The 47,700-nt window shown below is 68.4% G+C and carries 45 protein-coding genes; 37 read left to right on the top strand and 8 right to left on the bottom strand.

What is annotated here, in order from left to right; translation table 11 throughout:
* Positions 1–506 precede the first annotated feature (506 nt).
* The 5 genes from SAOR_RS09840 to SAOR_RS09820 all read left to right on the top strand — a co-directional run bounded on the left by SAOR_RS09840 (position 507) and on the right by SAOR_RS09820 (position 4,324).
* A complete protein-coding gene (locus tag SAOR_RS09840) occupies positions 507–929 on the top strand; it encodes a glycine zipper family protein (RefSeq protein WP_245965435.1) in 423 nt (140 codons plus the stop codon).
* 70 nt (positions 930–999) lie between these two features.
* Complete coding sequence (locus tag SAOR_RS09835; protein ID WP_123631269.1) at positions 1,000–1,434, top strand: universal stress protein; 435 nt, start codon at positions 1,000–1,002, stop codon at positions 1,432–1,434.
* 365 nt (positions 1,435–1,799) lie between these two features.
* Complete coding sequence (mscL, locus tag SAOR_RS09830; RefSeq protein WP_123590226.1) at positions 1,800–2,228, top strand: large-conductance mechanosensitive channel protein MscL; 429 nt, start codon at positions 1,800–1,802, stop codon at positions 2,226–2,228.
* A complete protein-coding gene (locus SAOR_RS09825; RefSeq protein WP_123631268.1) occupies positions 2,225–2,749 on the top strand; it encodes an acyl-CoA thioesterase in 525 nt (174 codons plus the stop codon). Before mscL ends, SAOR_RS09825 begins: the two co-directional genes overlap by 4 nt.
* 123 nt (positions 2,750–2,872) lie before the next feature.
* Positions 2,873–4,324: an SLC5/6 family protein gene (locus SAOR_RS09820; protein WP_123631267.1), complete on the top strand. Its 1,452-nt coding sequence runs from the start codon at positions 2,873–2,875 to the stop codon at positions 4,322–4,324.
* A gap of 170 nt (positions 4,325–4,494) precedes the next feature.
* On the opposite strand, the gene SAOR_RS16810 is transcribed toward SAOR_RS09820, so the two are convergent.
* Together SAOR_RS16810 and SAOR_RS16805 are read right to left on the bottom strand one after the other, a co-directional pair.
* A complete protein-coding gene (locus tag SAOR_RS16810) occupies positions 4,495–4,935 on the bottom strand; it encodes an SRPBCC family protein (RefSeq protein ID WP_185015626.1) in 441 nt (146 codons plus the stop codon).
* Positions 4,936–4,967: 32 nt separating this feature from the next.
* The gene (locus SAOR_RS16805; RefSeq protein WP_185015625.1) at positions 4,968–5,555 is read right to left on the bottom strand and encodes a class I SAM-dependent methyltransferase; all 588 of its coding nucleotides are present in this window, start codon (positions 5,553–5,555) and stop codon (positions 4,968–4,970) included.
* 119 nt (positions 5,556–5,674) lie between these two features.
* Here SAOR_RS16805 and SAOR_RS09810 point away from each other — a divergent pair, with 119 nt between their 5' ends.
* Entirely contained in the window at positions 5,675–6,049 is a 375-nt protein-coding gene (locus SAOR_RS09810) for a hypothetical protein (RefSeq protein ID WP_123631265.1), read from the top strand.
* Between the two features lie 52 nt (positions 6,050–6,101).
* The gene (locus SAOR_RS09805) at positions 6,102–7,619 is read left to right on the top strand and encodes a protein adenylyltransferase SelO (RefSeq protein WP_123631264.1); all 1,518 of its coding nucleotides are present in this window, start codon (positions 6,102–6,104) and stop codon (positions 7,617–7,619) included.
* A gap of 15 nt (positions 7,620–7,634) precedes the next feature.
* Here the strand turns inward: SAOR_RS09805 and SAOR_RS09800 are convergent, their stop codons facing one another.
* Entirely contained in the window at positions 7,635–8,756 is a 1,122-nt protein-coding gene (locus SAOR_RS09800) for an enoyl-CoA hydratase/isomerase family protein (RefSeq protein ID WP_123631263.1), read from the bottom strand.
* A 182-nt stretch (positions 8,757–8,938) separates the two neighbouring features.
* Between SAOR_RS09800 and SAOR_RS09795 the strand changes: the two genes are divergently transcribed.
* Positions 8,939–9,193, top strand: a complete 255-nt coding sequence (locus SAOR_RS09795) for an Lpp/OprI family alanine-zipper lipoprotein (RefSeq protein WP_123631262.1) — start codon at positions 8,939–8,941, stop codon at positions 9,191–9,193.
* A gap of 68 nt (positions 9,194–9,261) precedes the next feature.
* On the opposite strand, the gene SAOR_RS09790 is transcribed toward SAOR_RS09795, so the two are convergent.
* The 3 genes from SAOR_RS09790 to SAOR_RS09780 form a co-directional block, all read right to left on the bottom strand.
* On the bottom strand, positions 9,262–10,203 hold the full coding sequence (locus tag SAOR_RS09790) for a L,D-transpeptidase family protein (RefSeq protein ID WP_123590233.1): 942 nt from the start codon (positions 10,201–10,203) through the stop codon (positions 9,262–9,264).
* Between the two features lie 99 nt (positions 10,204–10,302).
* Positions 10,303–10,944 (bottom strand): pyridoxamine 5'-phosphate oxidase, encoded by a 642-nt coding sequence (pdxH, locus tag SAOR_RS09785; RefSeq protein WP_123631261.1) that lies wholly within the window; start codon positions 10,942–10,944, stop codon positions 10,303–10,305.
* A 5-nt stretch (positions 10,945–10,949) separates the two neighbouring features.
* On the bottom strand, positions 10,950–11,159 hold the full coding sequence (locus tag SAOR_RS09780; RefSeq protein ID WP_123590235.1) for a dodecin: 210 nt from the start codon (positions 11,157–11,159) through the stop codon (positions 10,950–10,952).
* A gap of 149 nt (positions 11,160–11,308) precedes the next feature.
* Here SAOR_RS09780 and SAOR_RS09775 point away from each other — a divergent pair, with 149 nt between their 5' ends.
* The 5 genes from SAOR_RS09775 (at position 11,309) to SAOR_RS09755 (ending at position 17,522) form a co-directional block, all read left to right on the top strand.
* Positions 11,309–12,295 carry an acrylyl-CoA reductase family protein gene (locus SAOR_RS09775; protein ID WP_123590236.1) on the top strand — a complete coding sequence of 329 codons (987 nt, stop codon included), beginning with the start codon at positions 11,309–11,311 and terminating at the stop codon, positions 12,293–12,295.
* 37 nt (positions 12,296–12,332) lie between these two features.
* Positions 12,333–13,466 (top strand): bifunctional 2-methylcitrate synthase/citrate synthase, encoded by a 1,134-nt coding sequence (gene prpC / locus SAOR_RS09770; RefSeq protein WP_123631260.1) that lies wholly within the window; start codon positions 12,333–12,335, stop codon positions 13,464–13,466.
* Positions 13,467–13,548: 82 nt separating this feature from the next.
* Positions 13,549–13,944, top strand: coding sequence for an MAPEG family protein (locus SAOR_RS09765; protein WP_123631271.1), 396 nt, complete (start codon positions 13,549–13,551; stop codon positions 13,942–13,944).
* Between the two features lie 520 nt (positions 13,945–14,464).
* On the top strand, positions 14,465–15,919 hold the full coding sequence (locus SAOR_RS09760) for a WS/DGAT/MGAT family O-acyltransferase (RefSeq protein WP_123590238.1): 1,455 nt from the start codon (positions 14,465–14,467) through the stop codon (positions 15,917–15,919).
* A 670-nt stretch (positions 15,920–16,589) separates the two neighbouring features.
* Entirely contained in the window at positions 16,590–17,522 is a 933-nt protein-coding gene (locus tag SAOR_RS09755; RefSeq protein ID WP_123590239.1) for an NAD(P)-dependent oxidoreductase, read from the top strand.
* A 25-nt stretch (positions 17,523–17,547) separates the two neighbouring features.
* Here SAOR_RS09755 and SAOR_RS09750 read toward each other — a convergent pair whose 3' ends face one another.
* Positions 17,548–18,321 (bottom strand): hypothetical protein, encoded by a 774-nt coding sequence (locus tag SAOR_RS09750; protein WP_123631259.1) that lies wholly within the window; start codon positions 18,319–18,321, stop codon positions 17,548–17,550.
* A 206-nt stretch (positions 18,322–18,527) separates the two neighbouring features.
* Here SAOR_RS09750 and SAOR_RS09745 point away from each other — a divergent pair, with 206 nt between their 5' ends.
* The 18 genes from SAOR_RS09745 to glmS all read left to right on the top strand — a co-directional run bounded on the left by SAOR_RS09745 (position 18,528) and on the right by glmS (position 38,837).
* A complete protein-coding gene (locus SAOR_RS09745) occupies positions 18,528–20,234 on the top strand; it encodes a glutamine--tRNA ligase/YqeY domain fusion protein (RefSeq protein ID WP_123590241.1) in 1,707 nt (568 codons plus the stop codon).
* An 11-nt stretch (positions 20,235–20,245) separates the two neighbouring features.
* Entirely contained in the window at positions 20,246–20,905 is a 660-nt protein-coding gene (gene rsmG, locus SAOR_RS09740) for a 16S rRNA (guanine(527)-N(7))-methyltransferase RsmG (protein WP_123631258.1), read from the top strand.
* Between the two features lie 75 nt (positions 20,906–20,980).
* Complete coding sequence (locus SAOR_RS09735; protein ID WP_123590243.1) at positions 20,981–21,823, top strand: ParA family protein; 843 nt, start codon at positions 20,981–20,983, stop codon at positions 21,821–21,823.
* Between the two features lie 24 nt (positions 21,824–21,847).
* Entirely contained in the window at positions 21,848–22,705 is an 858-nt protein-coding gene (locus tag SAOR_RS09730; RefSeq protein ID WP_123631257.1) for a ParB/RepB/Spo0J family partition protein, read from the top strand.
* Positions 22,706–22,842: 137 nt separating this feature from the next.
* Complete coding sequence (locus SAOR_RS09725) at positions 22,843–23,217, top strand: ATP synthase subunit I (RefSeq protein ID WP_185015624.1); 375 nt, start codon at positions 22,843–22,845, stop codon at positions 23,215–23,217.
* A gap of 55 nt (positions 23,218–23,272) precedes the next feature.
* Positions 23,273–24,115, top strand: coding sequence for a F0F1 ATP synthase subunit A (gene atpB / locus SAOR_RS09720; protein ID WP_123590246.1), 843 nt, complete (start codon positions 23,273–23,275; stop codon positions 24,113–24,115).
* Between the two features lie 46 nt (positions 24,116–24,161).
* The gene (gene atpE, locus SAOR_RS09715; protein ID WP_123590247.1) at positions 24,162–24,443 is read left to right on the top strand and encodes a F0F1 ATP synthase subunit C; all 282 of its coding nucleotides are present in this window, start codon (positions 24,162–24,164) and stop codon (positions 24,441–24,443) included.
* A 56-nt stretch (positions 24,444–24,499) separates the two neighbouring features.
* Entirely contained in the window at positions 24,500–24,973 is a 474-nt protein-coding gene (locus tag SAOR_RS09710) for a F0F1 ATP synthase subunit B (RefSeq protein ID WP_123590248.1), read from the top strand.
* 3 nt (positions 24,974–24,976) lie between these two features.
* Entirely contained in the window at positions 24,977–25,513 is a 537-nt protein-coding gene (locus tag SAOR_RS09705; RefSeq protein ID WP_123631255.1) for a F0F1 ATP synthase subunit delta, read from the top strand.
* A gap of 71 nt (positions 25,514–25,584) precedes the next feature.
* Entirely contained in the window at positions 25,585–27,126 is a 1,542-nt protein-coding gene (atpA, locus tag SAOR_RS09700; protein WP_123631254.1) for a F0F1 ATP synthase subunit alpha, read from the top strand.
* Positions 27,127–27,169: 43 nt separating this feature from the next.
* A complete protein-coding gene (atpG, locus tag SAOR_RS09695; RefSeq protein ID WP_123631253.1) occupies positions 27,170–28,030 on the top strand; it encodes a F0F1 ATP synthase subunit gamma in 861 nt (286 codons plus the stop codon).
* A gap of 72 nt (positions 28,031–28,102) precedes the next feature.
* Entirely contained in the window at positions 28,103–29,494 is a 1,392-nt protein-coding gene (gene atpD / locus SAOR_RS09690) for a F0F1 ATP synthase subunit beta (RefSeq protein WP_123631252.1), read from the top strand.
* Between the two features lie 63 nt (positions 29,495–29,557).
* Positions 29,558–29,971, top strand: a complete 414-nt coding sequence (locus tag SAOR_RS09685) for a F0F1 ATP synthase subunit epsilon (protein ID WP_123631251.1) — start codon at positions 29,558–29,560, stop codon at positions 29,969–29,971.
* A gap of 86 nt (positions 29,972–30,057) precedes the next feature.
* On the top strand, positions 30,058–31,332 hold the full coding sequence (locus SAOR_RS09680) for a hypothetical protein (protein WP_123631250.1): 1,275 nt from the start codon (positions 30,058–30,060) through the stop codon (positions 31,330–31,332).
* Between the two features lie 112 nt (positions 31,333–31,444).
* Entirely contained in the window at positions 31,445–33,049 is a 1,605-nt protein-coding gene (locus SAOR_RS09675; protein WP_123631249.1) for an OpgD/OpgG family glucan biosynthesis protein, read from the top strand.
* A complete protein-coding gene (gene mdoH / locus SAOR_RS09670) occupies positions 33,046–35,556 on the top strand; it encodes a glucans biosynthesis glucosyltransferase MdoH (RefSeq protein ID WP_123631248.1) in 2,511 nt (836 codons plus the stop codon). Before SAOR_RS09675 ends, mdoH begins: the two co-directional genes overlap by 4 nt.
* Positions 35,557–35,584: 28 nt before the next feature.
* The gene (gene glmU, locus SAOR_RS09665; protein WP_123631247.1) at positions 35,585–36,961 is read left to right on the top strand and encodes a bifunctional UDP-N-acetylglucosamine diphosphorylase/glucosamine-1-phosphate N-acetyltransferase GlmU; all 1,377 of its coding nucleotides are present in this window, start codon (positions 35,585–35,587) and stop codon (positions 36,959–36,961) included.
* Between the two features lie 52 nt (positions 36,962–37,013).
* Entirely contained in the window at positions 37,014–38,837 is a 1,824-nt protein-coding gene (gene glmS, locus SAOR_RS09660; RefSeq protein ID WP_123592175.1) for a glutamine--fructose-6-phosphate transaminase (isomerizing), read from the top strand.
* 177 nt (positions 38,838–39,014) lie between these two features.
* Here glmS and SAOR_RS09655 read toward each other — a convergent pair whose 3' ends face one another.
* The gene (locus tag SAOR_RS09655; RefSeq protein WP_123631246.1) at positions 39,015–40,598 is read right to left on the bottom strand and encodes a gamma-glutamyltransferase family protein; all 1,584 of its coding nucleotides are present in this window, start codon (positions 40,596–40,598) and stop codon (positions 39,015–39,017) included.
* Between the two features lie 224 nt (positions 40,599–40,822).
* Between SAOR_RS09655 and SAOR_RS09650 the strand changes: the two genes are divergently transcribed.
* From SAOR_RS09650 to SAOR_RS09625, 6 genes are all read left to right on the top strand, one after another.
* Complete coding sequence (locus SAOR_RS09650; RefSeq protein ID WP_245965434.1) at positions 40,823–42,106, top strand: amidase; 1,284 nt, start codon at positions 40,823–40,825, stop codon at positions 42,104–42,106.
* Complete coding sequence (hpxZ, locus tag SAOR_RS09645) at positions 42,103–42,504, top strand: oxalurate catabolism protein HpxZ (protein WP_123631245.1); 402 nt, start codon at positions 42,103–42,105, stop codon at positions 42,502–42,504. The genes SAOR_RS09650 and hpxZ overlap by 4 nt, the downstream gene beginning before the upstream one ends.
* 143 nt (positions 42,505–42,647) lie before the next feature.
* Complete coding sequence (locus tag SAOR_RS09640; RefSeq protein WP_123631244.1) at positions 42,648–43,148, top strand: MarR family winged helix-turn-helix transcriptional regulator; 501 nt, start codon at positions 42,648–42,650, stop codon at positions 43,146–43,148.
* A 352-nt stretch (positions 43,149–43,500) separates the two neighbouring features.
* Positions 43,501–44,775, top strand: a complete 1,275-nt coding sequence (locus SAOR_RS09635; RefSeq protein WP_123631243.1) for an amidohydrolase/deacetylase family metallohydrolase — start codon at positions 43,501–43,503, stop codon at positions 44,773–44,775.
* On the top strand, positions 44,772–47,132 hold the full coding sequence (locus SAOR_RS09630) for a xanthine dehydrogenase family protein molybdopterin-binding subunit (RefSeq protein ID WP_123631242.1): 2,361 nt from the start codon (positions 44,772–44,774) through the stop codon (positions 47,130–47,132). Before SAOR_RS09635 ends, SAOR_RS09630 begins: the two co-directional genes overlap by 4 nt.
* The coding region (locus SAOR_RS09625) for an FAD binding domain-containing protein (protein WP_123631241.1) at positions 47,119–47,700 on the top strand (582 nt) is incomplete at its 3' end. The genes SAOR_RS09630 and SAOR_RS09625, both read left to right, overlap by 14 nt.

Below are 47,700 nucleotides of genomic sequence, written 5' to 3'. Positions count from 1 at the left end.
CGGCCCCGCCCCCCGCCCATCGCGGCCCGCGGGATCGGCGGGCCGCGTCGGCTTTCACTACGGATCGACGAGCCTGCCGATACGGTGCGTCGCGCGGCTCGCCCGACCGTCCGCATCGCGCCCGTCTCCGGGCGGTGTTGCCGGTGTGCGTCGCGCCCGATATCACTGCCTGTCCGGGGCGTCTCCGGCTCCGCGTTGGCGCCGGCCTCGAGGCATGCGGCGGTCTTGGCGCTGCGGTCGATCCCGCGCCCGCGCAAATCGGTCGCCGCGTGGCGCGGGCCGGACGCTGGCATCCGCTACGGGGCCGGGGCGCAGGGCGACGCAGACAGCTGTCGGAGAGCAGGGCCAAGGCTCGCCGCGGCGGACAGGCGCGCTCGAGCCGGGCCGCCCGCAGTCGGGACAGCCGGCCACTCCGGATCCGGGCCCGGGCGCGACGCGGAGCGGATCCGCCGCTATGCTGACTACCGGTACGACATCGACGGCCGCCCGACGGCGGAGGAGGCGCCATGAAAATGCTCACGACGGCCCGGGCGCTGGGTCTGCTGCTGCTGGCTGCGGCGCTGGTCGGCTGCGCCCATCAGCGGCCGGTGCTCTATCCCAACGACACCCTGTCCCGCCAGGGCGAGGACGCCGGCCAGGCGGCCATCGACGCCTGCCAGCGGCGGGCCGAGGCGGCCGGACTCGATTACTCGAAGGGCGGCGTGGCGCGACGCACCGCCGAGAGCGGTGCGGTCGGTGGCGCCGGCGGAGCCGTGGCCGGTGCGATCTACGGCAACGTCGGCCGCGGCGCGGCCGCGGGCGCCGCCGGCGGGGCCACGGCCGGGCTGATCCGGGGCCTGTTCGATCGCAACGACCCGGCGCCGGTCTACCGCGCCTACGTGAACCGTTGTCTGGGCGAGCGGGGCTACGAGCCGGTGGGCTGGGACTGAGCCGCCGCCGCGCCCCGGCCGCCGTGTTAGGTTTGGACATGTCGATTCGACGTTCTGCACAGGGGTAGTGATGTACCAGTCGATTCTCGTGCCGGTCGATGGATCGGCGCACTCACATGTCGCCGTGGAGCTGGCAGCCGAACTGATCAGCCGTCCCGAGGGCCGTGTCTATCTGCTCAACGTCCAGCCGTCGGTCGGCAACACGCAGGATCTGCTCGGCCGTGCCGCGAGCGCGCCCGCCGAGGCCAGCGAGGCAGCGAAAAGCGACGGCGAGAGCCTGCTGCAGCGGGCGATCGAGGAGGCCGGTGTCGCGCCCGACAACGTCGAGTTCGACGTCAAGGCCGGGGCGCCCAGCGACACCATCGTGCACGAGGCCGGGCGCCTGGGCGTGGACGCCATCGTGATCGGCAGCCGCGGCGCGAGCCGCCTGTCCAGCCTGATACTCGGCAGCGTCGCCTATCGCGTGCTGCACGCCGCCGACTGTCGGGTCGTTCTCGTGCGTTAGGACCCGTCAACACTTCATAAAAGCGCCGCGTTGGAGACCGCACATCGTGTGCGGCGACGCGCAAGTCGCTGATCGCGGCGCGCCTCGATCCAGACGGGCAACGCCGCGGCGCCTCATGATTGTTTAATGGGCGGCCCAACCCGAAGGGCCAGGCGCTCATGAATCGACCGGAATGCGGCAATCCAGCGTTGTCGCACGCTGGCGAGAACGACTGCTCGCCGCGTACGACGCCTCGTCCTGCCGCCCATAGTCACCTTTCAGGAGCGCTTGGCGCAGGCTCGTAGGACGTATTGACAGGCCCTGGAGCGGCGGCCGCGGCCGCAAGGCGCTATCATCCAGGGCGTGTCTTCATGCCGGGGGTGGCCATGCGTGTGATCCGGGAATTCAAGACCTTTGCGGTCCGCGGCAACGTCGTCGATCTGGCGGTCGGTGTCGTCATCGGGGCGGCGTTCGGCAAGATCGTGTCGTCGCTGGTGGCCAACGTGATCTCGCCGCCCCTGGGGCTGCTCGTCGGCGGCGTGGATCTGTCCAATCTGCGGGTCACCCTGCGTGACGCGGCCGGTCAGACGCCGGCGGTGACGCTCGATTACGGCCTGTTTCTGCAGAGCGTGTTCGATTTCGTGATCGTCGCCTTCGCGATCTTTCTGGTCGTGCGCGCCATCAACGGCCTCAAGCGGCGCGAGGCCGAGGCGCCCAGCGCGCCGCCGGCGCCCTCGCGCGAGGAGGTGCTGCTCACCGAGATCCGCGATGCCCTGCGCGAGCCGCGCGGGCCCGCGGATTCCGGTGGGCCATGAGCACCGCGGCCGAGGAGCGCGCGCGCACGCCGTCCGAGTCGGGTGTGGACGCGCACATCTACAAGGTCTTTCCCAACGACATGAACGCCAACGCCACGGTGTTCGGCGGCATGATCATGGCCACGGTCGACCGCATCTGCCTGGTGGTCGCCGAGCGACACAGCGGTCGCGTCTGCGTGACCGCGTCGGTGGACGACGTGCATTTCATGGCGCCGGCGCGCACCGGCGATACGCTGATCTTCTCCGCGGCCTGCAATCGCGCTTGGGACAGCTCGATGGAGATCGGCTGCCGGGTGATCGCCGAGGACAGTTATCGCCGCGAGTCGCGGCATGTGGTCTCGGCCTATTCCACCTTCGTGGCGCTGGATGCGGACGGCTATCCCGCGACGGTACCGCCGCTGGCGCCCGAGACCGAGGCCGAGCGGGCGCGCCACGCCGAGGCGGGTCTGCGCCGCGAGACCCGGCTGGCCCACGCCGAGCGTGTTCGGGCGCGTCGCGGCGGCGCGGCCACGCGCGGTTGAGTGATCGGCGCGGTGCGGCGCGACCGTGGGCCATGACGGTCTTCGCATCGTGAATGCTCTGCGGCGCGTAGCCAGTTCAAAGGTGCGGCCGGCCGGACGCACCGCAATCGGGGAGACGTGTCCATGCAGTGGCTGCTGATCGCACCCTGGCTGGTTCTGTTCGCCTACTGTGCGCTGGTACTGGCGATGAGTCCGAGCCGGGTCGGCCCGCGCGCCTTCTTCGACGGTGGCTCCGAGCGGGGCGTGCCGCCGGGCCCGCTGCTGCTCGGGGTGTCCGCGGCGATTTCCTGGGTCATGGCCAAGAGCCTCGACAATGCCATGAACCTGTCGGCGGCGTTCGGACTCTGGGGCGGACTGGCCTACGCCGCCTACTGGCTCGCCTTCATCGTGGTGGCCATCGCCGTCTATTGTCTGCGCACGCGCGGCGGTTTCACGTCGCTGGCCGAGTTTCTGACCTGCAAATACGGCGGCTTTGCCGCGAAGATGTTTCTCGCGGTCATCGCCATTCGGCTGTTCAACGAAGTCTGGTCCAATACCAAGGTCACGGCCCAGTTCTTCGGCCCGGAGGGCAGTGCGGGTTACTGGAGCGCGGCCGGCATCGTCACCGCGGTCACCGCCTTCTACTCCTGGCGCGGCGGGCTGCGCTCCTCGATCCTCACCGACGCCATGCAGATGCTGCTGATCGCCGTGCTGCTGGTGGCCACCCTCGCGGTGCTCGGGCCGGGCCTGCTCAGCCACGGCGTGCCGCGCGTGGGCGCGGGCGTGACGCCCGCCATGCAGGCCGGCGGGCTGACTTTCCTGGCGCTGGCGCTGGTTCAGGTGCTGTCCTACGGGTTTCACGACCCGGTGCTGACCGATCGCGCCTTCATCAGCCCGCCGCGTTCGATGCTGCTGGGCTTCGTGCTGGCGGCCGTGTTCGGCGGCGGGTTGATCGCACTGTTCAGCGTGGTCGGGCTGTATGCGCTGGCGGTCGGCGTGGAGACCGGGACGTCGGTGGCGGTCGCCGTCCCGGCGGCCATCGGCGTGTGGATGTCGCTGCTGTTCAACGCGGTGATGCTCACCAGCGCCGGCTCGACGCTGGATTCCACCTTCTGTGCCACCGCCAAGTTCGCCAGCCGCGACTGGCCGGGACGCAGCCGCGAGACGCCGGACATGCCGCAGCTGCGCTTCGGCCGACGGGCGCTGATCGCGATCGCCCTGCTGGGCAATATCCCGCTGCTGTCGCTCTATATCGACGGTGTCGGGCCGGCGGTGATCGCGGCCACGACCATCAGCGGCACCGCCATCATGGGCCTGGCGCCAATCTTTCTGCTCGCCTGGATTCGGTCGGCGGGCGCGCTGTCGTTCCATCTCGCGCTCTGGCCGGGCGTGTTCATCGGGGTGCTGCTGGTGCTGCAGGATTTCGCCGGCCTGGCGGTCATCCCGGACGCCCTGGCGATCGGCAGCGGCCGGTACGCCCAGACGCTGGGCATCAACGTCTGGGGACTGTTGCTGTGCAGCGCCGGCTATCTGCTGGGGGCGGTGCTGCGCGCGGGGGCGCCGCTGCCCGCGCCGGCCGGTCGCGGTTCGGCCTAGGTGTCCAGTCGCGCCAGACGCTGTTTGCGGCGAGATGACCCACAGCCGAGCCCCGGCCCGGCCGCTGCCGTCGAGCCCGCCAGGGCAGGGGTTGGCGATCGACGGGCGTAGGCTGCCCGCGTGCTCGGCGCACCGCGGGTGGGGCGTCTGCCGGGCGGTCTCTTTCGGGGCTAGCGCAGACGCCGGGCCCAGAGGCGCAGGGCCGTGGCGTAGGCCAGCGCCATCTGGCGGGCGATCGCGCGCTCGACCGCGGCGCCGATGACGGGCGTGGTCGCCCGCAGGCGGGCGCTCCATTCGACCAGGGTGGCCCGGTCGCCGCGCGGCTCCAGCAGTAGCCGAGCGCCGAGATGCTCGATGGGCAGCGGCGATTCGATGATGCGATAGCCCAGCGCCCGCCCGGGGGCGTACTCGGTGATGCGCTCGACGAGCGTCAGCCCCGGCAGCCGCAGCACGCGCTCGGCGCCGACGCCGTCGCGGCTGTCGGCGCCCCGGCGGCGCAGGGTGGCCGAGCGCACGCCCGGCAGGCGGGCGTAGCCGGCGTGGTCGGCGAGTACCGCGAACACGGTCGCGGTGTCGGCGGGCAGGGTACGGGCCACGTGCAGATGCTGCATGATCGATTCGAGCGGGCGGATTCCCGCGCATGCTAGCGCGTGTGCGCGTTCTCGGCCCGGCTGTAGCGCCAGATGGTGGCCGGCGGCAGATTGCGCCAGATGAAGCGCGCGACCTCGGCGCGATAGCCCCAGGCCGCCAGCCGGGCGCGCGGTACCGGCGAGCCGGGCAGGTAGGTGATCTGGGTGAAGCTCGCATCGGGATCGGCCTGGGCGAAGCAGCCGTCCAGCACCGCGCGCTGGGCGGTCGGGGCGAAATTGAGGATGGGCAGGGTAGAGACGATCGCGGCCACGCGCTGCACGCCGCGGTCGGCGAACAGGGCGGGCAGATCGGTGGCGTCGTGCAGGGTGGCCACGCGCGCCCCGACCCGCTCGCACAGCCGCGCGTGCAGCGTCGGATTGGCCTCCACCGCGAGCAGACGCTCCGGCGCGACGCCGGCCGCCAGCAGCGCCGTGGTGACCGGGCCGGTACCGGCGCCCAGTTCGACGACGGTGCCGTCGGCGGCGCGGGCATCGGCGATCAGCGCCGCGCAGACGGCCCGGCCGCTGGGCGCGGCGGTGGCGATGGTCAAGGGCGCCCGCAGCCAGAGGCGCATGAGCAGTCGGGCGTCGGATGCCGGCACGAGGCGCTCCCGAGGGATGGACGCGTCCGTTGTAACCGCGGTGCATGACGCGGCGATGACGAGCGCGCACGGCGCGGATTTTGTTCTAGACTGATTCGAAACGCCGTCCGGGGAGAACCATGTCCGTATCCGTCACCCGCTGGGCCCTGCCCTGCGCCGCCCTGATGTGTCTCGGCGCCGTGGCCTGCACCACGGCCCCCGAGCCTGCGCAGCCGGGCCCGCTCGACGAGCCCATCGATGCCTTCGAGACTATCGGCGAGCCGGTTCGCCCGGGCGCGAGCGACCGGGATCGCCGCAATCTGTCGACCGACATCGAGCGGCTTCAGGACGCCCGCCGCAAGTACGAGAACGAGCAGGAACGGCTGAGCGCCGAGGCCCGGCGTCGCCAGGCCGAATGCCGCGCCCGGGCGGACTCCCGTGAGGTGCCGATCGAGGACGGCAGCGGCGATCCCGCGGCCACCTACTGCCAGCCGGCCGAGGACGGCGATCGGTAGAGGCCGCCGCGGGTCCGCTTGTACCGCTGGCCGGCGTCACCACGTTCGACACATGAGCGATGCCGCAACCGTCAGCGACCGCGACGTCTTCGCGCTGGACTGGATCAACCGCCAGGCCGCGCTGGGCGAACCCTGGTTCTTCGCGCAGGCGCCGACGCCGCTGGAGGCGCCGTACCCGATCGCGTTCAACGACGACGTCGCCGCCCTGCTGGACATCGACGCCGAGGCCGCGCGCGAGCAGGGCTACGCCGAGACGCTGTCCGGCAATGCGCTGCCGGCGGGCACGAACCCGGTCTCGCACCGCTACGGCGGGCACCAGTTCGGCGTCTGGGCCGGCCAGCTCGGCGACGGTCGCGCGATCACCATCGGCGACGTGCGCAACGCCCGCGGCCAGGCCTACGAGATCCAGCTCAAGGGCGCCGGCAAGACGCCGTTCTCGCGGTTCGCCGACGGCCGCGCGGTGCTGCGCTCGACCATCCGCGAGTATCTGGGCAGCGAGGCCCTGGCCGCGCTCGGCGTGCCCACCACCCGCGCGCTGGCGATCGTGGGCAGCGATGCGCCGGTCTATCGCGAAACCGCCGAGACCGCGGCGGTGATGACCCGCGTCGCGCCCAGTCTGGTGCGCTTCGGCAGCTTCGAGATCCTGTTCGAGAACCGAAACTTCGACGCCCTGGCGCCGCTGGCCGATCACGTCATCGGCCAGCATTTTCCCGAACTGGCCGGGATCGAGGACGACGGCGAGCGCTACCGGGCCTGGGCCGAGCGCGTGATCGCGCTGACGGCCGAGCTCATCGCCGACTGGCAGGCCGTGGGCTTCTGCCACGGCGTGCTCAACACCGACAACATGTCGGTGCTCGGGCTCACGCTCGACTATGGCCCCTACGGCTTCATGGACAGCTTCGACCCCCACTGGATCTGCAACCACACCGACGCCGGGGGGCGTTACACCTACGATCAGCAGCCGCATGTGGGGCTGTGGAATCTGGGCCGCTTCGTGCAGGCGATCCTGCCGCTGCTCTCGGGCGAGCCCGACGCGGCGGTGGAGATCGGCCAGGCGCTGCTCGAGGCCTATCGCGGCCGGTTCGACGCGGCCTACATGCAGCGCATGCGCGCCAAGCTCGGCCTGCCGGACGCCCGCGACGACGATCGTGCGCTGGTCGACGATCTGCTCAGGACCATGGCCGCCGACGGCGCCGACTTCACCCGCACGTTCCGGGCGCTGGGCCATGTGTCGGCGGCGCCCGCGGCGGCGAATGCGCCGTTCGTGGACGAGTTCGTCGACCGCGATGCGGCCGCCGCCTGGCTGGATCGCTGGCGCGCGCGTCTCGGCGGCACCGGGGCCGACGACGTCGCCCGCGCCGAGCGCATGGCCCTGACCAACCCCAAGTACGTGCTGCGCAACTATCTGGCACAGCAGGCAATCGACCGGGCCGCGGACGGCGACTACAGCGAACTGCATCGGCTGCACGCGGTACTGCGGCGTCCCTTCGACGAGCAGCCCGACAACGCCGACTACGCCCGTCTGCCGCCGGACTGGGCGCGCGGGCTGGTGCTCAGCTGCTCCTCGTAGCCGCGGCGCCGGCGATCAGGGCTTGATGTCGGGCAGATCGCGCAGCGGGTGATCGCCGTCCCAGGGCGCGCGGAAATGCGCGTCGACATAGTCCGCGGGCACTTCGGCGACCGACTCGAAATGCCAGTGCGGGGTCCGGTCCTTGTCCACCAGCAGGGCCCGCACGCCCTCGGCGAAGTCGGGGTGGCGGCAGCACTGCAGCGCGATCTTGAATTCGCGCATCACGCACTGCTTGAGCGACAGATAGCGCCCGCCGCGCAGCTGGCGGTAGATGATATGGGCGGTGACCGGACAGCCGGCGTCGAGATTGGCCGCCGCTTCCGCGAGCCACGGATCCGGGTGATCGGCCAGCCGGCGGATGCCGCCGACCATGCCCGCGAGCGTGGCCGCATCGGTGGCCTCGCGGATGGTTTCCACATGCTCCACGAGCCGCGACGGCCCCAACCCCGCCGGCCGGTCGATGGCGAAGCGACGCAGCACCCGGTCGACCGCGGCATGCGGCTGGTGCCAGTCGTCGATGCGCTGGAGCGCCTCGACGACCTCGGCGTGAGCGCCGTGGTCGATCGCGCGGTCGGCGAGTCCGGCCACCAGCGCGTCCCGGGGTGACAGCGTGATGCCGGTCAGGGCCACGAACAGCCCCAGCCGCGGCGGCAGGCGGTTGAAGAACCAGGTCGCGCCGCAGTCGGGAAACAATCCGATCTTGATCTCCGGCATGGCCAGTCGGGAGGCCGCGGTGACCACCCGGTGCGAGGCGCCCGAGAACAGCCCCATGCCGGCGCCCATGACCAGGCCGTTGCCCCAGGCCAGACAGGGGGTGGCGAGCATGTGGACGGCGTGGCAGAGGCGGTATTCCAGCGCGAGAAAGCGCGCCGGATAGTCGGGGTCGCCCTGTCCGGTCATGCCCCGGTAGAGCGCGACGATGTCCGAACCGGCCGAGAACGCCCGCTCGCCCGTGGATTCGATCAGGATGCAGCCGATGGTGCGATCGCTGTCCCAGGCGGTGAGCTGCCGGTACAGCGGCTCGAGCATGTCGAAGGTCAACGCATTGAGTGTGCGCGGATTGTTCAGCCGGACCCGGCCGATCCGACGGCCGCCGGCGGCCTCGATCTCATCGAACAGGATGGGGGCGTCGCTCATGTCTGGATCATCACCTGCTGCACGGCGCGGCGAATGCTGGCCTGTTTGTCACGACGGGACAAGTGTCGAAAAATCGATCACCGACCCGCCTGCAATCTACAAACGCGCGACGCTATGATAATTTGTCGGTGCCCGACCGAACGATACACCGGTCGTACCAACGCAAAACAAGGAGTTTTGATATGACCAAGACGCTGCTGAAATCCGCTTTCGTGATTGGCGTGGTCACTGCCGCCGCCGGCTGTGCGAGCAATTCCGACGCCACCCAGTCCCAGATCGACCAGGCCATGCGCAAGGCGGAATCCGCCCAGACGACGGCCAACGAAGCGCAGCGTACGGCTAACCGCGCGATGCAGACCGCCCAGGAGGCCAAGTCCGCTTCGCAGGCGAACTCGCAGCGCATCGAGCGCATGTTCGAGTCCTCGCAGCGCAAGTAAGGCGCGCCGCGTCTTAGCGCCTCAGGGCGCCGCGAAAGCCCCGCTTCGGCGGGGCTTTTTCGTGGGCGCTATTCGTCGTCGCGGATCTCCACCCCGATCGGCTCGGGGATGCCGTCGGCGGTCTCGACGATCTTCTGGGCGCGGTCCCAGTCCACCGGCGAACTCTGGCGCGACTCGGTAGCGCCGATAACCGCCTCGACCCAGGGCGTGAAGGAGCGCACCGGCGCATCGCCGCTGGCGTCCGGCGGATGGGCTTCGATGTAGAGCGTGTTGCCCTCCCGACCGATCTTGTAGGGCTCGCTGATGATGTTGACGGGCGTGCCCGGCTCGACCATCGAGAACAGCGACGCGATGTCCTCGGGATAGAGCCGGATGCAGCCGTGCGAGACCTTGAGCCCGATCCCGGCCGGCTTGTTCGTGCCGTGCAGCAGATACGACGGCATGCCCAGATAGAGCGCGTGCTGGCCGAGCGGGTTGTCCGGACCGGCGGGCACCACGTCCGGCAGTTCCTCGCCCTGGGCCGCGTGTTCCTTGCGGATCGAGGCCGGCGGCGTCCAGGTGGGGTCGGCCTTCTTGCGCACGATCGTGGTCTTGCCCAGCGGGGTCGACCAGCCTTCGCGGCCGATGCCCAGCGGATGCGTCACCACCCGGCCGGCGTATTCGCTGCCCTCGGGCGGGAAGTAGTAGACCCGCATTTCGGGGATGTTGATCACGATGCCGCGGCGCGGCACGTCCGGCAGGACATAGCGCGTGGGAATGACGACCTCGGTGCCCTCGCCGGGCAGCCAGGGATCGACCTCGGGATTGGCCAGCCGCAGTTCGCGATAGCCCACGTTGTAGCGGCGCGCGAGTTTGACGAAGGTATCCTCCTCGCGCGTCTCGATGTGCTGCAGTGCGCCGACGAGATCGTCGCCTTCGGCGGGCATGTCGTAGATGGCGGCCTGCGCGGGAAGCGCGGCGAGCAGCGCGAGCAGGAGCAGGCAGGCGGGCCGGAGGGCGCGCAGTGTCATAGCGTCGTTCCGTCGGAGGCGGCGTGGCGAGGTGGCACGATGCGGTTCAGGTATCGTGACTTTAACCCGGATCCGCGTGCCCGCGCCCGCGAGCCCGGTCTAGGGGGCGAGCCGTTCGAGGGCCCAGGCATCGTTGTCGCGACGGTAGCGCAGCCGGTCGTGCAGGCGGCCGTGCCGGGCCTGCCAGAACTCGATGCTGTCGGCGACCAGCGCATAGCCGCCCCAGTGCGGCGGGCGGGGGACGTCCCGGCCCTCGAACTGCGCCTCGGCCCGGCTCAGGCGCTGGTCCAGCTCGGCCCGGCCGGGAATGACCTCGCTCTGCGGCGAGGCGTGGGCCCCGATCCGGCTGATGCGTGCGCGCCGGGCGAAATAGGCGTCCGCGTCCTCGGGCCCGAGCTTGTGGACCGTGCCGGTCACCCGGACCTGGCGCTCGATCGGCTCCCACCAGAACACCAGGGCCGCATCCGGGTGCACGGCCAGGGCCGCGCCCTTGCGGCTTTCGTAGTTGGTGTAGAAGCGAAAGCCGTCGGCGTCGAACCCCTTGAGCAGCACGATGCGCGCCGAGGGCCGTCCGTCCGGATCGATGGTGGCCAGCGTCATGGCGCTGGGCTCCTTCAACCCGCAGCCGCGGGCGGCCTCGTACCAGTGGCCGAACAGGGCCAACGGATGGGCCGGTACCGCGTCCTCGTTGAGGTCGTCGCGGTCGAGATCGCCCTGCCAGGCACTCGGCGCGTCGCTCATGCGGGCTAGTCCTCGAGCGTGAAGCCGACCTTCACGGAGACCTGCCAGTGCGCGATCTCGCCGCCCTCGACGTGGCCGCGGGTCTCGGTGACCTGGAACCAGCGCATGTGCTTGATCGTCTTCGAGGCCTCCCGGATCGCCTTGCGCACGGCGTCTTCCTGGCTGGTCTCGGAGGAGCCGGTGAGCTCGACGGTCTTGTAGACGTTGTCGGTCATGATGAAAGTCGGTTGCAACGGATTTGGCGCTTAGCCTACGCCGCGCGTCGTTCGCGCTCAAGAACGCGGGCACGCCGGGCCGCGATGCCGAGCAAGCGCTCGATATGGTACAAAAGCGGCCCGTTTTTCATCCTTTTCGCGAGCCCGGCATGAAAGCACTGCGCATAGTCGACACCGATGACGGCACCCGCGGCGAATTGACCGATGTGGCCCTCGATACCCTCTCCGAAGGCGATGTGGTCATCAAGGCCCGCTATTCGTCGCTGAACTTCAAGGACGCGCTGGCGATCACCGGCCAGGGCAAGATCGCGCGCAAGCGCCCGCTCAACGCTGGCATCGACGTCGCCGGCACGGTCGAATCGAGCGAGGATGCGCGCTTTTCACCCGGCGACGAGGTGCTGGTGACGGGCTGGTTTCTCAGCGAGACCCGCGACGGCGGCCTGGCCGAATACGTGCGCGTGCCGGCCGACTGCGTGACCGCCCGGCCCGAGGGCCTGAGCCTCTGGGAGACCATGGCGATCGGCACCGCCGGCTTCACCGCGGGCATGGCGATCAAGCGCATGCGCGACAACTTCCAGGCGCCCGAGCAGGGACCGGTCGTGGTCACCGGCGCGACCGGCGGCGTCGGCATGTTCGCCATCGACATGCTCGCCGGTGCCGGCTACGAGGTCATCGCGGTGTCGCGCAAGGCCGAGCAGCACGGCGATTTCCTCCGTCAGCTCGGCGCGACCGACGTGATCGGCCCCGAGGCGCTCGATCTCGAAGGCAAGCCCATGGGCAAGCCGGTCTATGCCGGCGGCATCGACGCCGTGGGCGGCGAGCTGCTGGCCAATCTGCTCGGCCACGTGCATCCCTACGGCAACGTCGCGGCCATCGGCCTGGCGGGCAGCCCCAAGCTGCCGACCATGGTCCTGCCCTTCATCCTGCGCGGCGTGTCGCTGCTGGGCATCCATTCGGTGGAATGTCCGCCGGCCTGGCGCGAGCAGATCTGGGCCGCCATGGCCGGCGCGGACAAACCGTCTCATCTGGACAGCATTGCAACGCAAACCGTAGGCTTGCGCGACGTTTTCGACGTGTGCGAGGCCATCATGGCGGGCCGCAACACCGGCCGCACGGTGGTGGATATCCAGGCCTAGGCGGCATCCGGCCATCTTTGATCACGAGGAGTTTGGGATGAGCAACAACGAGAACAGCGCCGGCCTGGCCGGCGTCACCGCCGGCAAGACGGCTGTCTGCACGGTCGGCAAGAAAGGCGTGGGCCTGACGTATCGCGGCTATCTGATCGAGGACCTGGCGGCGAAGGCCGAGTTCGAGGAGGTCGCCTACCTCATGCTCTACGGCGAGCTGCCGACCCAGAGCCAGCTCGACGCCTACAAGCAGCGCCTGATCGGCATGCGTGGCCTGCCCGATGCGGTCAAGAAGGCGCTCGAGCTCACGCCGGGCGACGCGCATCCCATGGACGTCATGCGCACCGGCGCCTCGGTGCTGGGCACCGTCGAACAGGAGAACGATCCCGAGGCCCAGCAGCACGATGTCGCCGATCGCCTGCTGGCGAGCTTCCCGTCGATGCTGCTGTACTGGTATCACTTCACCGACAGCGGCAAGCGCATCGACGTCGAGACCGATGACGACAAGATCGGCGGCCATTTCCTGCATCTGCTGCACGGCGAGAAGCCGAGCGCGGACGCCACCAAGGCGATGTCGACCTCGCTCATCCTCTACGCCGAGCACGAGTTCAACGCCTCGACGTTCACCGCGCGCGTGGTCACGGCAACGCTGAGCGACTTCTACAGCGCGGTCACCGCCGCCATCGGCGCCCTGCGCGGCCCGCTGCACGGCGGCGCCAACGAAAAGGCCATGGAACTGATCCAGACCTTCGAGGACGCCGACGCGGCGGAGAAGGGCCTCAAGGAGATGATGGCGCGCAAGGAAAAGATCATGGGCTTCGGCCATCGCGTCTACAAGACGCACGATCCGCGCAATCCGATCATCAAGGAATGGTCGAAGCACTTCGCCGGCGACGATGCCTACAAGCGCAATCTCTACGAGATCTCCGAGCGCATCGAACAGGTGATGTGGGACGAGAAGAAGCTGTTTCCGAACGCGGACTTCTACCACGCCACGGCGTATCACTTCCTCGGCATTCCGACGCACCTGTTCACGCCCATCTTCGTGATCTCGCGGCTGACGGGCTGGGGCGCGCACATATTCGAGCAGCGCGCCGACAACCGGCTGATCCGGCCGAACGCGGAATACGTGGGCCCGGAGATCCGCGACTTCCGCCCGATCGATCAGCGCGGGTCATAGAATGCGGCGCCCGCTTCCCGGCGGGCGTGGCACCCGGTAGTCTCGGGCCCATGAGCGATCAATCGGCGGCGGGGAGATGCAGATGATTCTGGCGTACTGGTGCGTGCTGATCGCGGCGTTCATGCCGGTGGCCTTCGTCGCCTATGCGAAGTTCGCCGGCGGCTCGCGGCGGATGGATCTGGCCGATAACCACCACCCGCGGGCGTGGCTGGAGCAGACCGAGGGCGCGCAGAAACGCGCCTACTGGGCCCAGCTCAATTCGTTCGAGGCCTTTCCGGCGTTCGCCGCGGGCGTGATCATCGCGGTGATCTCCGGCGGCTCGATCGGCGCGATCAACGTCTTTGCGGTGCTGTTCGTGCTGCTGCGCATTGCCTACGGCTGGTGCTATATCACCGATCGGGCCACGGCGCGCAGTCTCGTCTGGTTCGGTGCCACCGCCTGCACCATCGCGCTGTTTCTGGTCGCCGCGATCGGCTAGGGCGTCGCGGCGCCCGGGCGAACGCCCGCGCCGCGCGCGCGATGCGCGCCTGACGGGTGGCCCGGCGATGTTCGGGCCGGTGGACTTTCGTTGCCGCCCTTCCGAGGCCCGGGTCGGGGCGCGGACCGGCCGATGCTCGATTCGTTTCGATGCTGCGGGCACGGCCGCCCGATCGCCCCGGTTTGACGCCCTGCTCCGGGCCCGGGGCGCACGGCGGCGCCCGGCCGGGCTCACGAGGCATGACCGAGCTGTCGCATCGCCGGTCGGTCGCTTCGGCGCCTCGCCTCGGCCGCCGAGCGTCCGGAACGCGCGGCGTCATGCCCTTCGCGCTCGGGGATCGCTATCATGCAGGATGGCCGGTACACGCCGGCTCGATCGTGGTCGTGGCCCGGCACGCCGGGTCGCCGATGAAAAATCGAACGACAAGAGCACTACGAGCGAGGGATGGGATCGGCGTCGCCCCGGGGCGGTGTCATCGGCTTTTGCATGCGGCGCCCTTCAGGGGTGCGAGAGGAGCGAGATGCGGACCAAGCGACTCAATCTGGTCGATATGGCCTGGCTGCGGGTGGAATCGGCGCGCGCGCCGATGCACGTCGGCGGCCTGCTGACCTTCCACAAGCCGGCGGATGCGCCGGCGGACTTCTGCCAGCAGGTCGTCGATGCCTGGCGCAGCCACAGCGCGGCCTACCGGCCGTGGAACCAGCGGCTGCGTCCCGGTCGGTTCAACTATCTGTCGCCCGAATGGGAGCTGCTCGACACCATCGACGTCGACTATCACTTCCGCCATTCCGCGCTGCCCGCGCCGGGCGGCGAGCTGGAGCTCGGCACGCTGACCTCGCGCCTGCACAGCCATCCGCTGGATTTCTCGCGTCCGCCCTGGGAATGCCATCTGATCGAGGGGCTGGAGAACGAGCGCTTCGCGATCTACCTCAAGATGCACCATTCCCTGATCGACGGTGTCGCCGGCATGCGGCTGCTGGCGCGCGCGCTGGCGGAGACGCCGGACGAGCCCGAGCGGCCGCCGTTCTGGGCCATCGAGCCGAAGCAGCGGCGCTGGAAGAAGGCGCCTGAGGAGACGCCGCCGGGGCTGTATCGCGCCGTGGCCGAACTGACCTCGGGCGCCCGCGAGCAGGTCACCTCGCTGCCCGGCTTCGCCAGCGTTCTGCGCGACATGCTCAGTGCCGCGCGTTCGAAGACGCGCAGCCTCGGCCTGCCCTTCGCCGCGCCGCAGTCGATCCTCAACGGCCGGATCGACGCCACCCGGCGCTATGCGACCCAGCTCTATCCGCTGTCCGAGCTGCGCATGCTGGCGCGGGCCGCGGGCGTGTCCGTCAACGACATCGTGCTCACCATCTGCGGCACCGCGCTGCGCCGCTATCTGCGCGAGCTGGGCGAACTGCCGGCCAAGCCGCTCACCGCCGGGATCCCGGTGTCCGTGCGCCCGGCCGACGACGAGGATTGCGGCAACGCCATCACCTTCATCATCGCGAGCCTGGCCACGGACGTGGCCGACATTCGCGAGCGGCTCGAGATCGTGTCCGCCTCCACGCGCCAGGCCAAGCAGAACCTGGAGAAGCTCTCGGCCGCCGCGATCACCCAGTACACGGTCGCGCTCATGGCGCCCTACGTGCTGTCGCTGGTCTCGGGCATGGCCGGGCGTACCCGGCCGGTGTTCAACGTCACGGTCTCCAACGTGCCGGGCCCGCGCAAGCCGCTCTACATCCGCGGTGCGCGCATGGAGGCCTTCTATCCCACCTCGCTGGTCACCCACGGCCAGGCGCTGAACATCACCGTGCACGGCTATGCCGACACCATGGGCTTCGGTTTCATCGGCTGTCACGACAGCCTGCCTTCGATGCAGAACGTCGCGGTCTATGCCGGCGAGGCGATGGCGGAACTCAAGGCGCTCTATCTGGACGGCGCCGGCGACGCGCCGCGACGCAAGCAGCCGAGCCGGCGCTCGCCGCGCGGCTGAGGTCGCGCGGCCGGGCGGCCGGTCCCGAACCCCGGCCTAGGCAGGCGGCGTGCGTTCCGGCCACGCGTGGCCCCGTATCGCCGTGCCGAGGCACCGCAACCGCGCGCCACCGGCCGGCTGGAACGTGCGTTCGGGGCGGCCGGTGCTCGTGGGGCCGGCCTGCGCCGAGCACGTCGGTTCGATTGCGAAAGGCGCGACGCTGGCCGGGGTACCCGACTGCGCCGCCGAGTCCGGGCAGCCCGGGCGCGGTGGCGACGCCCCGGCGGCCGCCGATCGATATGTCGATGCACGCACGCGGCCGGACGGTCGTCGGGGCCGAGCGCGGTCCGGGGGAATGCCTCGTCGCCGCCCCGCGCCGCATCGGGGTGTCGCCGTGCCGCGGCAGCCGGGTCGAGACGGTATCGGTGTATCATGCGGTCGACCGTCGACCGAATATGCGGGCGTCATCGCGGTCACGGAAGGTTCTTGCTCCGCGTCCCGGCCTTCGGGATCGCGGCCGGGAACCCCGCGATGCTCGGCGGCCTCGTGGCCGACCACGCCACGACAGCGAGCTGCGCCGGCGCCGGACATCGCCGGGTTTTATCGCGATCCGGTGTCATCGGCGACGCCGGGCGAGGTCGGCACGCATGACGGTGCGGGGTCGCGCCCGCGTTAAGAAACGGGAACGGACATGCCCCTGGTACTCCTCATCGTCGACCTGCCGGCAGCCTATCGGCAACGGATCGCCGACCGTTACGAGCTGGCGTGCCTCGCCCCGGGCGAGATCGTGCCCGACAATCCGCTGTGCCGGCGCGCGGCGGTGGTCTGGACCAACGGCATGGTGGGGCTGTCCGATGCCGCCATGGCGGCGCTGCCGGCGCTGGAGATCATCGTCTGCCAGGGCGTGGGCCATGACGGCGTGGACCGGGCGGCGGCGCAGCGGCGCGGCATTCCGGTGGTGGCGGGGCGCGGCGTGAACAGCACCACCGTGGCCGACCACGCGATGGCGCTGCTGCTGTCGCTGCTGCGCCGCGTGCCGCACTACGATCGCTGCGTGCGTGACGGCCAGTGGCTGGCCGTGCGCGAGCTGGAGCCGGTGCTGACCGGCCGTCGGGTGGGCATTCTGGGCTTCGGCCGCATCGGCCGCCTGATCGAACGACGGCTGCAGGGATTCGACTGCGAGATCGTCTATCACGCCCGGCGCCCGGCCGAGGCCAGGGTGGCCGACTACGCCGCCTCGCCGATCGAGCTGGCCGAGCGCTGCGAGCTGCTCGTGCTCTGCTGCCCCGGCGGGCCGGCGACGCACCATCTGGTCGATGCGGCGGTGCTCGAGGCGCTGGGCCCGAACGGCTGTGTGGTCAACGTCGCCCGCGGTTCGGTGGTCGACACCGAGGCGCTGGTCACGGCGCTCGAGAACGAGCGCATCGCCGGGGCGGCGCTGGACGTCATCGAGGGCGAGCCCGACGTGCCCGCGGCCTGTCGTACCCTGCCCAATCTCATCTGTACGCCCCACGTCGGCGGCCTGTCGGCGGTCGCATTCGACGAGATGGTGACCCAGGGGCTGGCTAGCCTCGCGGCCCATTTCGCCGGCGACGACTCGTTGCCCGGGCAGGTGACGCCCTGAGGGCGGATCCGCGCCGGCGGGGTGCTCAGCCGTTGCCCGGCGGCCCCCCGGGCTGCAGTCGCTGGAGGGCGCCGGCGTAGCCCGAGAAGCGCTGCGCCAGATGTTCCAGGATGGGCGCGATGTCCAGCTCCCGCGCCAGACGATGGTCGGCGGCGCGTTGGTAGGCGCTGCAGCCCATGTCGCGGTAGTAGTCGAGCCCGAGCGCACTGCGCCCGTAGCGCTGGCGGTGTTCGATCCAGCCGCGGCCGATGCCGGCGAGATACAGCGCATAGTTGCCCATGTGCGCGTGCACCAGAAACTGCCGTTCGGGCCCGCTTTCCGCGGCTTCGGCCATGAGGTCGACGAGATACTCGAAGGTCTCGTGCTCGCCGGGCTGGATGCGGTAGAGCCGGTCGGTGCGCACGAACAGACTCAGGAGATTGGCGAGATAGCGCTGCACGCGCCGCTGCAGATAGGTGCGCGGCCGTGGCAGGTGGCGGCGCAGCAGCACGTGGAAATACAGCTGGGGCGAGATGTCGAGCCAGCCGCCGGCCGCACCGGTGACCTGCCGATAGACCGCCTCGCCCTCGATCAGCGCCTCCACCGCCGGCGAGGCGCCCGGGGCGAGCAGGCTGTCGTCGTCGCTCGGGTGGCCGGCGGCGGCGAGCAGGAAGGCGATATCGCCGGGCCGCGGCCAGATCGCGTCGGCGTGGGCGAAATCCGGCACCCGCGGGACCGGCGGCCGGTTGGCGTCCGGGCGGGCGGCATCCGCGCCGCGCCGCGCGCTGCTGAAATCCACGGGTACGATCTTGTCGCTCATCGAAAGCCCTCCGGTGGCCCTGTCCGCATTCTTGCGCACTGGGCGCGGCTTGCCCAGCGCGCGGCGCCCGGACCGGCGCCGATTGGGAGGCCGAATCCCGGGGCGGGGCCGCCCGGTCACGGCGGGTTCGCCTCGAAACGCTATACTGACGCGGCAATGGACCTGACTTCGCAACCATGCGCCCCCTCGGGCGCGAGCCGCCTGGTATGACCGACAACGCCTCTGACGCGTCCCGGGCCGAACCCCGGGGCGGACACAACTTCCTGCGCCAGCTGATCGCCGATCAGATCGCCCGCGGCGAGCACCACGGCGAGGTGGTGACGCGCTTTCCGCCCGAGCCCAACGGCTATCTGCACATCGGCCACGCCAAGTCGATCTGCCTGAATTTCGGGCTGGCCGAACACTTCGGCGGCAAGTGTCGGCTGCGCTTCGACGACACCAATCCCGAGAAGGAGGAGCAGGAGTACATCGACTCGATCCAGGCGGACGTGCACTGGCTGGGCTTCGACTGGGAAGGCGCGGTGCGCTTCACCTCCGACTACTTCGATACGCTCTACGACTACGCGCTGCACCTGATCGAGCAGGGCCATGCCTATGTCGATGAACTGAGTTCCGAGCAGGCGCGCGAATACCGCGGCGACTGGAACACCCCGGGTACCGACAGCCCCTATCGCGAGCGCAGCGTCGAGGACAATCTGGCCGCCTTCGAGAAGATGCGGGCCGGCGGCTTCGCCGAGGGCGAGGCCGCCCTGCGCGCGAAGATCGACATGGCCGCCGGCAACATGAATCTGCGCGACCCGATCATCTATCGCGTGCGCCACGCCGCGCACCACCAGACCGGCGACGCCTGGTGCATCTATCCGTCCTACGACTTCGCCCATGGCCAGTCGGACGCGATCGAGGGCGTGACCCACTCGATCTGCACGCTCGAGTTCGAGGACCATCGGCCGCTGTACAACTGGTTCATCGAGCACTTGCCGGTGCCCGCGCGGCCGGTCCAGTACGAATTCGGCCGGCTGCATCTGAACTACACCATCACCAGCAAGCGCCGGCTCCGGCGGCTCATCGATGCCGGCATCGTCGACGGCTGGGACGATCCGCGGATGCCGACGCTGTCGGGCATCCGCCGGCGCGGCTACACCCCGGCCTCGATCCGCGCCTTCTGCGAGACCGTGGGCGTGTCGCGCTCGGACGGCGTGGTCGACACCGCGGTGCTGGAGAACGCGGTCCGCGACGATCTCAACCACAACGCGCCGCGCGCGATGTGCGTGATGGACCCGCTCAAGCTGGTCATCACCAACCTCCCCGAGGAGGCGGTCGAGATGCTCGCCGCCCCGGGCCACCCGAACCGCGACGATCTGCCCGCGCGCACGCTGCCGTTCACGCGCGAGGTCTTCATCGAGAAGGCCGACTTCCGCGAGTCGGCGAACAAGAAGTACAAGCGCCTGGTGCTCGGCAAGCGGGTGCGGCTGCGCAACGCCTATGTCGTCGAGGCCACGGACGTGGTCCGCGACGACGCCGGCGAAGTGATCGAAGTCCATTGCCGCTACGATCCGGACACCCTCGGCGACAACCCCGCCGACGGCGTCAAACCGCGGGGCGTGATCCACTGGGTCTCGGCCAGCCACGGCCGGCGGGCGCTGGTGCGCGCCTACGACCGGCTGTTCGCGACTCCGAATCCCGGCCGCGAGACGGGCGATTTTCTGGACGATCTCAACCCGGCCTCGCTCGAGGTCCACGCCGGCTGCTGGATCGAGCCCGGCCTGGCCGAGGTCGAGGCCGAGCAGCGTGTCCAGTTCGAGCGCATCGGCTATTTCGTGGCCGATCGCTTCGATCACCTGCCCGGGGCGCCGGTGTTCAACCGGGTGGTGCCGCTGCGCGACAGCTGGTCGAAGATCGACGACGGCCGCTGAGGGCTGTGCCGATGCCTCGCGCCACGGCGCCGACGGACTGGGCCGCCTGCGAGCGCGAACTCGCCGCGGGTGCGGCCGCGCTCGGCCTCGAGCTGGGCACGGGCGTGCGCGCGCGGTTGCTGGATTATCTCGCCGAACTGGCCAACTGGAACGCCACCCACAACCTCACGGCCGTACGCGAGCCGCGGGCGATGGTGGCCCGGCATCTGCTCGATAGCCTGGCCGTGCTCGAGGCGGTGACGGGCCCGCGGCTGGCGGATGTAGGCACCGGCGCCGGGCTGCCGGGGCTGGTGATCGCGCTGGCGCGGCCGGAGATCGCGGTCACGCTGATCGAGTCGAGCGCGAAGAAGGCGGCCTTTTTGCGTCACGTTCGCCGACGTTTGCAGCTCGCCAACGTCGAGGTCGTGCGGGCCCGCGTGGAGGCCCATGCGCCCGCGACCGGTTTCGATTGCGTCATCTGCCGCGCCTTTGCCGCGGCGGACGACTGCCTGCGCCTGGCCGGCCATCTGGTGGGCCCGGGCGGGCGCTTCCTGCTGATGAAGGGGCGGGACCCGGCCGCGGAACTGGGGGCGCTGCCGCCGGCGTTCCGGCATCGCGAGACGCGCGCGCTGACGGTGCCCGGGCTGGATGCCGCGCGGCATCTGGTCGTTCTCGAGCCCGTTCGGGCCTGATCGCTGCCCGGATGCGCGCGCGCCGGGCCGCCCGGGTCGGCGCGCGGGTCGCATCGTGCTTTAGGATACGCGCTCATGAGCAACATCATCGCCATCGCCAATCAGAAGGGCGGCGTCGGCAAGACCACGACCGCGATCAATCTGGCCGCCGCGCTCGCCGAGGCGGAGCAGCGGGTGCTGCTCGTCGATATGGACGCCCAGGGCAACGCGACCATGGGCGTGGGCGTCGACAAGAACGCGCTCGAGGCCACGGTCTGCGATTTCCTGCTCGGCGACAAGGGCGTGGCCGAGGCCCTGGAGGTCGTGCTCGACGGCGCGTTCTATCTGCTGGGCGCCAACGGCGACATGACCGCCGCCGAGGTCGGTCTGCGCGATCGGCGCAACGGCCGTCTCGCGCTCAAGCACGCGATCGCCGAGATCTCGGACAGCTTCGACTATGTCGTCGTCGACTGCCCGCCGGCCCTGTCGATGCTCACGATCAACGCGCTGGCCGCCGCGCGCGGCGTCATCATACCCATGCAGTGCGAGTACTACGCGCTGGAGGGGCTGTCGGCGCTGCTGGAGACGATCGAGAGCGTGCGCCAGATGATGAATCCCGAGCTGACCATCGAGGGCGTGCTGCGCACCATGTACGACGCCCGCAACCGCCTGACCGGGGACGTCTCCAATCAATTGATCGAGTATTTCGGCGATGCGGTCTACGAGACCGTGATCCCGCGCAACGTGCGGCTGGCGGAGGCGCCGAGTTACGGCCTGCCGATCATGCATTACGATAACGCCGCAACCGGGGCCGCGGCCTATCGTGCGCTGGCCGCGGAGATCCTCGGCCGCGACGACAGCGAGATCGTCGGGGCCCCCCAATCCGGCGCGCGGCGCGCGGTGTCGTCGCTGTTCGGTCGGCGGCGGCGCGCGCGCTAGCGGTCTCATCGGGAAGACGCAGTTATGGCACAGAAGAAACGCGGGCTCGGCCGGGGGCTGGAGTCGCTGCTGTCCAAGGACCTCGAGGAGGCCGCCGAGGCCGGCGTCGCCGCCGAGCTCACCGAGGTCGGCCTCGACGCGCTTAGGCCGGGCCGCTATCAGCCGCGCCGCGACATGGACGCCGAGGCGCTGGAGTCGCTCGCGCAGTCGATCCGCTCGCAGGGCGTGGTCCAGCCGCTGGTCGTGCGCGACACCGGCGACGGCTACGAGATCGTGGCCGGTGAGCGCCGCTGGCGGGCCGCGCGGCTGGCCGGGCTGGAGACGGTGCCGGTGGTCGTGCGGGCGCTGCCCGACGAGACCGCGATGGCCGTCGCGCTCATCGAGAACATCCAGCGCGAGGATCTCAATCCGCTGGAAGAGGCCGAGGCGCTGCGCCGGCTGATCGAGGAATGCGGCCTGACCCATGCCGCCTGCGCCGAGGCGGTGGGTCGTTCGCGCGCGGCGGTGTCGAATCTGCTGCGCCTGGCCGAGCTGGTGCCCGAGGCCCAGGCGCTGCTGCGCAGCGGCGACATCCAGATGGGGCACGCGCGGGCACTGCTCGGTGCGCCGGCCGCGCTGCAGGCCGATCTCGCGGCCCGGGTGGCCGCCCGTCAGCTGACCGTCCGCCAGACCGAGGCGCTCGTGGCCTCGGCCATGGCCGAGGACGATGACGGCGAGACGGCGCCACGCCAGAGCAACCGGCTGGTGCGCTTCGAGCGCGAGCTCGGGGATACGCTCGGCGCCCGCGTCACCGTGCGCTCGCAGCGGGGCGGTCGGGCCCGTGTGGTGATCGACTACGCCAGTGCCGGCGAGCTGGAAGCGCTGCTGGAACGGCTCAAATAATCGGCATTTGCCTGTATCAGGCAGCTTTTTGCTGCAATTGACCTTCGTTTTTCCTTTGTCTATAGTCCGTCGAGCGCCGTGACCGACACGAGGAGAGAATGTGTCGGGACGGTCGCCGCGGTGGGGGATTCTCTAAGATGAACCGGCCACGTCTGCGTCACATGAGTCTCGCGTTCGCGGTGCTCGGGGCGCAGCTGACCATGGGGCTCGTGTGTGCCGCCGGCTTCGGCGGGTTGCGCGGGGCCGACGCTGCAGCGGCTGCCTTTTTCGGCGCGATCGTTGCCGCAGTGCCCGGTTTCTGGATGGCGCTCTGGATGCTTCCGCGCCGTCGGGCGATCGATGCACGCAAGATGGCTCGCGCCTTCTACATGGGCGAGTTCGGAAAACTCGGATTGACCGTAGGGCTGTTTTTCGCGGCAGCCCTTTTGTTTGGTCAGCAGTTTCTGCCGCTGCTCGTCACCTACGTGGCCTGTCTGGCGTGCTACTGGCTGGCCCTGATGATGACGCGATAGGTCGTCGGCGAACGCGCCGCGGGTTCGACAGAGGCTTGGATCGAGGAACAATCGCATGGCCAGTGCCGAAGAGGGCGGCAGCACCGCCACCCAGTACATCCAGCACCATCTGACGAACCTCAAGTTCGATCTGAGCAGCATGCAGATCGACGGGCACGCCAGTGGCTTCTGGGTGCTGAACGTTGATAGTCTGTTCTTCTCGATCGTGCTGGGTGTGTTCTTCCTGTACTTCTTTCGGCTGGCGGCCAAGAAGGTCACGGCCAGCGAGCCGAGCGGGCTGCAGAACTTCGTGGAGATGGTGGTCGATTTCACCGATACCCAGGTGCGCGACATCTATCACGGGGACTCGAAGCTGATCGCGCCGCTGGCGCTGACCATCTTCGTCTGGGTCTTCCTGATGAACTTCATGGACCTGATCCCGGTGGACGCGCTGCCGGCGGCGGCCCATGCCAGCGGCATCGAGTATCTCAAGGTCGTGCCCACCACCGATCTGAACATCACCTTCGGGCTGTCGATCTCGGTGTTCCTGCTGATGATGTTCTACGGCATCAAGGTCAAGGGCGGCGTGGGCTTTCTCAAGGAGACGCTGACGCATCCCTTCGGCCCCTGGCTGGCGCCGTTCAACTTCATGCTGTTCCTGGTGGAGACGATCGCCAAGCCGGTGTCGCTGTCGCTGCGACTGTTCGGCAACCTCTATGCCGGCGAACTGATCTTCATCCTGATCGCCACATTCACGCTGGGCGCGGGCGCGAGCCTGCTCGCGATCCCGATGTTCATCCTGCAGGTCCTGCTCGGTGTCGGCTGGGCCATCTTCCATATCCTGGTCATCACGCTGCAGGCCTATATCTTCGGCATGCTCACGATCGTGTATCTGAGCATGGCGCAGCAGGATCACTAGTCGACCAACCCACTGACCCCACTGACTCGTAAACGGAGAGTAGAAAATGCAACAAGCCATTGCTGACGTTCAGGGCATGACCGCCATCGCCGTCGCGATCCTGATTGGCTTCGGCGCCATCGGTACCGCGCTGGGCTTCGGTCTGCTGGGCGGCAAGTTCCTCGAAGGCCTTGCGCGCCAGCCCGAAATGGCCCCGATGCTGACCGGGCGCATGTTCCTGATCGCCGGCCTGCTGGACGCCGTGTCCATGATCGGTGTCGGTATCGCCCTGTTCCTGACGTTCGCCAACCCCTTCGTGGCGGCTGTGCAGTCGGCGGGCGGCGCTTAAGTCGCGGACTTTTTCGCCACCGCCTTGAGTCGAGTTAAGCAAGCCCGGGGTAACCCATGAGCATCAATGCCACACTGCTGGCCCAGATGATCGTCTTCGCGATCTTCGTCTGGTTCACCATGAAGTTCGTATGGCCGCCGATCATGCAGGCCATGCGGGACCGTCAGAAGCGGATCAGCGAAGGTCTGGCGTCCGCGGAGCGCGGCGTTCGCGAGCTCAACGAGGCGACCGCCAAGGCCGAGGAAATGGTCGGCAAGGCACGCGAGCAGTCGCAGGAGATCCTGTCCAACGCTCAGCGTCAGGCCAACGAGACCCTCGATCGGGCGCGCGACGAAGCGCGTGCGGAAGGCGATCGAATCGTCGCCGCAGCCCGAGAGGAGGTCGACCAGGCGGTCGCCTCGGCCAAGGAGGACCTGCGGCGCGAGGTCGGCGAGCTGGCCGTCGTCGGCGCGGAGCGCATTCTCAAGCGCGAGATCGACGCCAAAGCGCACAACGACATCATCGACGATCTCGTCACGGAGATCCGCTAAGCCATGGCCGAGATCCAGACGCTGGCACGGCCCTATGCGGAGGCCGTCTTCGAGATCGCACAGGCCGGAGGCACGCTGGATGCGTGGTCCAACGCGCTGGCCGCGCTCTCGGCCGTGGTCCGCAATCCGGACGTGGCTGCGGTGCTCGACAATCCCGAGATCGACGATCGCGTGCTGGCCGATGCCATCATCGGCATCGCGGACGACGACCTCAACGACGGGGCACGCAATCTCGTGCGTCTGCTGGTCGAGAATTCCCGGCTCCGTCTGGTGCCCGACATCGCCGACCAGTTCGAGTCGCTCAAGGCCGAGGCCGAGAACCGGGTCGACGTGAGCGTGACCTCCGCCGTCGAGTTCTCGGACGACCAGCAGGCCGCGCTCGCGCAGTCGCTCGAGCAGCGGCTGGCGCGCACCGTGCGCCTGAGCTTCGAGCGCGATGAGAGCGTGATCGGCGGCGCGGTCATCCGGGCGGGCGATCTGATCATCGACGGGTCGCTGCGCGCCCAGCTCGAGCGCATGCGGCAGTCACTGGCGCACTAAGCCCGGCTCTTACAGGCGATCATCCGCCGGCGGCAGGCGCCGCGGCGACAAGGACACAGAGGACAAGGTCAATGCAACTCAATCCGTCGGAAATCTCAGACCTGATCAAGAAGCGGATCGAAAACTTCGATTCCGTCACCGAGTCGCGCAACGTCGGCACGCTGGTCAGCCTGGCGGACGGCATCGCCCGCATTCACGGGCTGGCCGACGCCATGCAGGGTGAGATGCTCGAATTCCCGGGCGGCACCTACGGTATCGCGCTCAACCTCGAGCGCGATTCGGTCGGCGCGGTGCTCATGGGCGAGTACACCCACATCTCGGAGGGCTGCGAGGTCAAGACGACCGGCCGTATTCTCGAGGTGCCCGTCGGCGACGAGCTGCTGGGTCGCGTGGTCGATCCGCTCGGCATTCCGATCGACGGCAAGGGCGAGCTGGGCACGACCCAGACCGCGCCGATCGAAAAGGTTGCGCCGGGTGTGATCGAGCGTCAGTCGGTCGACCAGCCGGTGCAGACCGGCCAGAAGTCGATCGACGCCATGATTCCGATCGGCCGCGGCCAGCGCGAGCTGATCATCGGTGACCGTCAGATCGGCAAGACCGCGATCGCGATCGACACGATCATCAATCAGAAGAACAGCGGCATCAAGTGCATCTACGTCGCCATCGGGCAGAAGAACAGCTCGATCGCGGCGGTGGTGCGCAAGCTCGAGGAACAGGGCGCGATGGATCACACCATCGTCGTAGCTGCAGGCGCGGCGATCTCGCCGGCGCTGCAGTACATCGCCCCGTACGCCGGCTGTTCCATGGGCGAGTTCTTCCGAGACAAGGGCGAGGATGCGCTGATCGTCTTCGACGATCTGTCCAAGCAGGCGGTGGCCTATCGTCAGATCTCGCTGCTGCTGCGCCGGCCGCCGGGTCGCGAGGCCTTCCCCGGCGACGTGTTCTACCTTCATTCGCGTCTGCTCGAGCGCGCGTCACGCATCAACGCCGATTATGTGGAAGAGCTCACCGACGGCGAGGTCAAGGGCAAGACCGGCTCGCTGACGGCGCTGCCGATCATCGAGACGCAGGCGGGCGACGTCTCCGCGTTCGTGCCGACAAACGTGATCTCCATCACCGACGGTCAGATCTATCTCGAGGCCGACATGTTCAACTCCGGCATTCGGCCGGCGGTGAACGCGGGTCTGTCGGTCTCGCGCGTGGGTGGCTCGGCCCAGACCAAGATCATCAAGAAGTTGGGTGGCGGCATTCGCCTTGCGCTGGCGCAGTACCGCGAACTCGCCGCCTTCGCCCAGTTCGCCTCGGATCTGGATGCCGCCACCCGCAAGCAGCTGGAGCACGGCGAGCGCGTCACGCAGCTGATGATCCAGAAGCAGTACCAGCCGCTGTCGGTCGCGCTGATGGCCGCTTCGCTGTTCGCCGCCGAGAAGGGCTATCTCGACGACGTCAACGCCGACAAGGTCACCGATTTCGAAGCTTCCCTCCATCAGTACATGGAGACGGAGCAGAAGGAGTTGATGGACCAGATCAACGAGACCGGCGACTACGGCGACGAGGTCGAGGAGTCCCTGCACAAGGCGCTGAAACAGTTCAAGGAGACGCACACCTGGTAACGACACCGGGCGTCTTTTTGGCATCGTTTAACGGAGTTTCCGAATGGCCGGCGCAAAGGAAGTCAAGGGCAAGATCAAGAGCGTAGAGAATACGCAGAAGATCACCAAGGCGATGGAGATGGTCGCCGCATCGAAGATGCGCAAGGCCCAGGAGCGCGTCGAGGCGGCGCGGCCCTATGCGGAGAAGATCCGTCGCACCATCGGGCATCTGTCCGAGGCCAACCCGGACTTCGAGCATCCGTTCATGGTCGAGCGCGAGGTCAATCGCGTCGGCATGATCGTCATCTCGACCGACCGGGGGCTCTGTGGCGGTCTCAACATCAACCTGTTCCGGCAGGTGCTGGCGGAGATGCGTCACTGGGAAGAGCGCAACGTGCCGGTCGAGCTCGTGGTCATCGGCCGCAAGGCGGCGTCGTTCTTCCGGCGGCTGACCGACATCAAGGCCGAGGTCGTGGATCTGGGCGATCGCCCGCACATCGACGACCTGATCGGCACCATCAAGGTGATGCTGGACGACTACCGGGAAGGCAACGCCGACCGGCTGTTCCTGATGGGCAACCGCTTCGTCAACACGATGACCCAGAAGCCGGAGAGCCAGCAGTTGCTGCCGGTGCAGCCGGCGGATGACAACGACCTGCCCGATCACTGGGACTACATCTACGAGCCGGAACCGGCCGAGCTGCTCGAGGACATCCTCGTGCGCTACGTGGAGGCCCAGGTCTATCAGGGTGTGGTGGAGAACGTCGCCTGCGAGATGGCGGCGCGCATGGTCGCGATGAAGTCGGCCTCCGACAACGCGGGCGACATCATCGACGACCTCCAGCTGGAGTACAACAAGCAGCGCCAGGCCGCGATCACCCAGGAGCTTTCGGAGATCGTGGCGGGCGCCGCCGCCGTGTCGTAGCCCGGGCGCGGCAATCAACGCATTCAAGAGACATACCGGCAGCCCGAGCGCTGCCCATGTGAGGAATCGGAAATGAGTAGCGGTAAAGTCGTACAGATCATCGGTCCGGTCGTGGACGTGGAATTCGATCGCGAATCGTTGCCCAACATCCATGACGCGCTGATCCTCAAGGAAAAGGACCTGGTGCTCGAGGTCGAGCAGCAGATCGGTGACGGCGTCGTGCGCTGCATTGCCATGGGCGTGACCGAGGGGCTGACCCGCGGCGGCACCGTCGAGAACACCGGCGCGGCGATCTCGGTGCCCGTCGGTCAGAAGACGCTCGGCCGCATCATGAACGTCCTCGGTCATCCGATCGACAAGGCGGGCGACATCGGTGCAGACCAGACCGCGCCGATCCATCGTGAGCCGCCGACGTTCGAGGAGCAGGCCGGCAGCCAGGAGCTGCTCGAGACCGGCATCAAGGTCATCGACCTGCTCTGCCCCTTCGCCAAGGGCGGCAAGGTCGGCCTGTTCGGCGGCGCCGGCGTGGGCAAGACCGTCAACATGATGGAGCTCATCCGCAACATCGCGGCAGAGCATTCCGGCTATTCGGTGTTCGCGGGCGTCGGCGAGCGGACCCGTGAGGGCAACGATTTCTACTACGAGATGCAGGAGTCGCAGGTCATCGACAAGGTCGCCCTGGTCTACGGCCAGATGAACGAGCCGCCGGGCAACCGTCTGCGCGTGGCGCTCACCGGCCTGACCATGGCCGAGTTCTTCCGCGACGAAGGCCGCGACGTCCTGCTGTTCATCGACAACATCTATCGTTACACGCTGGCCGGCACCGAGGTCTCGGCGTTGCTGGGCCGCATGCCCTCCGCCGTGGGCTATCAGCCGACACTGGCCGAGGAGATGGGCCTGCTGCAGGAGCGCATCACCTCGACCAAGACCGGCTCGATCACCTCCGTGCAGGCGGTCTACGTGCCCGCGGACGACCTGACCGACCCGTCGCCGGCCACCACCTTCGCGCATCTGGACGCCACCGTCGTGCTGGCTCGCTCGATCGCGGAGCGCGGCATCTATCCGGCGGTGGATCCGCTGGACTCGACCTCGCGCCAGCTCGACCCGAACGTGATCGGCCAGGAGCACTACCAGACCGCACGCGATACCCAGCAGACGCTGCAGCGCTATCGCGAGCTCAAGGACATCATCGCCATTCTGGGCATGGACGAGCTCTCCGAAGAGGACAAGCTGTCGGTCTCCCGCGCCCGTAAGATCGAGCGCTTCCTGTCGCAGCCGTTCTTCGTGGCCGAAGTGTTCACCGGCGCGCCCGGCAAGTACGTGCCGCTGTCCGAGACCATCCGTGGTTTCCGTGGCATTGTCGACGGCGACTACGATCATCTGCCCGAGCAGGCCTTCTACATGGTCGGCACCATCGACGAAGCCGTGAAGAAGGGCGAGGACATGGACAAGCAGGCGGCCTAGGGCCGTCTTGGATCGCGCATCGGCGCGCGGCCGTACGGGCCGCGCGCGCCACAGGGCAGGGTTATGAAAATACATGTCGACGTTGTGAGCGCGGAAGGCGAGATCTATTCGGGATCCGCCTCCATGGTGTTCGTCGCCGCCGAACTCGGCGAGGTCGGCATCGCGCCGCGACACGCGCCGCTGTTGACGCGGATGCGCCCCGGTCAGGTACGCGTGCAGCAGGAAGGCCAGGACGAGGTCACGTTCTTCGTCTCGGGCGGGGTGCTTGAGGTGCAGCCGCATCTGGTCACCGTGCTCGCGGACACCGTGGAGCGCGCCGCGGACATCGACGAGGCCGAGGCCGAGAAGGCCAAGAAGCGCGCCGAAGAGGCGATGTCCGAGGCGCACGACCGCGTCGATATGGCACGGGCTCAGGCGGAGCTCGCCGAAGCCGCGGCACGGCTGAGCATTGTCCAGAAGCTGCGTTCGGGCCACTGACGCATCGCGCGCCCTGAGCGCGCTTTTCACAATACGCGTCAACTATCGGCGCTAACTTGCGGTTTCAGCGAATCGCGACTAGATTGGTGCGCTGCAGCGATCCACCGTGCCGATCCATCATCCGCGTCATGCTCCGCGTCGTCCCACACCGTATCGGTCCGGCTCTGCTGGCAGGGCTGATCATGGTTTGCGCGACGAGCGCCGGCGCCGCGCCACCACAGACGATCTCACCGTTCGTCTCTGCGTCGCTCAATCGCACGGTCCACGGCCAGGCGCGGGACTTCGATCTCTCCTTGGCCGGGCGGAATCTTGGCCATGCGCGGGCGTTCGCCGGTCTGGATGCGCTGAGCAACGCCAGTCAGCAGTACCTGACGAGCGGGCTCCAGTGGCGTTCGGATGTCGTCGGGACGCCCGTCGTTCGCATGTCGGCGCTCCGGACCGAGAGTCGCAGCGGTGAGCTCGGCCGCAGCCAAACCCTGATGCGCGCGGCCAACCGGCTGGACCTCGGCGAACGCTGGTTTCTGCCCACGCTCGAAACGGAAGTCGCTCAGGTGAGCAACAGCCGGATGGCTGATGCCCCGACGCTGGGCGGTCGCGCGGCGCGCCTGGCTCTGGCCGAAACCTTCGACACCCAGAGTTATCGTCTCGGCTTCTTCCAGGCGGATCCGACCTTCAACGCCCTCGGGAGTTCGGTACGTGCCGGCGATGCGGGCTTCGAAGTCGGCGGCAGCCAGGCCGTCGGCGGCGATTGGGAATTGTCGCAGACGCTGCGCCTGCATCAGGCGACCGCGCTGCGATCGCAGGCCGGGCTGGTACAGGAATGGCGGCTGTCGCGGAACGCGCGGCTCACTGACATCGGCCGCCCTTGGCGGTTCAGCGCGCAAGTCGGCAACCCCGGTCTGGGCACGCACGCGGGCCATGCGCCGATGGCACTGCAGTTGCTGGTGCCAACCGTACGCGTCAGCGACTGGCGTCTGGATACGAGCGTCGGCTGGTACGACCCGGTGATGGCCGCGCCCGGCGGCTTGCCGGTCAGCGGCTCGATGTGGCGGGTCTCGGCCACGCGCGGACTCAGCCTGGGCGGTCTGTCGGCGGAAGTCTCGCCGAGATTCGCCGTCGGTGGCAGTCGTTTCGACGATCGGGAATACGGTGGCCGCGCCGGCTTCACGCTGGGGCTCGCGGATCGGATCGATCGTGTCGACCTGAGCGTGGATTATCTCAGCGACGGCTGGGGCGCGACGCCGGAGGACGACGGCGATGTGCAGCTGATGCTCAACTACAGCCAGAGCACGGCCGCCCTCGTCCCGCGACTCCACTCGATGGCTCGCGCCCTGCGCCTGCCGTGGGTGCCGCGCTATTGAGCGGCGCGCGCCCTTCGAATCGACGAATTTGTTAGATTGAGCGCTGAATCCGGCGGAGCCGAGTCGATCGCGCCGCGGGTATGCGGGGGGCCACACATCATTGGAGTGTCGAATGAAAAGGCGTTGGTCACGTGGCCTGCTGTGGGGGTGTGTCGTGTTCGGTCTGGCGGCGATCGCGCCGCTGTCGATCGCGCAGGATTCGTCCGCTGCCGCCGAGCAGGGCCAGAGCGGCGATGGCTCGGCGTCCGAGGCCGGCGCCACCGGAGAGGCGTTCGGCTACGAGGCGGTGGTGGCGAAGGCCAAGGCGCGGGCCGACAAGGCCTATGCCGCACCACCGAGCATTCCCGATTTTCTCAAGGAGCTGGACTGGGCCGGCCTCGACCGCATCCAGTTCAAGCGGGACCAGGCGCTGTGGCATGACAGCGACCGTCCGTTCGAGGCGATGTTCTATCATCCCGGCTCCTATTACACCCACCCGGTCTCGATTCGGCTGATCAATGCCAACGGCGAGGGCCGCTTCGCCTTCGACAAGAACCGGTTCAGCTATCCGGACGACCAGATGCGCGAGCGCATTCCGGATGACCTGGGCTATGCCGGCTTCAAGCTGCTGCATGAGCTCAACCACCCCGGGAAGATGGACGAGGTGCTGTCCTTTCTCGGCGCCTCGTATTTCCGTGGCCTCGGCGCCGACCAGCATTACGGCCTGTCGGCGCGCGGTCTGGCCATCGATACCGGGTCCAACGACGGCGAGGAGTTCCCGGCCTTCACCGACTTCTGGCTGGTGGAGCCGGCCGCGGGCGACGACACGATGACCGTGTTCGCGCTGCTGGACTCGCCGAGCGTGGCGGGCGCCTATCGCTTCGAACTTGACCCGGGCGATGCGACCGTGACGCACGTCGAGATGACGCTGTTCACGCGCAACGCGATCGACAAGCTCGGCATCGCGCCGCTGACCAGCATGTTCATGTGGGGCGAGAACAGCCTGTCCCGGCTCGACGACTATCGGCCGGAGGCGCACGATTCCGACGGCCTGCTGATATCGGCGGCCAACGGCGAATGGTTCTGGCGGCCGCTGGTCAATCCGCAGACGCTGTGGATGAATCAGTTCTCGGCGGAGAACGTCCGCGGTTTCGGGCTTTTGCAGCGGGATCGCGATTTCGATCACTACCAGGATCTGGACTACGAATACGAGCGGCGCCCGAATGCCTGGATCACGCCCGACGGCGACTGGGGCGCCGGGCGCCTCGAACTCGTCCAGATCCCCTCGGACAGCGAGGTCAACGACAACATCGCGCTGTACTGGATCCCGAAGGCGCCGGTCAAGGCCGGCCAGCGGCTGCACTACGCCTATGACATCAAGTGGAGCACCGAGGGCGTGGTCCCGAATTCGCTCGGCCACGCGCAGGCCTCGCGCATCGGCCGGGCTGCGACGGTGCCGGGCCAGCCGCGCAACACCATTCGCGTGGCGATCGAGTTCGTCGGCGGTGAGCTCGGCGGTCTTGAGGATTCCGCGGCCGTGCAGCCCCGGGTCAACGCGCTACGGGACGCCACCATCAACAACATTCAGGCGGTGCGCAATCCCCACACCGGCGGCTGGCGCCTGACGTTTCTGGTACCGACCGATTCGCTGGACTCGCCCCTCGAGCTGCGCGCCTACCTCGCCGGCAAGGAGGGTGGCGCGTTGACGGAGACCTGGAGCTACGCGCTCAAGCCGTGACCGATGCCGCCGCCAGCGCTGCGCCCCTCGCGGCCGTCGATGATTATCTCTCGCGTCTGAGGCTCGGCGACGCGCGCAGACGCGAGCTGCGGGCACGCGTCGTTGCGGACGCCCCGGCCGATCGGGCCGAGGCCCTCGACTGCCTGTACCGACATCTCGCGGCCACCTGCGACGAAGCGTCGGCCGACGGCCACGATCGTGACGTGGCCGCGCGCCTGGACGGCGCCTACCCGGGGCTGCGCTCGCGGGCGGCGGGCCGTTCGCGCGCCGGGCTGTTCCGCGGCGCATCGATGCCGGGCTTGAACCGGTGGCCCATGTCCCCGGCGGATGTGGATCGCCGCCCCTGGCGTTTCCTGTCCCGGGTCTGGCCGGGGCTGCGCCGGGCGCAGCGGCGCCTGCCACGGGCGGTGCCCAGCCGCCTGAAGTCGGTGGTGCGCCGGCGCCAGATCCTGCTCGCGCTGATGATCGCGCTGCCGGCCGCCGGAGCTGCAGCCTATATGGCCACGGTGCTGCCCCACCGCGGCGCCACGCTGCTCGAGGGCGTCATCCTGGGTGCCGCCTTTCTCCTGTTCGCCTGGATCCTCGTCGGCTTCTGGACGGCGTTGTCGGGGTTCTTCGTGCTCTGGCGCGGGGATCGCTATCTCGTGCGAGCCGAGCCGGAGGCCGTGCCCGACGACGGCGCCCGCACGGCGATCGTGATGCCCATCTACGAAGAGGACGTGTCACGAACCTTCGCGGGGCTGCGGGCGATCTACGAGTCGCTCGAGGCCACCGGTCGCCTCGACGGGTTCGATTTCTTCGTGCTCAGCGACTCGATCAAGCCGGACACCGTCGCCGCCGAGGAGCGGGCCTGGGCCGACGCCTGCCAGGGGCTCGACGCCTTCGGCCGGCTGTTCTATCGCCGTCGGCGCGCACGGGTGAAGCGCAAGAGCGGCAATCTGGCCGACTTCTGTCGGCGCTGGGGCGGCCATTATCGCTACATGATCGTGCTCGATGCCGATAGCATCATGACGGGTTCGACGCTCACGCAGCTGGTCGACCGGATGCAGGCCAACCCCGGCGCCGGCCTGATCCAGACGCCGCCGACCGCGGTCAATCGCTCCAGTCTGCTGGCGCGCGTGCAGCAGTTCGCGACCCGGGTCTACGGCCGCATGTTCGCGGCCGGCCTGCATTACTGGCACCTGGACAACGCCCACTACTGGGGCCACAACGCGATCATCCGGATCGCGCCGTTCATGGCCCATTGCGCGCTGCCGCGCCTGCCCGGCCGCGGCGCGCTGTCCGGCGAAATCCTGTCGCACGATTTCGTCGAGGCCGCGCTCATGCGGCGCGCCGGCTGGGGGGTCTATATCGCCTACGATCTGCCGGGCAGCTATGAAGAGGTCCCGCCCACGCTGCTCGAGGAACTCGGCCGCGATCGACGCTGGTGTCAGGGCAACATCCAGCATATCCGGCTGTTGTTCTCGGACAATCTCGCGCCCGCCCACCGCGCCCTGTTCGCCAACGGGGTGATGGCCTACACGTCGGCGGCGATCTGGTTCATCTTCCTGCTGCTGTCCAGCGGCGAGGCCGTGCTCGAGGCCTTGCGCACGCCGGACTATTTTCCGGTAGCCGGGGCGCTGTTCCCGCAGTGGCCGGTCTGGCAGCCGATCTGGGCCGTCAGCCTGTTCGTGGCGACGCTGATCGTGCTGTTCCTGCCCAAGATCCTGGGCATGGCCATGATCATCGCGCGGGGGCGTCAGGCCGATTTCGGCGGCGTCGGCAGCCTGATCGGCTCCACCCTGATCGAGATCGTGCTCACCTCGTTGCTGGCGCCGATCCGTATGCTGGCGCACACCCGGTTCGTGTTCACGACGCTGCTCGGCCGGCAGGTCAAATGGAACAGCCAGCAGCGAGCGGACGCCCAGGTGGCCTGGCTTAGGGCGCTGCGTTTTCATCTGCCGGGGATGGTGCTTGCCGCCGTATGGGGCGGGCTGCTGCTCTGGTACACGCCCGGTTTCGCGCCGTGGCTGGCACCGATCCTCGTGCCGCTGCTGATTGCGCCGGCGATCACCGTACTGACTTCGCGCACGGATCTCGGCGTCTGGCTGCGTGATCACGATCTGCAGTTGATCCCCGAGGAGCGCAATCCGCCCCCGGAGTTGTCGCGCCTGGTGGCGCTGCTCGCCGACGCCCCGGTGGAGCCCGATTTCGCCGCGGTCGTCGTCGACCCTACCCTCAATGCGCTGCATGTCGGTCTGCAGGGTCGAGCGCGGCGGCTGACCGCCGAGCTCGACAGCTATCGCGACGATCTGCTCGTTCAGGTTCTGGAAAACGGGCCCGGCGCACTCTCGACGGATGAAACGCGGATCCTGCTCGCCGACCCGGCGCGCATGGATCGGCTGCATCGCCGGGTCTGGGCCGAGGCGCCCGCGGCCTGGGCCGATCGGCTGACGGCCTCGGCCCCCGACGAGCCGCTCGAGCCGCACCGCGGCACGGCTACGCAAGCCCCGGTCGGCACGGTATAGTCGCCGCAACAAACGAGTCGAAGGACGCATGAGCCTACATATCGTCGTCCTTGCCGCCGGCAAGGGCAAACGCATGAATTCGGCGCTGCCCAAGGTGTTGCAGCCGCTGGGCGATCGGCCGCTGCTCAAGCATGTGGTTGAGTCCGCCCAGGCGCTGGACCCGGCGCGCATCCACGTGGTCTACGGTCACGGCGCCGAGCAGGTCCAGTCCGCGCTCGGCTATCTCGACGTGGACTGGGACTTCCAGGCGCAGCAGCTGGGGACCGGGCACGCGGTCATGCAGGCGATCGATGCCGTGCCGGACGACGCCCGCGTGCTGGTGCTCTACGGCGACGTGCCGCTGATCCGCCCGGGCACGCTCTCGCATCTCGTCGAGGCCGCGGGTACCGACAACCTCGCCCTGCTGACCGTGCTGCTGGACGATCCCGCCGGCTATGGCCGGATCAAGCGGGGCGACGACAACCGCGTGGTCGGCATCGTCGAGGACAAGGACGCCAGCGCCGACGAGCGCCACATCCGCGAGGTCAACACCGGGCTGATGTGCGCGCAGGCGCGCCATCTGCGGGACTGGCTGTCGCGGCTGACCAACGACAACACCCAGGGCGAGTACTACCTCACGGACTGCATCGCCATGGCCGCCGCCGACGGCGTGCCGGTCGTGGCCGGCCAGGCCGGCAGTGTGGCCGAGACCCAGGGCATCAACGACAAGCGCGATCTGGCCTGCGCGGAGCGCATGCTCCAGCGGCGCCAGGCCGACACGCTGATGGCGGCGGGACTGACCCTGCGCGATCCGGAGCGCTTCGACCTGCGCGGTACGCTCCATGCGGGGCGTGACACCCGCATCGACATCGACGCGGTGATCGAGGGCGAAGTGGTCCTCGGCGACAACGTGCACATCGGCCCCTACTGCGTGCTGCGCAACTGCACCATCGGCGACCATACGCAGGTGCTGTCGCATACCGTGATCGAACACGCCGAAATCGGCGCGCGTTGCCAGATCGGCCCCTTCGCGCGGCTGCGCCCGGACACCCGTCTGGCCGACCGTGCCAAGATCGGCAACTTCGTCGAGACCAAGAAGATCACGCTCGGTCAGGGCAGCAAGGTCAACCATCTGAGCTACGTGGGCGACGCCGAGATCGGCGCCAACGTGAATGTCGGTGCGGGCGTGATCACCTGCAACTACGACGGCGCCCACAAGCATCTGACCACCATCGGCGACGACGCCTTCATCGGCTCCGACGTCCAGCTGGTCGCGCCGGTGGCCGTGGCCGCCGGTGCGACCATCGGCGCCGGGTCGACGATCACCAAGGACGCGCCGGCGCAGCAGCTTACGTTGTCGCGCGCGCGCCAGGTCTCGCTGCCCGGCTGGCAGCGGCCGACCAAGGACAGTCCCGAACACGAGTGACGGCGGCGCGTCCGCCCGATCCACCTGAAACGTTTTCACGAGGCCCATAGGCATGTGCGGAATAGTCGGAGCCAGCGCCCAGCGCAACGTCGAACCCATCCTGCTCGAGGGTTTGCGGCGGCTCGAGTACCGCGGCTACGACTCGGCCGGCATGGCGCTGGTCGACGAGGGCGTGCTCGATCGCGTGCGCGCGGTCGGCAAGGTGCAGGCGCTGGCGGACAAGCTCGAGGACGGCCCGCGGCCCGGCACCCTCGGCGTGGCCCACACCCGCTGGGCGACGCACGGCGGTGTGTCGGAAGACAACGCCCATCCGCACGTCTCTTCGGACCGCGTCGCGGTGGTGCACAACGGCATCATCGAGAACTTCGAGCCGCTGCAGCGGCGTCTGGCCGCGGCCGGCTACACCTTCACCTCCGAAACCGACACCGAGGTCGTCGCGCATCTGGTCGACAGCCATCTCGCCGAATCGGGCGATCTGTCCACGGCGGTGCGGGCGGCCGTCTCGGAGCTGGACGGCGCCTATGCGCTGGCCGTGGTCTGCCGCGACGATCCGCACACGCTGGTCGCCACGCGCAGCGGTTCGCCGCTGGTGCTCGGCGTGGGCATCGGCGAGCACTTCGTGGCCTCCGACGTGGCCGCCCTGCTGCCGGTCACCCGTAATTTCGTCTATCTGGAGGAGGGCGATCTCGTCACCCTGACGCCGGAGGACTACACCATTCGCGACGGCAACGGCGCCGTGGTCGAGCGGCCGGTCAAGGAATCCGGACTGTCGATCTCGGCGACCGAGAAGGGCGGCTACCGCCACTTCATGCTCAAGGAGATCCACGAGCAGCCGCGCGCACTTGCCGAGACCTGGCAGGGGCGGGTCACCGCGCGCGACATCCTCGCCTCGAGCATCGGCCCGACGGCCGAGGAGATTTTCGGGCGGGTCGAGGCCATCCACATCGTCGCCTGCGGCACCAGCCATCATGCGGGACTCGTGGCCCGCTACTGGATCGAGGCCATGTCGCGGATTCCGTGCAACGTCGAACTGGCCAGCGAATACCGCTACCGCGACCCGGTCGTGCCGAAAAACTGCCTGTTCGTGACGCTGTCGCAGTCCGGCGAGACCGCGGACACGCTCGCGGCATTGCGCTACGCCAAGTCGCGCGAGGACGGCTATCTCGCCACGCTCGCCATCTGCAACAAGCCCGAGACCTCGCTCACGCGTGAATCGGACCTGGTGATGATGACGCGGGCCGGCCCGGAGATCGGCGTGGCCTCGACCAAGGCCTTCACTACCCAGCTGCTGTGTCTGCTGCTGCTCACCGGCATGCTGGATCGTCGCCCCGACGAGCGTGCCGCCCTGGCGGCGAACATCCGCGGCGTCGACACCGCGCTGGCCGCGGTTCTCGAGCTCGACGAGGCGATCCGCAAGCTGGCGGAGGAATTCGTCGACAAGCAGCACGCGCTCTTTCTCGGCCGCGGGCCCATGTACCCCATCGCCATGGAGGGCGCGCTCAAGCTCAAGGAGATCTCCTATCTCCACGCTGAAGCCTATGCCGCCGGCGAGCTCAAGCATGGGCCGCTCGCCCTGGTCGACGAGAACATGCCCGTGATCGCGATCGCGCCGAACAACGAGTGGCTGGAAAAGGTCAAATCCAACCTCCAGGAAGTGCGCGCCCGCGGCGGCAAGCTCTATGTCTTCGCCGACGCCGAATCGGGGCTCAACACCGGGCCCGGCATCACCGTCCTCGACATGCCCCACGTCGACGACATTCTCGCGCCCATCGCCTACACCGTGCCGTTGCAGCTGCTGGCCTATCACGTCGCCGTCGCCAAGGGCACCGACGTCGATCAGCCCCGCAATCTCGCCAAGTCGGTGACGGTGGAATAGCGTGGCGTTCGCCCGCGGTTATCGAAAAAGACGGTCGGCCCGATCGCTGGGTTCGCTTAGCGATTGCTTGAAAGAAGCGCGGTCGCTTGGGACAACGGCGAATTTGGTAGTGGAACCTTCGACGCCTGCGCAGCCGACTGGGCCGCCAGATCCATACAACGCGACGAATTCGACAGCCTAGAGCGTGACGGCCCCACCGTCGGCGCGTGGGTCGCTGGCGCCTTCGCAGTAACCGTTGGGATGACGCACGACCGCGCCGGCGTGGCCGGCCAGATCGGAGAATGCATCGATCATTTCCACCTGGTGGCCGGTCGCGATGAGTTCGTCCACCAACGCCGGATCGAAACGATTCTCCAGCTTGAGGCTGGTGGTGGCATCGCCCCAGGTCTTGCCGAGCAGCCAGCGCGGCGCGGTCACCGCGCGTTGCAGGCCCTGCCCGTACATCGCATAGCGCGAGAATACCGCCGCCTGGGTCTGCGGCTGGCCTTCGCCGCCCATGGTGCCGTAGGCCATCACGCGGCCGTCGTCGAGTTCGGCCATGGCCGGGTTCAGGGTATGGAACGGGCGCTTGCCGGGCGCGAGCTGGTTGGCGCCCGGCGCGAGTGAAAAGCCGGCGCCGCGGTTTTGAAAGGCCACGCCGGTGTCCGGGCACACCAGCCCTGAGCCGAACTCCCAGAACACGCTCTGAATGAAGCTCACCATGGTGCCGTCGCGATCGGTCGCGCCCATCCAGATGGTGTCGCCGCGTTTGGCTTCGTACGGCCAGTCGAGCGCCTTGCGTGGGTCGATCGCCGCGTGCAACTCATCGAGATGTGCGGCTTCCAGCCAGGACTCGGCCGGGCGGCTCATATGATCGGGGTCGCCCAGTTCGGCGTTACGCAGAATGAACGCCTGCTTGGTCGCCTCGATCAGGCCGTGCAGATGATCGAAGCCTTCGGCCTCTGCCACTTTCAGACGGTCGAACAGGGCGAGGATCATCAACGACGACACGCCCTGGGTCGGCGGCGGCATGTTGTAGATCGTGCCCACCGAGAGTTTGGTCGACAGCGGGGCGGCGATGTCGGCCGCGCATTGGGCCAGGTCGGCCGCGCGCAGGGGCGAGCCCATCGCCTCCAGATAGGCGGCATGCGTTTGTGCCAGCGAGCCGGTGTAATAGCTGTCCAGCCCTTCGCGGGCCAGTGTTTCGAGCGTATCGGCCAGCGCGTGCTGATAGAAGATATCGCCTTCGCGCGGGGCGTTGCCGCCCGGCAGGAAGCTATCCGCGAACCCCGGCACGTCGCGCAGTTCGTCGGCCTTGGCGGCCGTACAGGCGGCCTGATTGCCGGTCGTCACGAAGCCGTCGCGGGCATGGGCGATCGCCGGTGCCAGCAGTGTGTCCAGCGCCATCGGCTCGCGTTCGAGTTGGTTCAGTGCCGCTTGCCAGCCGGCGATCGTCGCGGGTGCGGTCAGCGCCGCCTGCGCGCCGCGGGCCGGGATCTGTTCGTGGTGTCCGCGGCCGGCATACCAGTCCGGCGTGGCCAGCGCGGCCGCGCGACCGCAGGCCGAGATGCCGATCGGCGCCTGGCCGGGCTTGCGGATCAACCAGAAACCGTCGCCCCCGATCGAGTTCATGTGCGGGTAGACCACCGCAATCGTGGCCGCGCTTGCGACCATCGCCTCGATCGCGCTGCCGCCGGCCGCGAGCACGTCGCGCCCGGCCAGGGCCGCCGACAGATGGGGAGCGGTGACACAGCCGTAACGGCCTTTCGCACTGTGCAGCATGGAAAATCCTTCAATTCTTGCAGGGCCGGTCGAACGGACCGTGCCACGGATTGAGCGGCGAGCGGACGGTTGTCGCGCCGCCGGACGCGAATACATGCCTCCGGCCGGCCGCTAATGTAGCTGGCACGTCGGTTGCATACAACGCCGCGTGCAGAGACGTCACGCGGCGCGTTGGCGCATCGCGGGCTTTGCTAGCAATAGACGTGCCGGATAGGCGCGTTTGCTTGACCAGATCGAACGCCTACCGGGCCTGCTCGCCCGCTGTGCACCGCGCGCAATCATTGGATAGCCCTATGTCAGTCATCGAAGATACCGTCCACGCCTTCTGCCGCGACAATCCGGCGGCACTGGCGCCCACCGGCGACGGCGCGCTGGACGGGCTGCGTTTTGCGGCCAAGGATGTATTCGAGATCGCGGGCACACGTACGGGGTTCGGCCAGCCCGACTGGTTGGCATCGCATCCGCCGGCCCGGGCCAACGCGGACGCTATCGATAGACTGTTGGGCGCTGGCGCGGAACTGGTGGGCCGCACGATCTCCGACGAGCTGTGCTATTCGCTGACCGGCGACAACGTCCATTACGGGGCGCCGGTCAACAGTTGGGGCCTCGACCGATTGAGCGGCGGCTCGTCCAGCGGTTCGGCCGCGGCGACGTGCGCGGGGCTCGTCGATTTCGCGCTCGGCACGGACTGTGGCGGCTCGGTCCGCGTGCCGGCGAGTTATTGCGGCCTGCTGGGTCTGCGCACCACCCACGGGCGCGTACCGACAGACGGCTTGCTGCGGTTTGCCAACGCGTTCGATTGCATCGGCTGGTTCGCGCGCGACGCGGAAATCTTTGAACGGGTCGCACGTGTGCTGTTGCCCGAGGCGCGCGAGCATGGGCCCTTCAAACGCGTGTTGATTGCCACCGATGCTTTCGAAGCCGTGGACGACGAGATTGCCGAGGCCTTCGCGCCGGCGCTGGAAACACTCGCCGCCGAGGTCGGCGAAGTAGGCGAAGTGCGCCTTTCCGAAGACGGGCTGGATCGTTGGTTCGAGACCTTTCGCATCATTCAGGCCGCCGACGTGTGGTCGGCGCTTGGCGATTGGGTGACCCGGACCCGGCCCGCACTCGGCCCCGGTGTGTGTGAGCGTATCGAACAGGCAGCCCACATCGATGAAGTCGAGCTGCGTGCCGCCCAGGCGCACCGGGCCGAGATCACGGTCCGGCTGGATTCGCTGATCGGAGAAGATGACGTCGTGGTGTTGCCCTCCACACCGCGTCCGGCCCCGCCGCGCGGTGGCGGCGATGCCGCCCTGGAAACCACATATCGGTTCCAGGCAATGTCGCTGCTGTGCAGCGCGGGCCTGGCGGGTCTGCCGCAGATGAGTCTGCCGCTGGCGATGAAGGAGGGTCTGCCACTGGGGCTGTCGATCATGACGCGTCGCAACGGCGACATGCGCCTGATCGAGCTGGCCGGGCGAGTATGCCCCCGGGTGCCGGTGCCGCCCGAGATGGCGCTGGCATGAGTCAGTCGCCCGATCAGATCAACCGGCGCGACGTCGTTGCCGAAGTCACCGATGCGCTCATGCGCTACGAAGCCGCGCTCACCGGCAACGATGTCGATACGCTCGACGAGCTGTTCTGGACCAGCGAGCACACCGTGCGCTACGGGGCGACCGAGATGCTCTACGGCCACGACGAGATCCGGGCATTTCGCCAGTCGCGTGATCCCGCCAATCTCGATCGCCGGATACGGCGGCTCGCTATCACGACGTTCGGCGAGGATTTTGCGACCGCCAGTATCGAATTCGAGCGCGATAGCGAGAACGGCGTATCGATCGGCCGGCAGAGCCAGTGCTGGGTACGTTTCGATGTCGGCTGGCGGGTGGTCTCGGCGCACGTGTCTGCGTTGCCAAAGAATTGACGGGTGTGTAAAAACGCGGGGTGAGTCCGTCGACGAAGCAGCGCCGACGGATTATCCGAGCATTCGCGACCACCCGGCCCCGGTTCGGGCTTTTGGACTGTCGCGGTGTCGACGACCTTTTGCCCCACGCGTGCTCCCTTGCCATGCCCGATCCTTTCGACGTTGCCGAAGAACTCGCTCATATCGAAGCGCGCTCGCCGCTGTTGGTTCGACCGGGGTTTCTCATTCGACGTCTGCACCAGATTCACAGCGCGTTGTTCACCAAGGAAACCGAGGGCTTCAACATCACCCCGGTTCAATACAGCGTGCTCACCGCTCTTGCCGAGCATGGCGAGATGGATCAGATGACGCTGGCCCACGAGATCGGGCTTGAACGCACGAGCGTGGGCGAAGTGCTGCGCCGGCTCGAGCAGCGCGAGCTCGTCGAACGCCGCCCAAGCCGCGAAGACGGGCGCGTACGTCTGACCCGCGCAACCCGCCAGGGGCGCAATCATGTGCGCCGGATGACCGAGGCGGTAGCACGCGCCCACGAGCGCACGATCGAAGCGCTCGACGGCCCCGATCGTGACCTGTTCGTCCTGTACCTCGCGCGCCTGGTCGAAGCGAACAACGAGTTGGGTACAGTGCCTTTCCGTCTGCGCTAGGTCGGCCGTTCTGGCCAGGCCCGTTCTTTGGGCGGGCTTCGGCGATGGCCGAGCGTCGAATCGTCTGATCGTTTCACCAGCACCTCCCCGCCGCGTGATCGAAGCTCTGTCGAAATACGGGGTGCACCACATAGTTCCCCCATGCTGGTGCAGCGGCGTTGTTTTGGCGCATGTATGACCTGACCTTCACTCGGCCTTTAGCAATCAAATGCGGGGTATACCACTTATTTTCTAAATATTTTAATCTTTTTTGATCAGTTGCTTGTGGTGTCTGCGAGGACCGCAGCGAGTCGCTCTGGCACAGCCCTTGCGCTATCCGGCCCATCGAGGATTCGGATAGGCAGGAGCGAGAATGTCGACAACGGTGTTGAAAGGCGGTCGGGTGGTCGACCCGGCAACGGGTACGGATGAGCAGGCCGACCTGGTCATTCAGAACGGTATCGTCACCGGCCTGAACGCGCCCTACGCCGAGGACGCCGAGGTCATCGACTGCACGGGCAATCTCGTGCTGCCCGGCATGATCGACACCCATGCCCATATCTATCGCTATGTTACTGGCCGCTTCGGCCTCGACCCGGACATGGTGGGCGTGCGTTCGGGTGTGACCACGCTGGTCGATCAGGGCGGGCCGAGCTGCATGACGCTGCCGGGCTTTCGGCATTTCATCGCCGAGCCGGCCAAGACCCGCGTGCTGGCATTCATCTCCGCCTATCTCGTCGGCGGGCTCGAAGGCCACTACTACCCGCAGCTCTATCAGCCGGAGTGTCTGAACATCGACGCGACCGCGAAGTCGGTCGATGCCAATCCCGATCTGGTCAAGGGGATCAAGGCGCATGCCGAACTGGGCGGCTTTCAGCGCTGGGGCATGGACGTGATCAAGCTGGCCGCGCAGATCGGACGCCAGTCGAACATGCCCGTCTATCTGCATTTCGGACAGCTCTGGCCCTCGCCGGAAGATCCGATGGACATCGATCCAGACACGATCTTTCCGAGCGTGCTGGAGCTGGTCAAGCCCGGCGACGTGCTGGCGCATCCGTTCACGCGTCATCCGGGCGGCTTCGTCGACAAGCACGGCCAGGTGCACGAACTCATCCGCGACGTCATCGACAAGGGCGTGAAGATCGATGTCGGCCACGGCTCGCACTTCAGTTTCGACGTCGCCCGCAAGGTCCTCGACGCGGGCATCGTCCCGAACACCCTCGGCGCGGACATGCACGGCTACAACACGCGCGTGGCGCCACCGCCGGGCACGCCGGACGTCCACTCCGACCCCGAGGAGGGCGATCACATGTTCGCCGGCGCCGTGCGTTTCTCGCTGACATCGGCGATGACGAGCATGCTCGCGCTCGGGCTCACGCTGGAGCAGGTCGTGCCAATGGTCACCGCCAACGCCGCGAGCATGCTCGGCATGGCTGACGAGATCGGCCACCTGCGCCCGGGTGCGGTGGGCGATGTCTCCGTGCTCAACGACGAGCGCGGACAGTGGACGCTGCGCGACAACGAAGATCACCGCGTGACCGCCGAGCGCATGCTCACGCCGCGTTTCTGTCTTCGTCGCGGCGAGCGCTTCGACGCCGATGCGCCCACGCTGCCGAACTTCGCGCCGGCGCAGGCCGCTTCGGCATGACCGGCGCGCCCCCACACACCACGGCCGGCGGCGTCGGTGCGCGGCTGGCGCGCAAGGAGGACGCGCGCTTTCTGGCCGGCCGCGGCCGATACGTCGCGGATATCCGCATGCCCGACATGCTCGATGTCGCGTTCGTGCGGGCGCCGGTCGCGCATGCCCGCATCGCCGGAATCGACAAGCCCGAGGGCTGGGAGTCGCTGGTCTACACCATGGCGGACATGGCCGGCGTCAAGCCGATCGTGGCGGCCTCTAAGCTGCCGGGCTTCCAGACGTCCGAGCAATACCCGCTGGCCAGCGACAAGGTCCGTTTCGTCGGCGAGATGGTGGCGATGTGTGTCGCGCCGAGCCGGGCGCGTGCCGAGGATCTCGCCGAGCAGGTGTTCGTCGACTACGAGGATCTGCCCGTGGTCGCCGACATGCACGCCGCCGCCGACGGTCGCGCCGAGGGCAGGCTGCACGAGCACTGGGATTCCAACGTGTTTCTCGAAACCCAGGTCGACGCCGGCACCTCGCCGGGCGACGACGTGCTCTCCGTGCGTCGGCAGCTTTCCACCTCGCGCCAGTGCCAGGTGCCGCTCGAGGGCCGCGGTGTCGTGTGCCGGTGGGATCACCGGCTGGACCGGCTGGAGGTGACCACATCGGCTCAGATGCCGCATATCAATCGGACCGGGCTGGCGGAATGCCTGGGTCTGGACGAAGGCCGGGTGCGCGTGGACTCGCCCGACGTCGGCGGCGGTTTCGGCTACAAGGGCATCCTTCTGCCCGAAGAGATCTGCTGCGCCTGGCTGGCGATGCAGCTGGACCGGCCGATCCGCTGGATCGAGGACCGCGGCGAGCATCTGTCGGCCAATGCCAACTGCCGCGAACACGCCTACGACATCACCGTGCACGTCGAACGCAGCGGCCGGCTCGCCGGGATCGACTGCGACGCGATCGTGGATTCCGGCGCCTATTCGTCGTATCCGTTCTCGGCCTGCCTGGAAGCCGCCCAGGTCGGCTCGATCCTGCCGGGACCGTACAAGATGGACAGCTACAGCTGTCATACGCGCTCGGCGGCCACCAACAAGCCGCCGATCCTGCCGTATCGCGGCGTGGCCCGCACCGGCGTCTGCTTCGCGCTGGAGGTCATGCTGGATATCGCGGCGCGCGAACTGGGCATCGAGCCGTTCGAGCTGCGCGAGGCGAGTCTCGTCGGGCCCGACGACATGCCCTACACGAACATCACCGACAAACTGTTCGACTCGGGCGACTACATCGCCTGCATGCACCGCGCGGTCGACGCTCTCGACTGGCCCGGCTGGCGCAGGCGCCAGGCCGAAACGACCGGTGCGCGCCGCATCGGTCTGGGGCTGGCGACCTTCTGCGAGCAGGGCGCCCACGGCACCTCGGTCTATCACGGCTGGGGCATTCCGATGGTGCCGGGCTACGAGCAGTGCAACGCCCGGATGACGACCGACGGCATTCTCGAGCTCCAGATCGGCGTGCACTCGCACGGCCAGAGCATGGAAACCACGATGGCTCAGGTCGCGAACACGGTTCTGGGCATCGATCCGGCGAACGTCCGCATCCTGCACGGCGACACGGCGAGCTCGCCGTATTCCACCGGCACCTGGGGCTCGCGCTGCGCGGTCATGGCCGGCGGCGCGGTGGCCAGTGCCTGCGAGAAGCTCGCCGGGCGCGTGCGCCATCTGGCGGCCCATCTGCTGGATGTCGCCGCTGACGAACTGGTCTTCGAGAACGGTGAAGTGATCAGCGGTGATCGCAGCCGCTCGATGACGCTCAGGGAGATCGCGCACACCTGGTATCGCGCGCCCCAGCGGCTACCGGACGACGTCGACCCGGCCGGCCTCGGCCTGGTCGCCGGCTACAAGATGAAGCCCGACATGGGCACCTTCAGCTACGCCACCCACGCCTGCGTCGCCGAGGTCGACACGGCCACCGGCGCGGTGAAGCTGCTGGATTACGCCATCTGCGAGGACGGCGGCGTGCTGCTCAACCCCATGGTCGTCGAGGGCCAGCTGCTCGGTGGGCTGGCCCAGGGCATCGGCACCGCCCTTTACGAGGAAATGCCGTTCGACGGCGAGGCCCAGCCGCTGGCCTCGACACTGGCCGACTACATCGTGCCCGGCGCCGCCGAAATGCCGGCCGTGATCCTCGATCATATGGAAACCCCCAGCCCGTTCAGCCGTTTCGGCCAGAAGGGCATCGGCGAGGGCGGGGCGATCGCGCCGCCGGCGGCCATCGCCAACGCCGTCAATGACGCGCTCGCACCGCTCGGCGCCGAGATTCACAGCGTGCCGATCAGTCCCGAACGGGTGATGGCCGCGCTGCGGGAGGCCGCTCATGAAAGCGATTGATTACCGGATCGAGCCGGCCACGGGCGTCGACGCCGCCGTGGCGGCACTGCAGGCGAACGAATTCGCCCAGCCGATCGCCGGCGGGCAGTCGCTCGGGCCGATGCTCAACCTGCGCCTCGCCCAGCCCGAGTGCGTGGTCGACATCGCGTCTATCGAGGCTTTGAAGGGCGCGCGCATCGAGGGCGACGACCTGGTGATCGGTGCACTGGTCACCCATGCCGCGATCGAGGACGGGCTTATCGATGACGTGACCCGGGGCATGCTCGCCCGAGTCGCGCGCGGCATCGCCTATCGCGCGGTGCGCAACAGCGGCACGATCGGCGGCAGCCTCTGCCACGCCGATCCGGCCGCCGACTGGATCGCCGCCCTGGCTGCGCTCGGTGCGACCCTGGACATCACGGGGCCGAACGGCAGCCGGTGCATCGCCGCCGGCGAATTCATGGTCTCGGCCTTCGAGACCCGGCTCGAGGCCGGCGAGATACTCGTCGGCGTCCGCGTTCCGGCCCTGTCTGCCGAGGCGGGCTGGTCCTATCGCAAGTTCTGCCGCAAGACCGGCGAGTTCGCGCTC

The organism is Salinisphaera orenii subsp. orenii MK-B5 (genome assembly GCF_003788635.1).
In the GTDB taxonomy this organism is placed as follows: Bacteria; Pseudomonadota; Gammaproteobacteria; order Nevskiales; family Salinisphaeraceae; genus Salinisphaera; species Salinisphaera orenii.
The sequence above is the reverse complement of the archived record's forward strand: the minus strand, read 5'-3'. Positions and strand labels throughout refer to the sequence as shown.

What these genes read in the sequence shown, in the direction of transcription:
- rsmG (WP_123631258.1), top strand. Translation starts at nt 20,246, where the DNA reads ATGCCTCGCGCCACGGCGCCGACGGACTGGGCCGCCTGCGAGCGCGAA.
- hpxZ (WP_123631245.1), top strand. Translation starts at nt 42,103, where the DNA reads ATGAGTCAGTCGCCCGATCAGATCAACCGGCGCGACGTCGTTGCCGAA.
- glmU (WP_123631247.1), top strand. Translation starts at nt 35,585, where the DNA reads ATGAGCCTACATATCGTCGTCCTTGCCGCCGGCAAGGGCAAACGCATG.
- glmS (WP_123592175.1), top strand. Translation starts at nt 37,014, where the DNA reads ATGTGCGGAATAGTCGGAGCCAGCGCCCAGCGCAACGTCGAACCCATC.
- atpA (WP_123631254.1), top strand. Translation starts at nt 25,585, where the DNA reads ATGCAACTCAATCCGTCGGAAATCTCAGACCTGATCAAGAAGCGGATC.
- SAOR_RS09795 (WP_123631262.1), top strand. Translation starts at nt 8,939, where the DNA reads ATGACCAAGACGCTGCTGAAATCCGCTTTCGTGATTGGCGTGGTCACT.
- SAOR_RS16810 (WP_185015626.1), bottom strand. Translation starts at nt 4,935, where the DNA reads ATGCAGCATCTGCACGTGGCCCGTACCCTGCCCGCCGACACCGCGACC.
- SAOR_RS09630 (WP_123631242.1), top strand. Translation starts at nt 44,772, where the DNA reads ATGACCGGCGCGCCCCCACACACCACGGCCGGCGGCGTCGGTGCGCGG.
- SAOR_RS09705 (WP_123631255.1), top strand. Translation starts at nt 24,977, where the DNA reads ATGGCCGAGATCCAGACGCTGGCACGGCCCTATGCGGAGGCCGTCTTC.
- atpB (WP_123590246.1), top strand. Translation starts at nt 23,273, where the DNA reads ATGGCCAGTGCCGAAGAGGGCGGCAGCACCGCCACCCAGTACATCCAG.
- SAOR_RS09685 (WP_123631251.1), top strand. Translation starts at nt 29,558, where the DNA reads ATGAAAATACATGTCGACGTTGTGAGCGCGGAAGGCGAGATCTATTCG.
- SAOR_RS09735 (WP_123590243.1), top strand. Translation starts at nt 20,981, where the DNA reads ATGAGCAACATCATCGCCATCGCCAATCAGAAGGGCGGCGTCGGCAAG.
- SAOR_RS09805 (WP_123631264.1), top strand. Translation starts at nt 6,102, where the DNA reads ATGAGCGATGCCGCAACCGTCAGCGACCGCGACGTCTTCGCGCTGGAC.
- SAOR_RS09775 (WP_123590236.1), top strand. Translation starts at nt 11,309, where the DNA reads ATGAAAGCACTGCGCATAGTCGACACCGATGACGGCACCCGCGGCGAA.
- SAOR_RS09840 (WP_245965435.1), top strand. Translation starts at nt 507, where the DNA reads ATGAAAATGCTCACGACGGCCCGGGCGCTGGGTCTGCTGCTGCTGGCT.
- SAOR_RS09780 (WP_123590235.1), bottom strand. Translation starts at nt 11,159, where the DNA reads ATGACCGACAACGTCTACAAGACCGTCGAGCTCACCGGCTCCTCCGAG.
- SAOR_RS09655 (WP_123631246.1), bottom strand. Translation starts at nt 40,598, where the DNA reads ATGCTGCACAGTGCGAAAGGCCGTTACGGCTGTGTCACCGCTCCCCAT.
- mscL (WP_123590226.1), top strand. Translation starts at nt 1,800, where the DNA reads ATGCGTGTGATCCGGGAATTCAAGACCTTTGCGGTCCGCGGCAACGTC.
- SAOR_RS09820 (WP_123631267.1), top strand. Translation starts at nt 2,873, where the DNA reads ATGCAGTGGCTGCTGATCGCACCCTGGCTGGTTCTGTTCGCCTACTGT.
- pdxH (WP_123631261.1), bottom strand. Translation starts at nt 10,944, where the DNA reads ATGAGCGACGCGCCGAGTGCCTGGCAGGGCGATCTCGACCGCGACGAC.
- SAOR_RS09835 (WP_123631269.1), top strand. Translation starts at nt 1,000, where the DNA reads ATGTACCAGTCGATTCTCGTGCCGGTCGATGGATCGGCGCACTCACAT.
- SAOR_RS09725 (WP_185015624.1), top strand. Translation starts at nt 22,843, where the DNA reads ATGAACCGGCCACGTCTGCGTCACATGAGTCTCGCGTTCGCGGTGCTC.
- SAOR_RS09800 (WP_123631263.1), bottom strand. Translation starts at nt 8,756, where the DNA reads ATGAGCGACGCCCCCATCCTGTTCGATGAGATCGAGGCCGCCGGCGGC.
- SAOR_RS09710 (WP_123590248.1), top strand. Translation starts at nt 24,500, where the DNA reads ATGAGCATCAATGCCACACTGCTGGCCCAGATGATCGTCTTCGCGATC.
- SAOR_RS09640 (WP_123631244.1), top strand. Translation starts at nt 42,648, where the DNA reads ATGCCCGATCCTTTCGACGTTGCCGAAGAACTCGCTCATATCGAAGCG.
- SAOR_RS09750 (WP_123631259.1), bottom strand. Translation starts at nt 18,321, where the DNA reads ATGAGCGACAAGATCGTACCCGTGGATTTCAGCAGCGCGCGGCGCGGC.
- atpG (WP_123631253.1), top strand. Translation starts at nt 27,170, where the DNA reads ATGGCCGGCGCAAAGGAAGTCAAGGGCAAGATCAAGAGCGTAGAGAAT.
- SAOR_RS09745 (WP_123590241.1), top strand. Translation starts at nt 18,528, where the DNA reads ATGACCGACAACGCCTCTGACGCGTCCCGGGCCGAACCCCGGGGCGGA.
- SAOR_RS09755 (WP_123590239.1), top strand. Translation starts at nt 16,590, where the DNA reads ATGCCCCTGGTACTCCTCATCGTCGACCTGCCGGCAGCCTATCGGCAA.
- SAOR_RS09765 (WP_123631271.1), top strand. Translation starts at nt 13,549, where the DNA reads ATGATTCTGGCGTACTGGTGCGTGCTGATCGCGGCGTTCATGCCGGTG.
- SAOR_RS09790 (WP_123590233.1), bottom strand. Translation starts at nt 10,203, where the DNA reads ATGACACTGCGCGCCCTCCGGCCCGCCTGCCTGCTCCTGCTCGCGCTG.
- SAOR_RS09760 (WP_123590238.1), top strand. Translation starts at nt 14,465, where the DNA reads ATGCGGACCAAGCGACTCAATCTGGTCGATATGGCCTGGCTGCGGGTG.
- SAOR_RS09675 (WP_123631249.1), top strand. Translation starts at nt 31,445, where the DNA reads ATGAAAAGGCGTTGGTCACGTGGCCTGCTGTGGGGGTGTGTCGTGTTC.
- SAOR_RS09810 (WP_123631265.1), top strand. Translation starts at nt 5,675, where the DNA reads ATGTCCGTATCCGTCACCCGCTGGGCCCTGCCCTGCGCCGCCCTGATG.
- SAOR_RS09730 (WP_123631257.1), top strand. Translation starts at nt 21,848, where the DNA reads ATGGCACAGAAGAAACGCGGGCTCGGCCGGGGGCTGGAGTCGCTGCTG.
- atpD (WP_123631252.1), top strand. Translation starts at nt 28,103, where the DNA reads ATGAGTAGCGGTAAAGTCGTACAGATCATCGGTCCGGTCGTGGACGTG.
- SAOR_RS09635 (WP_123631243.1), top strand. Translation starts at nt 43,501, where the DNA reads ATGTCGACAACGGTGTTGAAAGGCGGTCGGGTGGTCGACCCGGCAACG.
- SAOR_RS09825 (WP_123631268.1), top strand. Translation starts at nt 2,225, where the DNA reads ATGAGCACCGCGGCCGAGGAGCGCGCGCGCACGCCGTCCGAGTCGGGT.
- prpC (WP_123631260.1), top strand. Translation starts at nt 12,333, where the DNA reads ATGAGCAACAACGAGAACAGCGCCGGCCTGGCCGGCGTCACCGCCGGC.
- atpE (WP_123590247.1), top strand. Translation starts at nt 24,162, where the DNA reads ATGCAACAAGCCATTGCTGACGTTCAGGGCATGACCGCCATCGCCGTC.